Below are 45918 nucleotides of genomic sequence, written 5' to 3'. Positions count from 1 at the left end.
CCAGGCGCCCGCCCAGCACGTGGTCGACCGTGAAGCACTGCTCGGGAATCTGCTTGACAGCCGCCCTGGGGCGAGAAATCGCTTTCCATCATCCAGACCTTCCTGGTGTCGATACCCTCGGCTTCCAGTTCGCGCATGAAGCCGTCGATGCGGGCCACGTTGTCGGCCAGCGCCGCCGGGCCGGCAATCACGGCGATGTCGCGGTGCTTGTAGTCGAGCAGGGTGCGCGCAGCCAGGCGCCCGCCCAGCACGTGGTCGACCGTGAAGCACTGCTCGGGAATCTGCTTGAACTCGTGGTTCAGCGCGACGATCTGCTTCTGCTTGCCGCCCAGGTTGGCCAGGTCCTCGTCGCTGAGGGCGCTGGTCATCATGACGATGCCGTCGCAGCCGCGCTCGACCAGGAACTCGATGCCCTCGATGGCCTGGCGCCGCGCGTCGCCCAGGCCGACGCCGAAGGCCACCACCATGTGCAGGCCGGCGGCGCGCAATTCGGTGTCGATGATCTGCAGGATCGGGGTATAGAAGGTGCCGCTCAGGACCGGGATGTAGACGCCGACCATCCGGCTGGTGCCGGACAGCAGGGCGCGCGCCGCGTGCGAGGGACGAAAGCCCAGCTCGTCGATCGCCTTGCGCACGCGTTCCAGCGTGGCAGGCGACACCGAGCCCTTGCCGCTGACCACGCGCGAGGCGGTGCCGAGGCCGACGCCGGCGAGACGCGCTACGTCCTTGATGGTTGCCACTGAGGATCCCTATCCTGTTGTTTAGTTATTCGATAAACACCGAAGCATACTGCATTCATCTGACACTGGCACCTGTCTTAAAGGCGCTTGCCGCTTGTTGGATCGAACAGCGAGACCCGTGCCGCGTCGATGTCGAAGCGCACCGCCTGCCCGGTGGCCAGCGGCCGCGGGTCGTGCACGATGCTCGAGAGCTGGTGGCCGCCGCAGTCCAGCCAGACGACCTGGTGGTTGCCCATCGGCTCGACCAGCGTGACCAAGGCCTGCAGCGAACCGTCCGGCACCAGGTGGATGTCTTCCGGCCGCACCGCCAGCGTCACCGCGCCGGAGGGCGCCACGCAGTCCGGCGCCAGGTTCAGGGCCAGCATGCCCGCGCTGAAGTGGCGCTGCACATCCAGTTCGCCCTCGAGCCGACCGTCGACGAAGTTCATCGACGGCGAGCCGAGGAAGCCCGCCACGAAACGGTTGGCTGGACGCTCGTAGACTTCGCTCGGCGTGCCGATCTGCTGGATGCGGCCGCCCTGCATCACGACGATGCGGGTGGCCAGGGTCATCGCCTCGGCCTGGTCGTGGGTCACGTAGATCATGGTCGAACCGAGCGCCTGGTGCAGCATCTTGAGTTCGCGGCGCAGTTCCGCGCGCAGCTTGGCGTCCAGGTTCGAGAGCGGCTCGTCGAACAGGTAGACCCCGGCTTCGCGCACCAGGGCGCGGCCGATCGCCACGCGCTGGCGCTGGCCACCCGAGAGCTGGGCAGGTTTGCGGTCCAGCAGCGACTCCAGTTGCAGCATCGCGGCCGCCTTCTGCACGCGGCGCCCGATCTCGGCCTTGGGTGCGCCGGAGATGCGCAGGCCGAAGGACATGTTCTTCTCGACCGTCATGGTCGGGTACAGCGCATACGACTGGAAAACCATGCCGATCCCGCGCTCGCTCGGGTCGGCGTAGCTCATGTCGCGCCCGCCGATCTCGATCGAGCCTTCGGCCAGGTCGATCAGGCCGGCGATGCTGTGCAGCAGGGTGGACTTGCCGCAGCCGGAAGGCCCGAGCAGGACCAGGAACTCGCCCGGCTCGACCTGCAGGTCGAGGTCGCGGATGACCTGGTTGCTGCCGCGGGTGATGCACAGCTTGCGGAGATGGACGTTCGACATGCTCGTTTATCCTTTGACGGCACCGGCGGCGATGCCGCGCACGAACCAGCGTCCCGAGATGAAATAGATCCCCAGCGGCAGCGCGGCCGTCAGGATGGTCGCGGCCATGTTGACGTTGTACAGGCGGGTGCCGGTGGTGGTGTTGATCACGTTATTCAGCTGCACCGTCATCGGCGCATTGTCGCGGCCCGCGAACACCAGGCCGAGGATGTAGTCGTTCCACACGCCGGTGACCTGCATGATGGCGGCGACCACGACGATGGGCAGCGACATCGGCAGCATCACCTGCAGGAAGATGCGCCAGAAGCCGCCGCCGTCGATGCGCGCGGCCTGGAACAGCTCGTGCGGCACCGAGGCGTAGTAGTTCCGGAACAGCAGGGTCATGATCGGCATGCCGAAGATGACGTGCACCAGCACGATGGCCGGCAGCGAACCGAACACGCCGGCGCGCGCTATCATCCACACCAGCGGATAGATCATCACCTGCACCGGAATGAAGGCGCCGGCCAGCAGCACGCCGAACAGTACATTCGCGCCGCGCGGCTTCCAGAATGACAGCGCGTAGCCGTTGATGGCGCCCAGCAGGATCGGGATGACCGTGCTGGGCACTGTGATCGCCACCGAATTCCAGAAGCCGCCGCTGACCTGGCTCCAGGCGTTCTTCCACGGCTCGACGGTGGCGAGCAGGGGCAGGGCGAACACGTTGCCGTTCCTGATCTCGTCCATCGACTTGAAGGAGGTGATGATCATGACGTACAGCGGCAGCAGGAAGTACAGCGCGGCGCTGAAGAGGAAGGCGTAGACGCCGATGCGCGCCGGCGACAGGCGCTTGCGGCGCGCGGCTGGGGCGGTAAAGCTCATCACGGGAGCGGGGGCCTCGAGAACAGTGTCGCTCATGCGCGTTTCCTCCGGCTGCGTGCGTAGGCATAGGGCGCCAGCAGGGCCAGCACCGGGATGAGCAGGGTGACGGCGCCGGCCGAGGCCAGGCCGATGTTCGAACGCAGGAACAAATGGTCCATGATGAACTTGGCCGGCACCTCGCTGGCGGTGCCCGGACCGCCGCCGGTCATCGCCACCACCGCGTCGTACAGTTTCACGACGGCGGTGCACAGCAGCAGGAACACGGTGGCGATCGTCGGCCCCAGCATCGGCAGCACGATCTGCAGGTAGACGCGCCAGGCCGGGATGCCGTCCAGGCGCGCCGCCTTGTAGATCTCCGGGTCGACGCCGCGCAGGCCGGCCAGCATCATCGCCATCACCAGGCCCGAGGCCTGCCAGACGGCGGCGATGACGATGGTGTAGATGACCATCTCCTGGTCGATGATCCAGTCGAAGCTGAAGCCCGGGAATCCCAGCTGCCGCACCGCGCCCTCGATGCCGGCCCCGGGCGCCAGCATCCACTGCCACACGAGACCCGTGGCGACAAAAGACATCGCATACGGATACAGGAAGACCGTGCGGAGAAAACCTTCGCCGCTGACGTTCTGGTCGATGAAGGCGGCCAGCAGGAAGCCGAGCACCATGCAGGCGACGATGAACAGCGCGCCATACACGGCCAGGTTGTTCAGCGAGATCAGCCAGCGCTCGTTGTCGAACAGACGCACATACTGGGCGGCGCCGATGAAGTTATCCGAGGGGAAGGTGCGCGAGGCGGTGAACGAGGTGCGCAAGGTCCACAGCGCCGCGCCGACGTAGGCGACCAGCACCGTCAGCGCCATCGGCAGCAGGGCAAGGTGGGGACTGATCCGGTGGGCGCGCAAGGTGAGCATGTCAGTATTTGAGTGCGTTGGCGATGCTCTTCTGGGCGCGTTCGACCGGCATGTTCGTGTTCCAGTAGGCGGTCAGGACGTCCTGCATGGCGCCGTTCTGGTCCGGCGTCAGGTAGACTTCGGTGACGCCGGCCTGGCGCGCGCGGTCCTTCATGATCTCGATGCCCTTCTGGGCGCACAGGTCGAGTTCGGCCGCATCGACGTCGGTGCGCACCGGGATCGAGCCTTTCAGCTTGCTGAAGCCTACCTGCAGGCCGGGTTGCGACACCACGTTGGCGAGCAGCTGCTGCGCCTTGACGGCCTGGCCCTTGTCGGTGCGCGGGAAGACGAACACGTCGCCCTGGATCAGGTAGGGCGTCGCCGGGGTGAACCCGGCCATGCAGCCGTAGTGCTGGCCCGCGCTTTGTCCCGCATTGGTGAACTCGCCCTTGGCCCAGTCGCCCATCACCTGGAAACCCGCCTTGCCACTGATGACCAGGGCGGTGGCGTCGTTCCAGTTGCGCCCCGGCGAGCCGGCATCGACATAGGATTTCAGGCGCTTGAAGGCCAGCAGCACCTGGCGGAACTGCGGCGAGAGCAGGGTGGCCTGGTCGCGGTCGCGGATGGCCTTGAGGTACAGCTCCTTGCCGCCCATATTGGCCAGGATCGCCGAGAACAGCACGGTCTCCTGCCAGGACTGGCCGCCGTGGGCGAGGGGAATGATGCCGGCGGCCTTGAGCTTGTCGAGCGCGTCGAAGAACTCGCTCATGCTGCCTGGCTCCTTCGCGATGCCGGCCTTTTTGAAAGCGGCCTTCGAATACCAGAACCAGGTCTGCATGTGGATGTTCAGCGGCACCGCGTAGTAGTGGCCCTGCACCTTGATCACGTCGATGATCGGGGTGGGCAGCATCTGGTCCCAGTTCTGGGCGCGCGCGACGCCGTCGACGTTGTTCAGCATTCCCGCTTCGATCACGTCGAGGAACTGCTTGGAGGTGTTGAACTGGGCCGCGGTGGGAGGATTGCCGCCGACGATGCGGTTGATGGTCACGGCACGGGACTGGTCGCCGCCGGCGATCGCGGTGTCGATCCACACGCCGCCGGCATCGCGGTAGGCCTGGGCGACCTGCTTGACCGCGGCCGATTCGCCGCCCGAGGTCCACCAGTGGATCACTTCCGCCCTGGGGCTCCCCGCCACCGACGCGGCATGCGCTTGGGCGGCAGGCGTCATGGCAGCGGCGAGCCATGCGCAGGCCGTCGCCAGAGTGCGTGGTGTGAACATCGTGTCTCCGTTATGTGCCGTTTTTTTGGTAAAGTTGGAAACGTTACCACTGGCTTTGCCCGACTATAGCACCGGGTGAAATCGGGGTCAAACAAATATTGCAATCAGGATTCTGGCACATTTTCAATGTCGCCAAGATAAGAAAAGATGCGCAAAAAATAGGCGACACCCCATGTCCCCGCAGCCGAATGGTGTGGTATCGTTTCCAGTCGTTGCCTGCGTTCAGCACACTACAATGTCCGCCTTGCGCAATGCAAGAGACAAGGACAGGCCTGGAGAGACCATGAATACCACCGAGATTTTCCTGATCGCGATGCTGCTCATTTTCGTTGCACCCTACCTGGTGTGGCGGCTTGGCAAGACCGATTATTTCGCGCCGCTGGCTGTCGTCCAGATCATCATGGGCATCCTGCTGGGACCCGGCATCCTGGGTGCGGTCTATCCCGAGTACCACCGCTTCGTCTTCAACCCGGACGTGGTGAAGACGCTGAACGGCATTGCCTGGTGGGGCGTGATGCTGTTCGTGATGCTGGCCGGGATCGAGCTCGACCTGAAGAAGGTGTGGCGGTACCGCCGCGAGAGCGTGACCACGGCCGGCCTGTCGCTGAGCGTGCCGCTGTTGTTCGGCTGCGGCGCAGCCCTGCTGCTGCTCGCCTACGAAGGCTGGATCGGTCCCAGCGGCGCCCCCTGGCAGTTCGTGCTGGGCATTGGCATGGCCTGCGCGGTGACGGCGCTGCCGGTGCTGGTGCTCCTGATGGAAAAGCTCGACATCCTGCGCCAGCCGATGGGCCAGCGCATCCTGCGCTATGCGAGCCTGGACGACGTCGCCATCTGGGGCGTGCTGGCGCTGATCATGCTGGACTGGGAACGCGTGGGGCGCCAGCTCGGCTTCCTGCTGGCCTTCGGCGTGCTGACCATCCTGTTCCGCCGGCTGATGCTGCGCCTGCCCGCAAGGGACCGCTGGTATGTCGCCCTGATCTGGCTGATCGCCTGCAGCCTCGGCGCCGACTGGGCCGGCCTGCACTACATGGTGGGCGCTTTCCTGGCCGGCGTGGTGATGGACGCGGACTGGTTCGAGCAGGAGAAACTGGACGGGCTGTTCAAGAACGTGCTGCTGGTCTTGATGCCGGTGTTCTTCCTGAGCACCGGCCTGCGCACGAAGTGGGACGTGGGCAGTTATCCGGTGTTCTTCGTGGCCGGGCTGCTGCTGCTGGCCTCGGTAGGCGGCAAGCTCGCCGGCGCGCATATCGCAGGGCGGGCGTTGGGCTGGAAAAAGGGCGAGGCCTCCATCATCGGATGGCTGCTGCAGACCAAGGGCCTGATCGAGATCATCTTCGCCAACATCCTGCTCGACAAGCAGATCATCACCAGCGAGACCTTTACCGCGCTGCTCCTGATGGCGGTGGCCAGCACGATGCTGACGATTCCGATCGTGCATCCGAAGCTGAGCCGGGTACAGAACAGGGGATTGGTCGAACAGGCCAGTTCCTGATACAGAGGCCGCCGGTGAAGCGGCCTTTTTCTTGCTCGGCGGCTGAATTTCCTGCCAGATTCTTGTACTCGACTGCAAGGTGTTTGCGCAAGGAATGTGGGTGCGAAGCGGTGTCTGTCTGCGCCCCCTCAACTGCCGGGCACGCTCCTTTCCTATGATGAGTTCAGAGCCGGTGAGCCCGTACGGCGCCGGCGCTTGCAAGCACTCGTTGGGAGGAAATCATGTCCATCTCAAAACGCACGGCGACGCTGGACGCGGCACCCCGATCCTCGTCGCGCCGAAGCGCTCCTGGCGGAGAACGAGGAGCATCTCACCCATCCGAACGTCGCCGCCTTCCTGAAGGCGATCGCGGCAGCCGAAGGCGGCGGCTATGATTTCAGGTATGGCGCGCTGAAGGGAAGGTCGGACGACCGCTGGCGCTTCACCGACATGTCGACCCATCCGGGCCCGGGTATCGGCGGCAAGTCCACCGCCGCTGGCATGTACCAGATCACCCGTCCCACCTGGCAGCATCATGGCGCCAAGCTCGGACTGCGGGATTTTTCGCCGCGTACGCAAGACCTGATTGCGGTGGAGATCCTGCGCAGCCTGGGCGTCATCGACGCGATCAAGCAGGGCGCGGTCGCGGAGGTCATGCCGAAGGTGGCGCGCATCTGGGCCGCGCTGCCGAAAGGACCGGGACAGCGCAACCATTACCCGCCGCAACGCTACGTCAGCTTCGATCGCTTTCTTTCGGCCTACCGTGATGCGGGGGGCAACGTCGCCTGACCGGCCAAGCGGTCCATCAGGTATCGTCCGCCGCGAGCCCTTGCAGCAAGGGCTGCAGCAGCTCGAAGTCGATCGGCTTGGTGATATGGTGGTCGAAGCCGGCCTCGAAGGCGCGTTCGCGGTCTTTCTGCTGGCCCCATCCGGTGGTGGCGATGAGCATGGCCTGCGCGCCGGTCGGCAGCTGGCGTATGCGGCGGGCCAATTCGTAGCCGTTCATGTCCGGCAGGCCGATGTCCAGCAGCGCCGCCGCGGGCGCGAAGACCGGGATCAGTTCCAGCGCCTGGGCGGCCGAATGGGCGACGCGGATCTCGCAGCCCGAGTATTCGAGCGCCATCGCCAGCATCTGCGCCGCATCCTCGTTGTCGTCCACGACCAGCACCCGTACCCGGGCCGGGAGGGCGCCGGTCGGGGCAGCCTCCACGGGGCGGGCGACCGCCAGCGACAGCGGCAGGCGCACGCTGAACGTGCTGCCCTTGCCCGGGCCGGCGCTGTCCGCCGCGATGCTGCCGCCATGAAGTTCCACGATGCCGCGCACCAGGGCAAGGCCGATGCCGAGTCCGCCCCTTGAGCGCTCCAGCGCGGGTTCGAGCTGCGAAAACATGTTGAAGATATTGGCAAGCGCTTCGGCCGGGATGCCGATGCCGTTGTCGCTTACCCGGATCTCGGCCATGTCCCCGTCGCAGGCAAGCTGGAGTTCGATCAGGCCGCCCTCCGGCGTGTACTTGGCCGCATTGGTGAGCAGGTTCAGGACGACCTGGAACAGGCGCGTCGGGTCGCCGTCCACGGTGACCGGCGGCGGCGCAATCGACAGCCGCAGCGTATGGCCTGCCGCTTCCATGGTCGGGGCCAGGTCCTGGGCCGCGCCCGACACCAGTGCGGACAGCTCGACCGCGGTGCGGCGCAGCTGCATGCGCCCCTGCGTGATGCGCGACACTTCCATCAGGTCGTCCACCAGCCGTGTCAGGTGGCGCAGCTGGCGGTCGAAGGCCTGCAGCAGGCGAGCGTCGGCGCCGCGGGCGAACTTCAGCGTGAGCACGTCGAGCGTACTGCGCATGGGCGCGAGCGGATTGCGCAGCTCGTGCGACAGCGTCGCCAGGAATTCGTCCTTGCGCCGGTCGGCGGCCGACAGCTGGGCGTTGAGCCGCTTGAGTTCCTCTTCGGCGCTATGGCGCGCTTCCAGCGCGGCTTCCGCCGCCTTGCGGGCGTTCAGCAGCTCGCGCTCGTAAGCCTTGCGGTCGGAGGCCTTGAAAAATGCCCAGTGGTCGACGATCCGGTCGCCGTCCTGCTGCCGCACGATATTGATCAGTACCGGCAGGCGCTGCTTGTCGCGGGTAAGCAGATCGACCTGGATCTCGGCCACCGAACCCTGCACCTGGAGGATCGGCTGGCAGTGCGTGTGATAGAACAAGCGCGCACCGATGGGCAGGAGGTCGCGCATGGACTTGGCGCCGACCAGTTCTTCCAGGGTGTAGCCCAGCCAGGTACATGCCGTGCTGTTGGCACGCAGGATGGCGCCGTCGGCCCTGGTGAGGACCAGCGCGCAGGCCGCATGGTCGAACAGGAGTTCGCCCGCAAGAAGGTCTGGTGACACTGCATTCAGCGCAGGGTTTGCGCGAGAAATTGATCGATGGCGTTCGAGCTCGCGGTAGGTGCGCTCATGTGCGGGCAGTGGCCGACGTTTTCGATGATGTGCAGGGTGCTGGCCGGCAGGTGCCGGTGCAGGAACTGGCCGACGGCGACCGGCGCGACCAGGTCGTCGCTGCACTGCAGGATCAGGGCCGGGACTGTCGACTTCGGCACGTCGGCACGGTGGTCGGAAGTGAAGGTCACGCGGGCCAAGTGCTTGGCGATATCGGGGTCGTTGCGGCAGAAGCTGCTGGTCAGTTCCTCGCGCAGGTCGGGCCGGTTGGGCGCGCCCATGATGGCCGGCGCCATGCTGCTCGACCAGCCGAGGTAATTCGCATCCATCGTTTCCAGCAGTTCGTCGATGTCCTCGTGGCTGAAGCCGCCGGTGTAGTCACCGTCGTTGATGTAGCACGGCGAGGGGCCCACCATGACTTGCGCCACGAACTTTTCCGGCGCCTTGATGGTGGCCAGCAGGCCGATCATGGTGCTGACCGAGTGTCCGACGAACACCACGGGACCGGTGGCGAAGGCATCGAGGATCTCAAGCAGGTCGTCGGCATAGCCGTGCAGGCTGCCGTATTTCTCGCGGTCGTAGGCGGCGAGGTCCGAGCCGCCGCTGCCGACCAGGTCGAAGGAGATGGTACGGAAGCGGTCCTGGTAGGCCGGCGCGAGGAAGCGCCACATGGTCTGGTCACATCCGAACCCATGCGCAAATACCATGGTCGCTGCACCATTTCCGGAAATGCGCACGTTGTTGCGAAGCTGGATGTGGGAGCTCATCGGTCGTAGTGGGAGAAGTTAAACAGAGCGATTATAGCCATGTATTGTTGAGCAAACTCGCACGATTGACCCGCAATTGTCCTGTTTCGACAACAAGACCGGAAAACAAAAAGCCCAGCCAAATGGCTGGGCTTTCTGCATGAGATCTTGGTGCCGACTGCAGGACTCGAACCCGCCACCTGATGATTACAAATTAGCAAACAAAACGATATGTCTTTGATTACAAAGCGAATTGTACCGTAAAGTAGCACAAGAAAAAGTACTTTAGGATCAGTAAGTTAGCGAAATCTCGCGGAGCCCCCAAGAACTGAGCGATGTACTGAATTAGTACTTTGAGCAGAACTAGCACGTGCCTAGGTCGATCGTGTAGCTGCTGCCCTTCGTTGGCATCTACGTTCACTTATGTAGCTGAACTTGTTGCTGACCTGCAACAGTTAGTAGTAGAGGCTGTACTCCATCCTATGCGTGACAATGATGCATCATCAAAGGTATATTTGGTGCCCCGAATCAACGAGCGGCGGCCACAACAATGTGTAACACCGCTTGCGAAAAACTACCACTATGGTAAATTTGCGACCTCAGGGCCATGCGAACGCGTTCGTTCGTGTCCTCCCTCATCTCCCATGGCCTCCTCCGGTCAACGGCGAAAACTTGGCAGACATTGCTTCAAGGAGGATTTCTTCAAAAGTATGGAATTTGGACGAAATCAAGCAACTGGGACGGCAGTTTAGCGAAGGTAACGACCACGCTATCAATATCATTACAACTGATTGCTCTCGAGACTTACAGAAACTCTGCTTAGAGAAAGCAGACATCGCTGAGTTCGTGGAGCTGTTGTCTGATAAACATTACCTAAATTCGGCTTGGTGCATGGCGAGTCAGCGGGAAGGAGTGCGAGTGAGCGAAGCCGCACGCTGGTATCCGTGTGACGCATATTGTCTCGAAGTCGTCCGACAGATAAATGAATTTGAAAAAGTTGAGAACAAGCTATATATCAAGATGTGCAAAACAGCTTCTGGCAAAATGCTCCTCATCGCATCAATGCATGAGTCAATCTACTGATATGGTGCTTTATGAAAAATAATATCTGCCCAGTTTGCGAGGAAGGCCACCTCACGCTTGAAGTTAAAAAACTGCAACAAGAATTTGGCACGTCAATTGTCGAGGTGATGCATCGGTCACATTGGTGCGATGCGTGTGGATTAGATATTGCTACGACTGAAGATCTCAAATTAAACGCGAGGGCAATGCGTGCTGCGGAGAGATTTGCACAGGGAAAGCTTACGGGTGCGGAAATTGCAGCTATTCGCAAACAGCTCCGTATTACTCAAGAAGCAGCGGGGAAGCTTTTCGGTGGCGGTCCTGTAGCGTTTTGCAAGTATGAAAATGACGAGACTCCTCCTTCGGATGCAATGGAGAACCTACTGTGGGCTTCGAGAGAGCTCCCTGGAGTAGCAGCCAAGTTAGCACTCCGGCATGGAGTTAAGATCGACCCGGTAGTTACTGAAAAAGATGAGGTTCAAAGTAACATTTGCGTAGAGTTCATCCCGGCTGGCGCCGCCAATGGAAGAGAAATCGCAGTAGCGATAAGTGCAGCGAAAGAAGCTACAAAACGCTCTTGGGCAAGCTATGGAACTTGGGCTATGAATGGAATGAAAGCTTCTAACCAAGAATTTTTGACTATGCCGGAATACGCATAATGAAGGTTTCGCCACTTCAGCCAAAAGGCATTGCTTTCGAAGAGATTTCGATTGAGTGCGCTAGAGATGAGCATGGGAATCCTATTCCGGCAATTGACTTTGATTTTCAAAATGTTCGTCTTCAATGCGAAGTCGGACATGCTGACTATGACGATGACGATGAGTCTGAGGCGACTATCGGAAGTTCGATGCTAGTTTCGGTAAGACTGCGAATAGAAAATACTGAAGGAAAAATAGCCCCATACAAATTGAATGTTGCCGTTTCTGGCTTGTTCAAATGGTTGCCAAAAGATACTGAGTTCGAAAAGCGAAAAGATCTAATTGTCGTCAATGGCGCCACCATACTTTATGGCGCAATTCGCGAAATGACATTAAATGTAACTTCGCGGTCGACATCTGGCCCGTTACTTTTGCCGGCTGTGAATTTTGAAGACAATCGCCCGTCACTGATGGCAAAGCAGTAAATGAGAAGTTTTAATTCAGTCAAATAACGAATTAGTTGTCTTAGAAGCTCTTTTTTGGAAGAGACCAAAAGGTCTCTTCCATGTCATATGTTACGCGGCTGAATCATCCAAATGAACTTTCGCCGCCAGCGTCGGACGAATTGTGTTATAGGCTGGGCTCATTTCGTCAGCTAAAGCCGAATACACAGCGTAAGCGGTTTCTTTTGCTCCGCCAACCGAAAGTACTCCCTTTGGGCTAATCTTTCCTGCGATACCTGCCCATTTAGAGCTACGTGTCCAGTCAATTCGTTTCAACTCGAGAGCTAACGCTTTTGCGTTAGCTCTGCGTGTATCATCGTCATCGATTTGATGCAAGCCAGAGCCCAATGCTCCAATAGCTGCGAACACGGCAGGTGCTCCCGCCAATTTATTTTCTCGGTCTTCAAGTGCGGGACCAATAGAATCAGTAACAGCACTAAACCACTCCACGGCAGCCTTTTCGATCTTCGGTAGGTCCGACTCGTTAAGCGGGACTGGACGACTGCCGTACTGGACGCCGTTAATTCCTTTTGCGAATGTGACACAAGCGTTTCGCAAGGAAGTAATGGTAAGAATATGCGGGTCTGTTGAGCGTAACTGACGACGCACCTTATTCACTCGATCTCGCAGGAAGGGTACTTGCCTCTCCAATTCGCGTGTCACCCTGGTAATAGGATCGCGCGCATCCATACCTAAACTTACCGCTGCGTTAGGACGAACCCCAAGCGTATTCAGATCATGGAATGCCTGGCGTGCCCACGCCTTATCACGGCCATGACAAATGTAAACAGGGACGAACAATTGTTTTGTTTCGGGATCAATATTTGCAGCTTCATGACGTGCTGCAAGCTGGGTCTCCCCATCGATTGCAACAAGCTTTTGATCCCACGGAATCTGGATCAAATAAGACCCATCCTCGCGCTCCTCCATTTCTAGCTTTTGCTCGACGTACAAAGTAATCGGTGGGGTAATGCCATCTGCACCGTTTTTCAGCTCAACAATATAGTCTGCATAAGCAGGCACATTTTTGCGTTTAGCTCCTTCGAACATTCGCTGTACTTCCTCGCGGACACTGAGCATATCCTGTAGCTCCTTGGAAGTATCCAACTTCTTCTTGTTTTCGCTATGACGGGGGTCAGGTGCGATCTGAAAAAGTTGTGCTGCCATCAAGCGTCCAAGGAAACGATGGTCGTCAAGCGGCGTGCCCATGATGAGGTGCCCGTTGGTCGGAGTCAATTTAGACATGTTAAACCTTCTTACTTAGGTTGAAAGGTCTGGCTCAATGGCTTACCATGTCGGTTCCTAGACGCATAGGTTCGCCTGTGCCAGCGCTCCCTTAAGTCTTCAGGCTTAAGGGAGCGTTTTTATTATGTACCTAACTCGACCATGCGTCAACTCGAGTTGACCTTATTTTTTCTCGAGTTACGAAGATTGACTATGGATCGTAGGCTAACGTAACTCGAGTAGGGTGGGATGTACATGAAGCTCATCGTGCGGCAACCCACTGTCCACCGCTACTCTGCGGAGACGTGTGCTAGCCACATGGCAACCTCGGCTGTGAACTTGGCTGCATTTACCCCTCGGATCTACGTCTCTACACGACTATGCGAACTCGACAGCGCGCACATGTCTACCGTTGCGTAGCGCCTCAGCGAAGACACTAGTTGAGAAACCGACAAGAGCTACTCTAAGGTCCAGCGGTATGCCGCGGCGCGCAGTGCGTTGCCGACCTTCTTCACATGTATCTTGACGCTCTTGGCTAAAGCTTCCACAAACTCCGTATCGTACTGGTCCACCGACTTTCCTCGTGTGGAATTCAAGGCGCGTGCAACCTGATTTAAGTTGCGACCAATCAAGAGCAGCTGGCGATTTGACTCCCCAAGAATATCGATTTCCTGAGTGCCGAACTGTGGCTGGCCCGTCAAACTTGCTCGAATCAGTGCAACAGTCCATGCGGTGGACTTATCGAAGCCATCAGCCCTAGCGCGTGTCTCGACTGCTTTAAGCTCAGATGCCGTTAGCGACAGATAAATTCGATGACGTTTTTTTTCGATACCCTCGTGCGTCGTAAACGCATCAGCTGGCTTGGTCACTTTCGCTTCGCTTCGGGTGGAGGACTCAGGAAGTTTCAGCTTGTCAGCCCCTGTGAGCTTCTGGATTACCCGGCAAAGTGCTTCGCCCGAACTTACGCCATTCGCCTTGCAGTACTCATCCCACGGCTCCTTTAGCTGCCCGATTTCAAAGCTCGTTACGACTCGTTTTTTTTTGCAGTCGCTGATTTCCCATGCTCTTCCATAACAATAAACTCTCTTCATGACAATGATGGCTACCGTTCGCTTTCGTCCATTTGTATTACAAGTGGTGGCGAAAGCCTATCCTGCGCTAGTCTCTACAGTTCTTGGTAATACCAAGAACCTCTGCAAACGTGCCTTAGTACGGTTCGCTTGAAGAGACAGCGGGTTGACTATGGCGGGCAGCGAATGCTCTAGCATGTTCTAACATGTCAAAAATTGACGCATGACCCATGATGTAGGCTTCCTGCATAGCTAGATCTTGAGCATCTGGATATATGCCTTCAAGCGCAAAGTTGGCCCGCATGGCGTGAACCTGATTCCGCCGCTTTTCCTGTCGACTAATCATCTGCTTGATTATCTAAGTTTAGGGGAGGCAAACAAATTGTGATCGTAGTATCTCGATAATGCGCAAGGGAAAAGACGTTGTTCTTAGGCGCCATGTCGCTAGAGTATGCAAAACAACGCCTACCATAATCACCTTGTTCATCCATCCACTGGCGCTCGGCCTCAGAAATAGGTCTCTGGTTCGTCAGTCTTTTCATATTTCACGGTAAAGAATTTGTTAGCTGTGCACCGTCGTGATGTCTCTTATGAAGTATTCAGCTCTCCTGCATCGTTACGTGTGGAGCTTCACCTCCGCGCATACGCGAAATGCGGAAGTAAAGCTGAGCCAGCAGTGCGCAGCCTCAAGCAGCTAGTGATGCCTGGCAGGTTAGCCCTCTTCGTTATCGTCACTAACCGTGGAAGTTAGTTGAGCACGCCTGTTAAGCAAACGACGGACGATTCCTTCCGGAAGATTCTGATGGGCCTTAAGCAATTGTTCTTCACTGAGCTCCATCAAGTTTCCGTCTAGTTGAGAGAGTTCATCCACATGACGCTGTGCTTGTGCCCTGAGCTCTGCTTTGACTTGTGCTCGCTTCTCGCGGTCTAATCGCGCGGTGTGTCCCTCCGTTAGAGAAAAACTGGAAGGGTGAGACGCGAAGTATCGAGCAAGCCCGATGGGACTGCGAACGGTACCGGCTTTCATCTTTGCCGAAATTTCATCTAGAGCATCTTGCTGGATTTCAGGCGGGAGCTGGAGGATCACCTGTTGGAGCGTCGACAATGCGCTAGCCTCTAGGTTAGGAAAGTCCCAAATTAGATTGCTTGTGGTCGGGGGCTCGGGGTTAGTGTTAGTGTTAGATATAGAGTTAATGTTAGAGTTAGTGTTACCGGCCGGGCTATCGATACCCTGCCGATAGGGTATGGTTACCCTATATCCGTGCGATGCTAGAGCGTCTTCAAACTGCTTCCGTAGATTGGAGTCCGCTTGTCCAGGCTTGTTTTCTTTTGGTGGAAGCCTAGGAAGGAAATCTTCCAGGTACTTGTCGCGCCAATCGATGGGGATAGTGTCAATTTGTTTTAAAGTGTTCGACCGTAGAGTAGTGGCAACAGCCATCTTCGCCGAGTTATGGTCCCACCAGATCTTTACCCAGACGAATCCTGATTTAGTGTCATACAAGATTAGTTTTGATTCAACTAAGCGTTTCAGAATTGTAACTAGTTGGTCGGCTGTCCAGCCCATCTCGGCCGCGGCGATACGTGGGACGATCTGGTAGACGCCAATGATGTTTGAGTACGGTGATGTGAGCAGATAAAGCAAAGTGGCTTTGTCTTCTTGCGTGCGATCGGCAACTCGTGGCGAACGCCAAAACTCTGCATCGTTTACGGTTCTTTGACGGCCCATTCCTATTGCTCCGCTGGCATTTGGCCGTTCAGAAGTTCGGCAATGTGGTTGCTGCGGAAATATACGCGCCGGCCGATTTTGAGGCGTCTAGGTTTCAAAAACCGCGAGAGGGGAGTGTTGCTGTTTAGTGAGATTCGTAATCCTTGTGGACTGCGATCAAGAAGTTCTGCCAACTGGCACAGAGTGAGTAAAGGACCATATTTACTCAGCAGGACTTGTTCCATTTCCATTTTCGTGTTCCTAAAGTGCCCGAGCAGAAGCACTCTGCAGTAAGAGCAGAGTTGTTGTGTAGGGCGAGGTGAGTGAAGACGGCGTTCGCACTGATTCGTCGGTATGACAACCGATATGCAATGCGAAGCCTTAGTGCGACAGTCAGGAACGACTAGAAATTTGGGTACGGCAAGGACATAAGCCCGGCCAGGTTACTGCAGATATGTTAGACGACGGGGAAACTTAATCCCATCCACACTATATGCGTAAGTTACCGTAAATGTTACGGCAAGTAAAGTATATTTGGCGAAGAAGCTTTATGGTTCTTCGTTTGCGTGTGTTGTGGGTCGTTGAGCCGGTGTGAGGGTCTTTATGGCGTCGAGCTTGGCTACCAGATCCTCGGCTCGTAGATGCGTGTATCGTCGGAGCATCTGCATCGACTTATGCCCGCTAATCGCGGCGACTTCCTGGTCGCTCAAACCGCCTTCAACTAGACGGCTGACTGCTTCGTGGCGTAAGTCGTGAAAGTGCAGGTCGACGATGCCCAAATCGGCTTTTATATCGCTCCAGATTTTTGCAAACTGGTATGGCCGCCGTGCCCCGTCCTTACCTGGCTCGCCAAAGAACACCAGAGCAGTGTCTTGTGGCCTGAGGGGATTTGCGAGTGCTTTCTTGAGGGTTGCTGTCGCACTTGCCGTTAAGGGTACTGTGCGGGCAGAGTCGTTTTTTGTATCTGACAAGCGGACTACGCGGCTGCGCAGATCGACATCTGAGACGCGGAGATTCAAGATCTCGGACTGACGCATCCCCGTCTCGATCGCTATCTGGACCACCCAGCTCAGCATTGGATTGCTGTGCTGCTCAACGGCGTTAAGCAGACGCCTCTCTTCATCCGTGTTCAAGCGGCGGTCTCGACCTTTTCCAGGACTCGGTTTGCGAATCGCAGACACAGGATTGTGGGATAGGCCAAGCCCCCATTCCTGGATAGCGACGGTGAAGAGGTTGCTGAGCATTGCCAGCTCAATGCGTACGGTGTTGTTTGACTTACCAGCGGCTAAGCGATGGTCGCGGTAGGAGGCAACCAGCTCGCTGCTTAACGCTGCCATGGAATACTTCCCCAGAAACGCTGTAAGGTGCCCTGCAGTGATGTTTTCGCTACGTTGGGTGGTCGGCTTCTTCGTTGGCGTGACTTCCGCTAGATAGCGTTGGAGCGCTTCCTGGGCGGTCATGCGCTCGGACCCGCTACGTGAGATGTAGACTCCACGAACCATCTCATCCTCAGTCCTGCGGGCCCAGTCAACCGCATCGCGTTTGAGTCGGAAAGTCTTGGAAGTAGTAGGCCACCCCTTCATGCGCACAAGCGCTTTGTAGGTGCCGGAAGGGGTAGGAACGATGGTTGCCATGAAGCCTCTGTAATTGCTGAGTGTACCGAAAGTGTACTTTTTGCGGATCACAAAGACAAATGGCTTACGTTCTCTGAACGTAAGCCATTGTTTTCACTGCTAATTTCTGGTGCCGACTGCAGGACTCGAACCCGCCACCTGATGATTACAAATCAGAATCGGCACCCCCACCCTGTTGCGTTACCGGCGCCCCGCGTGAGCGGGGCTGGTGTTGCCTTTGGTTTGGTTTGGTGTTGCTTTACGACCTTCATACGGTAACACAAACGCGTTGGTCTTACGCCACGCTCTGCAGGCCGTTTTTCGGTTTTTCAAGTTATCCACAGGGCGCCCTCGAAGTCCAGCCGGTCTCGACTATCCAATTCTCCACTTCATGAGCTCTCCAGCGTAGCAGAGCAGACCCGGGAACATGCATTTTTGGCGGCACTGCACTCGGATTTCGTGCCATGTCGCGTTTGATGCTGCGACTGCTTCTTCCCAGCAGTGTTGCTAGCTCATCAATATCTAAGTATTTTGTCATCTGTCGGCCTACGTAGCACGTCGTAATCAGACGAATGCCCGACTCAACAGCCCGTGTAGCGTCAGCATTTATACGCGCCCTTGAGAATCTCTCTTGCAGGCTAAAATAGCTATGTCGCTGAGGAAACGGTTAAGGCATTTCGGCGCCGGTGAAGCGCGTTGGCGAAACAGTGAGAAACGCCTTGTTGAAGCCATGACCGGTTTGAGACAAAGCCCTCCTTAATTATGCGGCTGAGGTTGGTATTGGTTGCCTTCAAAAGGTCAGAATTGGTTGCCGGTGCGCCTCAACTTGAGTTGTTTCCCATCCGGAATTGCCAAACTTTTGAAAAAGGCACCCCTGACGCATGCGGCTCCCAGGGGCAAAGCTGTAATCTATGAATATCTATCCAAATGGATTAGAGTCGTAGGCACTATGCTTAGCCTTGCTATAGTTAGATATTTTGTAAATTATTCAGAGAAACCATTGTGCTTAACGCCCTAATATTTTAAAGCCTTCAGACTAATGCTGCGCATCTTCTCTACAGTAAAATTTGACGCAATTTGCTGCTCGAACGAAGTGACCATATGCAAACGTTCTGTCAACAAATCGTTTGCAATTTCACAAATCTCTTTTTTAATGATACTTGTCGGTGCTATAAAACCCTTGCCTATACTGAAGTCACAGTAGAGCGACTTCATTTTCACATCATCTTGTAGATTGGCATAATCTTTATGCAATGAACGCTCTGGAAACTCAGAAGCGATTCCACAGACAAAATCGTGCAGACTTTCCAAAATTAGCAAAGCGTGTGTCTTCGCTTTATGAGACCGGAAGTTCTTCCAAAATACGCTCCATTTAATTTCGCCTTGTGCAAGAAGGCACGACGCATTTACCATCAGTGCATATTTCCCTAGCTCTTCAGTTGCTATATTTGCAATAAAGAACGAAGTTGAATATCGATTTCTTGCCAACAGCAAAGCCGCGTCGGCGTGTAGGGTAGTAGCGCTCTCGAGTGCTCGCAACCTACCTTCATACAAAACGGATAAATCCAACTCTTCATTTGCCATAGATTTAATAGTCATTTGCGCCTACCAACTGTGTCAAACACATTGTGCCAGGTAACATTGCTTACGTACGTATAGGTCAGCCGCTCATGAGTTTGCCAAGCAGTTTGACATCACCTGTCTTGACGGCCCTTGGACAACCAAGGAGCAGGTTGCGGTTGCTTCATCTTTTCCGACGAGGCTAATGCAAATGACGGATGAAAATTTCGACATTCTTGAGCAGAGTGGGTACGAGGCTGCAGCTGTTGGAACGATAGTATTTCAGTTCGTTTGAATCATCTCAGCCGAAGCTATACTACCGCAGGCGAAAAGCTCTTCGCCCGAGATTGTGTCTATTCAGACTTCGATGCAGCAGATGCAATCAAAGCAGTAGTTTTCGGAAGCGTAAACTCAAGCACCGTGATTAAAGCTTCGGCCTCCTTGTGGGTCAGCGGCGGAATGGGCGAGCGATAAGTCTTCTCATTTCTACGGTCGTGTGCGTCCATTACGACCTTGCGCATTGCCAAGTCCAGTTCAAGCACGTCACAGAACTTACTGAACGCTGTAGAGCGATGTCCAGGCACATCACCAGGACGTACAGAAAAGTGAAGTAGGGTCGCTGTCGCTAAGCTGTGCAGACCCTCATAAGCGAGCATGTAGCGGCTATGTGCATTGATGCTCGCATTTTTCGAATCTTTAAGTGTGCTCATGGCGACGGCCAAATACTGCTGCAGTTCAGCCTCGTCGCGGTCTGCTTCTTTGAACGTTCGATTCTTCAGCAGATTGATAAATTCGTCCGGACGTTCAATCATTGGAAATCACCATAATCTTGTTTCCCTCTAATATCTTCTGCAAGAAAGGCTGTTGTTTTGCGGTCTCCCACTCTTCAATCCCGTACTGTAGAAGATGAATCGGGCGAGATAGCTCTTGTTCCACTTTCGCAAAAATTCCGTTCAACACTAGCCCATCGGTATCGCTGACAAGTAGCAAATCGATATCACTGTTAGCGTGGTCTGTCTTGTTCGCGACAGAGCCAAAGATGAATGCTAACGATACCGTATCCGCGACAGGGAGGAGCGCGTCGCTCAATCGCTCCTTCAACCCGAAAGTCTTGAAGCATATGGAACGGAGTTCCTCGTAAAGGGGGAAGTCAGGGTTGATGCTTACCTGGCGTAGGTTGCTGACACGTTCATCCTTGGCTACGCCAGCGTCAATCAATCGGTTGAGCTCGCGCTGTCCTGAGCCACGGCCGGCACCTGACTTACGTAGCAGGTCATTAAACGAGTACGCCTGGTCAGGGTGGAGAAGCAGAGTAGTTAGCAGTTGCTGCTGCTTAGGGCCGAACATGAAGTCAGCGATTCCCATGCAAGAATCCTTTCACAAATTGGAACCAATTTAGTTCCAATCGTATCACATTTGGTTCCGTTGCCGCAAAATCTTAGTGCAGGTATTGCCAGTTTCACACGTCAGAGATTGAGCAAGTACTACGTTAGTGGTTCTGTACAGTGAACCAATACTAGGCTTAGCATCTTGGGGGCGACGTATCGGCCGCTAAGAACGTAATGATGACAAGAGTTCAAGATGATGTGGTCGCAACCGAAGTTGCTAGCCAACGCTTCGGTCCACGGTATAAGGCGTTCCGGTGATTTTGGGCGCCGAAGCAACGGTCCGAGCGGCCGCCGTAGAACAGTGTCCTCTCGGCCAACACCACTAACAATTCTCCTGAAATTTACCTAACATGAACCCGGCAATGGTACCGACCAATTCGATGGCCGCAATAGCTTCAGTCTTTGTTAGCGTCGGGAGCCACGGGCGGCCGTGACCTGTACCTTCCTTGTTGCGAAGCTTGTTCACCGCGCATGCTGCTTGGAACATTGAGCGTTCCAGTGCTTTGGTCGGTGGTTCTCCCGGCGCCGGCTGCTGCTCAGGTACCGTCAGCCCGATTGCCATGTAGGCCTGGCCTAGCAGAGCCTGAAAGTTGACATTGGTTGGATACTGTCCCCACCGGCTTTGGATGATGTGGGCTGCTGTTGCCTCCAGCAGGTCTTTACCAGTTCCTGACAAAAGGGCCGCGTCTTCCACTCCCTTCTGAGCCCGACGCGCGTACGCCATCAAGGCCTTCGTGAGTTCTCTTCCGGACAAGCTCTCGAGGACTTTAGCCCGTAGGTCACCATCAGAAGATAAGGTGAAGCCCTCGGCATCGAACGCAGCAACCGCGTTATGAATCGCTTCTTGTCCCACATAGTTCGGAGATTGCTCTCGGAAGCCGCCGCTTGTCTTCACCTTCGCAATAAGCTCCGAGACAAATTTAGACCCGCTACTGACGTTATTGTCTATGGCCCAGTAGAGGATGGCGCGAACCCGTTTAGCTTTTCCGACCGTTTGGCCTTGCGCCTTAGGGTCTCCAGGCGTCAAGCTGTTTCGTTGGACGAAGAACTCGATATCGGAGTGACTGGGCACTCTACGCTCATCACCAGGTTTCGAGTCGTCTACGAGTTGAGCTAGTGCAGCGATTGTTGCGTCTGTTAAGGGAGCTGTCATGGGTTCGTTCTCGCGTATGGTCGTGTTCTTCAGCTGCGGGCTGAAATGTCGCACGTGTTACCGGAGAGCTTAGACGCTACTGTTCGCTGCTGTCTAGTTCGGCGGAGAACTCGTTCTCACAGCACGCAGAGAGTTTGCTCGGCGGCGTACAGCTCTAGTATTGATATCGCCGGCCTAAGGGTCAGCTTGCTGCCCTTATCTTGTAGTGCTTTGCTTAGCCGAGGGAAGTCAAGTTTGTTTACGCGTAATCAGAGTGTTTGTGTACAGCTTTGGCTTTTAGTTAAGATGTCGAGATTGACCTGGCCCGGCCGAGTCCCGCCTGAGCCGTCCTTCACGGTTACACAAGTACTCAGCCGCTGAGTCGGCCAGGAGCCGTGACGTCGCGCTATCTTGATAGTTTTAGAATGTCGCGCGCTACCGGAACGTATGTCTCAATCAGGCGTATTAACGTTTCAGTTCCATAAACAAGGGCCGACGAATCTGGGTATTGATAGGATGTTTGGCTGCGCCGCTCCTGCATCGTACGAACAAAAGACCTGTCAGAGTCGTTCATTCCAAGTTCCCTGCAAACAACCTGCATCGCGCTATCAGTTCCCACTTGTACGTCGTAATGCTCATATAGAGCATGACAAAGTTGGGAGAAACCCTCATATGCTGCGGAGAAGGCAGGCATTGGGAAGCAGGGCTGTAACAGCTTGCACGCAGCCAGGTAGCCCTGTGAGTTTTTCAGCAACGCATCTTGCACCACAGCCTTTTCAGGTATCGCCTTGAAAGACGTCGTGTCGAGGACCGTTTCATGTTCTTGAGAAGATTGCATTTTTATACCTAGAATTTTTGTTGGACGATTTTTTTGCGGATACCGTAACCTGTGTCTGCTCTTGAGGTAGGAACGGCTCACTTATGTAGCCACACGAGTTATATGTGGCAGCGTCGCCTGTTCGTTTTCTAGCAAGCATGCTGAACACTGTCCACAGTAGGCTCGGCCGGCTCCGAATCTCATCTAGTGGCTGAGGACTTCAGCCGCACGACACGACTCGGCCCAATCTCGACTCAGACCAGCAGGGACTATCCGCGCATGATTGGGCTAGCTAGCGCCCGCCTCAAATTTCGCAAATTCTTGGGCACGGCCGTATGAGTAGAACGGTATTCCTCTATACTTCTCGGTCTAAATTCACAGTTTTGTCAAAGGTACCGATAGCATGGGGTTGCCTATAGTTCCGGCACATACATTCCTGGCGAACGGCGGGGATATGGGAGCCATGATGCGAGACCACGACTGGTCAAATTCGCCTCTCGGCGGCCCGGAGTCTTGGCCACAGTCGCTGCGCGCTGTCGTCAGTATGATGCTGAACTCAAAATTTCCCATGTTTATTGCTTGGGGAGCAGAGCTGGGCTTTCTCTACAACGATGCCTACGCGCATATCCTCGGGAACAAGCATCCCTCAGCGCTGGGTGGCCGGTTTCAGGAAATCTGGTCTGAGATTTGGACTGACATTTTGCCAATCATTGAGCAGGCTCTGGAAGGACACGCCGTCTATTACGAAAACTTGCCGTTCTCGATGAACCGCAACGGGCACGATGAAAAAACTTGGTTTACTTTCTCTTACTCTCCAGTACGTGACGAAGATGGCCAAGTAGGGGGTATGTTTTGTGCCTGCACTGAGACGACCGGGCAAGTGCTGGCGGAGCAGCATCGTGCTCAAGAGCTCACCCGTCTGCGGCAGCTGTTCCAACAAGCCCCAGGCATCATTGCTGTCCTGCGAGGACCGACTCACGTCTTCGACATTGCAAATGAGGCCTATCTGCGACTCGTTGGCCATCGAGACCCTATCGGTAAAGCAATACGCGAGGCTCTTCCTGAGCTTAGTGGCCAGGGATTCTTTGAACTACTAGACGAAGTGTATGCGACTGGTCGGCCGTATTTTGGCAACGAAGTACCAGTGAGGTTGCAGCGGCAGCCTCAAGGTGTGCTTGAGGAGCGTTTCGTAAACTTCATCTACCAGCCAACGTATGACTATCGTGGGAACATCACTGGTATTTTCGTCGAAGGAAGTGACGTTACAGACTCGGTAAAGGTTCACCAAGCTCTGCAGAAGAGCGAGAGTGAGCTACGAGCCGCCAACCGTCGAAAGGACGAGTTCCTGGCTATGCTGGCACACGAGCTGCGTAATCCACTTGCGCCCATTGCTAGTGCATCCGCGTTGCTCAGAATCAGCCCTAAGAATGAAGCGCTTGTTCGCAGGAGTAGCGAGGTCATAACTCGTCAAGTTGAGCACATGACTGAGTTAGTGGATGACTTGCTGGACGTGTCTCGTGTGACACGAGGCTTGGTCACGTTGCAGCTTGAGACGCTCAGTCTCGGCAGTGTGCTGGAGGTAGCTGTCGAGCAGGTTCGCCCGCTCGTTGAAGCGAAGGAGCATGAGCTTGTTGTGCAACTACCGAATGTTGATTTGTTGGTGAGGGGAGACCGTACTCGTCTGATTCAGGCCTTCTCGAACATTCTTAACAATGCAGCGAAGTACACGCCCCAACATGGACAAATCGTGTTGCACGTTATCGCCGACAGTGAGCACGTACAGGTAGTCATAGGAGACAACGGGATTGGCATTGCACCGAGTTTGCTACCTGATATCTTCACCCTGTTCACCCAAGCAGAGAGGTCGTCAGACCGCGCTCAAGGTGGACTGGGACTTGGTTTAGCACTTGTGAAAAGCTTAGTCGAAATGCAGGGCGGCAGAGTCGCTGCGCATAGCGATGGGCCTGAGCAAGGCAGCCGATTTACTGTCTGGCTTCCTCGCGTCTTAAGCAGTGAGATACCGAGCGGCCCGAGTAGAGAAAACTGCGTCCGGCCAGGCACTGCAGGAACGACAGTGCTAGTCGTTGACGATAACAAGGACGCCGCTGAAACGTTGCATCTGCTACTTGAAGCAATCGGTCACGACGTCTTCGTCGCTCATAGTCCAGAAGAAGCGTTGAAGCTTGCACGCGAAGTATCGCCTGCGATTCTTTTCCTCGATATCGGGCTGCCAGGTATGGATGGGTACGAGCTAGCTCGTCGCCTTCGCGCTCATCCAGCGACTGAGCTCTCAACATTCATTGCGCTAACAGGATATGGTCAGGAAGACGATAGGCAGAATGCGAGTGACGCCGGCTTCGACAGGTTCCTAGTGAAGCCTGTCATGCTAAATGACGTGCTCGATTGGATGGGCGCAGCGAATCTCTAGCGTAGATACAACCGGTAAACTCCTACCTTCCACGTGAGCAGCGCGACAATTTAAGCTCTCTACTGCTCAGTGCATATTTGGGTGCTAACCCGCTCTAAGCACCCATATCTGAGCACTTACGGCGCATTTCCATGTGAAATCGCCGCAGTCTGGAAACGGATAAGTTGCAGTGGGGAACGACAAATTTGGCGTTCAACCCCCTGTCTAATGTATCCAGTCGCTTTATGTGCGATGACCGATATCGATGCGATAGCTTACTAGTCGTCACTAAAGGTTGGACCGGTTGCTCACCGGTTGCTCAAGGGAGCTAGCTCTAACCGACGACACGTCTTAATAATACTACAACGTGCCAGCTACCTGCCCTCGATGTTGAAGGCTGGAACGAGCTGCGTGAGTACCGTTTTTAAGACTCCGCTCCAGGTATGTACTTCAGCGAGGACGAACCCATGGCACGTGCGTTTCGGAAGCTGCTCGAGAAGTGGATGAAAGAACAGACCGCGCTGGCTGGGGCAGAGGCCTAAGATAGGCCAAGATGAAGAGGTCGCCTCAATCTCCGGTTATGTTGGAGGGAAAGCTCCTCTCGCTAGCGGCGCTGCGCTGGGCAACGGTAACGTAAAAGTGGCGGCGTACTCAACTCATCCGTGAGGGTTCGGCCGTCACGTGACAGGCGGAACTGAGCTGCATGCACACGGGTCTCTCCTTCTCCAGATAGCTCTGCTATAAGTGCCAGCTCACGGCCACGTTTAACAACTGCACGCACTGGGCCTGAGCTCTCGTAGTAGGAGATTTTGTTACTCCGCAGCTGCAGCACCGAGTCGTTCAGAGCGTTACCGCAGGCAGAACGCTCCATGTTCCATTCGCCCTGAAACTCACGTGGTACCGATTTAAGCGTCTGCGCAAGAGCGCCTGTAGTCGCGGGAATAGTCAAAAGTAAGGCCAATGCTAGTTTCATCGGAGGTCTATCTTGTCACTCAGCAGACTGGAGAGCCGCTAGGCTATCGCACCTCATGTGTGACCTGCGCACGTTTTGCTTTCTGAAACTATCACCGCAATGAATTATTGCCAGCTCAGCACCGTAGAAAGTTGCATTGTGGAACCAGTTTGTGCAAGAATGGTCACATCCTTTTACTGCTGCCTGTATGCCGTATATCGCCCTGAATTCAGATAACGAAGAAGTAACCGCATCTCACTGCCGCGACGAGTATCTCCGCACCGGGTCAGTAATTTCAGGCTTCAGGTGTGCTTTCTGCCTGTGTACCTACTTTGCGCGAAACATCTACACCGACGGCAAGATAGGTAAAGCCCCGCATTTTTTTGTGACTAGAAATGATGGTCATAAGGGCATGTGCGACGGGACGCCCCTTGATGTGGTTGCAGAGCCAGCGAGCGGCAAGTTAGGTAAGCGAATTCCAGACCAAGATTTTCGCTTCCCAGAGAAGTTTGTAGCCAGGCCAAAACCGCGCATTGTGGCAGCTCCCGCTGGAGGTGACGGCGCAGTCCTTGGTGACGAAGAGATACGAGTACGCCGGCATCGTGCTGGAGAGGAATATGGGTCTGCAACCTTTACCTCCAGTGTCCTGGAAGTCATAGTTGAGTCGAAAAACAAGATTAGTAAGTGGTGCTTCGACGAGGGAAAAAAGCGAAATCTTGATAAAGTTGCGCTTGGCAAGCTTCTTAAGGAGACCGCGAGTAGCTATCCCTTGCAGTTGTTTGACCAAAAGGGCTTGACGTACGAGAGCGCGTTTTGGAGTGCCCACTATGAGCGTTCCAAGTCAGACAAACGCATCTTCCATTCGAAGAATGGCGTAGGCAAAGTTACCTCGACGGGCTTCGTACTACGTTCGGAGTCTCAAGCCATGCTGAAGGATATCGAAGCAAAAAAGGCCGGTCCACGGCCTGTCGAGGTGCACTACCGCGGTGAGGCCTACGATTCGAAGACTCCTCCGCGGGCACACGCCAGGACTCTTGCAGACCTAGCGAATCTGGGCCCCGATGAGACCATCCAATGGTATGCCTATGGCGAAATGACGTCGGATGGGGACACGCTTGTCCTCCATCTCGAGACTTTGGACCATCTTTACTTTCGAAAAGAGAGCAAGTTCAAGGCTCGCACGACTTCGTAGAGCTGGGTGATGTCCGCTAGTATGGCATCGCCCCATCGATGCTCAGGAAGCTCAAGCGTGTCTGGCATTCGATAGGCGATATCGTCGTCTGGTCCATTCCAGGTGACTGACGATAGCAGGCGCGCGCCATCGAAAAACTGTATTACATGGAAGTCGTCGACTTGCTCGAGCGTGCAGGAGAACTCAGCATTGCTCTCTGGCCAGCAGTCCCTGAGCGCCTTGAGCCAAAGTTGCACATCGACCGTCATGGGGGAAAATCGCCAGCCTGACGAATGGCGGCAGCTGATGCTTCAACCAGGCCCCATCTTCCCCCTTCATAGCATCGCAGTCCAACGCTGAAAACTTCTGCCTGGCAGGACTCATCCAGCGAGAGCTCGAACTCATCGATTGCGACGATGCGGAAGGCTCCAAGCGCGATTGGCCGAGACGCGTGCTGCAAGATGAGCGTAGTTGCCTCAGCGCGAGTTCTAGGCGCCGCAGAAATTAGGGTGGCTTCGCCGCATGGAGTAATAAGGTAAGTCTGCATGAAACGTCTCCACAATTGTCGAAGCCTCGTGTAGCTACTTTTGTTAGCCCTGCACATCGGCGACTGACATGATGCTAAGTGCATTCCACCTTACCTATTCTTGGTGTTGCTACTATGGAAAGTCGAAGAAGTCGATGTTTCTGTTGGGCATGTAGCCGCAGGCCACGAAAAAAATAGGTAGGCGCCATGCACAGTGCTAAAATTGCCTACCCTTAACTTTTGGTTCCCTTTCGTATGAAAGTCTTTATCTCGCACCAGCAGGCAGACGCTTTGAAGGCCGGAGAAATCGCACGACATCTAAATTATCAGCATGGTATATCGACCTATCTTGATGTCGTCGACCCGATGATTGGAACGCACCAAGGTCCCGAACTCGCGGAGCATGTTCGTAGAGAGATGGACAACTGCGACAGTTTGCTCGCAGTTGTGTCGCCTTACACCGCTAATTCCCAATGGGTGCCGTGGGAAATCGGCATTGCAACTGAAAAGGACTTTCCACTCGCAACTTTTGCAAGTGGTAACGTTGCGCTTCCGGAGTTTCTCCAGAAGTGGCCTTATATTAAATCAATACTGGAATTGGATAAATACGCCAATGCAGTAAAGCAGATGGCCGGCCGGTCGCGAGCGACAATTGTACGAAAGAATTATACGACGGAATCGTTTAATCAGTCCATGCGAACTACAACCAGCGAATTTTACCGGAAATTGCGTTCCGACTTGGGCCGCTAAAATAATTAAAGATATACGGGGAATGGGATGCCAAGGAAACGTGTTTTTATTAGTTTTGATTACGACCACGACAGTGGTGCGAAGCATATGCTCGCTGGCCAGGCAAAGCTTCCAGATAGTCCGTTTGATTTCGTCGACGCATCCGTCAAAGAGCACTTGACAGGAGACTGGAAGGAGAAGGTCCGTAGGCGAATGAATAATGTAGATATCGTCCTTGTCCTTTGCGGCCAATACACGAATCGAGCAATAGGCGTTACGGAAGAGGTTAAAATCGCGAAGGAATCCGGGAAGCGGTTGATTTTTATCGGGGCGTATCGCGACAGGCAATGTGTGCTGCCTGAAGGGGCAGGCTGGTTCGCCACTATGCATAGCTGGACTTGGGATAATCTCAAGAGCCAAATTGGCTGAGGAGTGACAGTGAGACAGCGGCGCGCACTTATTGTTGGCATTGATTATTACGAACATCAGTCGAAGTTAGCAGGCTGCGTCAACGATGCCATTAATGTCGACCGCGTGCTTAGCCGTGATGAGTATGGAAATGCCAAGAACTTTGACTGCCTGGTAAAAACAGCGAGCAGTAAGGACTCAGCGCTTTCCTGCAAGAGCTTGAGAAAATCTGTAGAAGAACTCTTTAATTATGATGGCGAAGCAGTGTTGTTCTATTTCGCTGGTCATGGTTATGCTGATGCCTCGGACGCCTATCTAATCCCGAGCGACTCTGAGGCTGGCAGTGATGGTCTCGCCTTGTCAGCGGTTTTGAATCTGGCTCATAAATGTAAGGCACGCAATAAAATAATTGTCTTAGATAGTTGCTTCTCTGGAGCTGCAGGGGCTGATTCTTTAAAGCCCGATACTTCGTTAATCAGCGAAGGGATGACGTTGCTTACCGCGTCAACTGCAGACCAATATGCTAGCGAGACTGGCAGCGGAGGCTTGTTTACCCATCTCTTTGTCGATGCCTTAGAAGGCGCCGCATCAGATTTAATCGGGCGTATCACCCCGGGCGCTGTATACGCACATATCGACCAGAGCCTCGGTGACTGGGAGCAGCGTCCAGTTTTTAAGACAAACATCAAGCGATTTTTCTCGTTCCGCTCGGTCAAGCCTAAATTAAATATTGAACAGCTCTTGCGCATTACTGCATTTTTCCCTGAGCCAAAGAGCCGCTTCGCTCTTGACCCAACATATGAGCCCGAAATGAAAGGCCGCGACGAAGGCATGCCGGGTCCAATTGCTGAGCATACTGAGATGTTCTCCCTTTTACAAAAATTCACTCGGCATGGCCTGGTGGTTCCAGTCGGTGTCGACCATATGTGGAATGCTGCAATGGAGAGTCGCAGTTGTGAGCTGACTGCTCTGGGTCAGCACTACCATCGACTAGTGCACAAAAAACTCATTTAGCTGAGCCTGCTATTTCATGTTCGTACACCCAATAAGGTCGCTGGCGTGAATTCAAGCTAGCGACGCCCTGTGCGTGCACGGACTCTCAGTTGTATGCTCGGTGACTAGCCGAGCACGTCGGTGGCCTTGGCAAGGCAACGACCTTTTGAAGCAAGCTAATCCGTCCTTGACGTTAAAAGTAGAAAAACAAAATTTATCATGAGCGATACCGCTAACGAATTGCAACTCTCGCAGCAATGGGCAGATTTAGATGTGCTCGAGCGTGTCCTGGAAACTGACGATTTTATTGTTTTTATTAACAAGTCCGAATGTTGTGATTACAAAACGTCAGATAAATACGACGCCAAACCTCCAACTGACAAGGCAAAGTACGCCCGGCTCATTTCGGAAGCCTCGAACGTCGAAAACTCGCCGCATATTTTCCTTTCGCGGCACGACAAAATTGGATTCAAGCGTTTAATTTGCGAGGGCATAGCTCGCACACTTGAAAACGAGTACTCTGCAGCGAAGGCTGCGTACGAGGCAGCCAAGGCCTACCTTGAGCGACGCCAGAATGAGCAGTCGCGCGAGTGGTATTTATCCGCCGCTGCTATCACTACCGGCGCTCTGTTGCTGGTACTAGCCGTTGTTGCGCTCGTTTGCAATCTCAATCAGGTAGAGCTGATGGCAGGCCTGGGCGCTTACTTGGTGTACGTTGAGCTGGGATTTGTTGGGGCTTTGCTTTCTATCGTTTTCCGAATGGGAAAGACGTCTTTTGATTTTGGGGCGAAGCAGCGTCTTCATTACTGGGAGGCGTGCATGCGCGTCATCGTTGGCGGAATTGCTGCGATGGTTGCCGTGTTTGCTGTCAAGGCTAAGTTGTTGTTCGGGGGACTGGTCAATCCTGATAACGAGGTGATGTTTTTAATGTTTCTAAGTGTGGCAGCAGGGGCTTTGGAAAAGTGGATTCCGTCGCTCATCGCCTCAGTTGGAAAGCATAAGATATCGACATCCTCCGGAGAAGAAAAGAAATGAAACGTTACGCGTTAATCATAGGATATGCTGGGGAGGCCGATTCTGAAGGTTTCCTTCCTGGTGTTGAAAGCGACATCGTAGGATGGCAAAGCTTTTTGTCTAGCCCGCTTGGTGGGAATTGGCTTTCGCACGAAGTGAAGGTAATGATTGGCCCTCGCTTGAGCGAGGTAACTGCGGAATTGGCGAGGGTCAAGGGTACAGTCGATTACGCCTTGATTGCTTTTTCTGGTCATGGAGCATATTCGGAGACTAAAGGCGACACGTTACTTCAGTTGAATGAATCCGAATGCTTGGAATCCAAGAAGCTCGATGCTGCTAAAAAACAAACTATAGTCTTAGATTGCTGCAGAGAAGTCGTAGAGCAAAAAATGCAGAAATCGCAGGCTACCTTCGAATCAGTTACCGAGGCTCCAGCATTTCCCCATCCGCGTCAAGCACGTGCCGCGTTTGATGCAGCAGTTACAGGATGCGCAGAGGGTATAATCGTTATCAACGCTTGCAACATCGGTGAATATTCCTATGATGACGAGTTCGGTCGCGGAGGAAGATATACTTTTGCTTTTCTTGATGCTGCGAGAAAATGGAGTTATGACAAGCCGCTTGCAGAAAATAGATACGCTGCGCACTCAGTCTCTGCGGTTCATATCCAAGCAACGAAGACCTTAATGCAGGATACGCGTTTTGAGCAAAACCCTAAAATCATGAAAATGCGTACGCCTCCTTACTTTCCCCTCTGCGTTTGGATTTGACTAAATGTATTATTGGATTGCAATCAACGGTCCTGCTGACTACGCACAACTCGACGGGCTTGGCGACAATTATAAAGCTGCGCATGTCGTCGGGGTGCTTGCACAAGGGCTGACCGCTGCGGTCAAAGGCATCGTGGTTGAGGAGAAGTACGTCGATAAGGACTATCGAAGCACTTACTACAATTTTTACGCGCGCCAGGGCGCTCGCTATGAACGTGAATGCGTGCGCCTACATTTTTTTTCGCAGGACCCAGGATTTATAAGTGCTGGACTCGGATTCTCGTTCGGTGAAGCTGAGCTCCAGGAGTGCTATCTCGGGTTTATGGTGGTTCGGCCGATTGACCTGGAAGACTCGACGATTGGTCGTACTGTGCTTGCACCAAAGGCGCGGCGTGCAAGCCCTGGACAAATGGTTTACTCTGAGTTTGTAACTCACGTGATGGGCTATAAGCTCAAGGTGTGTGGGTTCCCGTGGATGAACCAGCATACGGACATCTCGGTATGTGCCCATACCGCGTGTTGGTCCATTCTTCGACACAACAGCAATCGATACCGAAAATATGCTGAGTTCCTGACGCATGACGTCACGCGAATGGCAAACATCCAAGACACTGGCGGTCTCTTTCCTTCTTCTGGCCTAACTGTGGCAGATGCGGAGATGGTTTTCAGAAACGCCGGCATGTTTCCCTGGACTTTGGCTCGGGATGTTACTGACCCGTTAGAGACTGAACACTTTTTCCGCCAGGTCCACGCTTACCTGGAGTCCGGGTTCCCGTTGTACGCACATATGGCCTCCCAAGAGCATGCAGTGGTGTTGATGGGGCAAGAAGCCTTGACGTCAATCTCGTCTACAGCGGAAGTTTCGTACGCATGGGACAATGTAAGCGCCTTTCTTGCCGTCGATGACAACTGGCTACCTTACGTCGCGGTCGGGAAGGGTAGTCCTACGGATGGCCTGGCTTACTGCATTGACGACATAGACACCGTTGTTGTACCTCTACCGGACAAGGTCTTCTATCCTGCAAACTCAGTCCAGCGCTTTGCCGAGGACCTGCCTGGCATGGCAGGTGTCTTCGACTTCCCTGAAGAGAGTGATTGCGTAATTCGTTACTTTTTAACAACTTCGGCATCGCTCTCATCTTTCATGCGAAGCCGGGCGTCAGAATTCGATGCTAACTTGGTCGAAGGAGTGATGAGCCTACCTATGGCTCAGTTCGTTTGGATAGTAGAGTACGCTACACGGGCACAGTGGGCGAACAAGCAAGTGCAGGTACGCGCTGTCCTTGACGCAACCGCAGGAGTGTATGATAATCGACCGATGTGGGTAATTTTTGACTCACAAACGGCGTGGTTTGTAGACCGAAATGACTCTGGTTTCTTGAACGGCGTTTTGACTTTGTCGCCGGCACCTCTTCCTTACTCCAGGATGAGCACAAACTTGAGAGATTTTTAACTCAGTCGCTATACATGCTATTTGAAGGAGGAATATATGCCACAGAACCAAGGCCTACAACTAGGCAAAGTGAAGATGAGGGCGATTGATGATGCTCAATTGACTCACTTTTCAAGGACAATGCAGGTGGAAACGTTTACGAAGGTAAGAGAGGACACTAAGCGCTCTCAGCGAAACGTTGAAGCTGCAAGAAAATTTGTAGCCCGTTAAGAAAAGCCTGCGAAAGCAGGCTTTTTGTTTGGGCGCTTATAACGTAACGTGCGGTGTCTATTTGCGTGACTGACTAGCGCAACGTTCAAATACCATTTCAAAAGTCCTTTGGCAAAAGTCAGCGGACTTTTTTGCGTAGAAGGTGATGCGTATGCAGTAGCGGGCACGTCATTTCTCGAGCTTATGGCTCCACGCTACATGTAGGATGCACATGCGCATATAATCGTTATCAAGTTCAGGATGATGCCATCACCATCGCGCCTGCATACTGTATGCTCGACGGTCAATTCTATGCAAATGGGGTTGTTCGATTGTCGAAGAGCTCAAGAGCGGAATATTTTAATTCTATTTCCTCGACATACCTTGCAAAAGCGATTCTGACGCACAATAGAATACATTGCTCTTCGATGAGAATCCCAATTGAGCATGATACGTTCGATGTCGAGAAGGTTAGCTTCATCAGTCTTGAGCTTTCGCAGGTGAAGCTATCGTGAAGTAAATCTCATGGGGCGAAATTGTCAAGATGGTAACAGCGGAGTAAGATTCATGGCGGCAATGGGGCCACCAGTTCTGGCGGAGTCGCTGCATGAGCTTGCGACTCTGGAAGCGGACTAAGGTTTGGCCAATGACGAGTTAGCTCTTCACAAAGGAATGGTATGTCAGGTAGTGGTGGTGGAGGTTCTTGGACTCCCGATAACGATGTTTCATGCAGTCGGCTACGCTTCAGTACACAGATTGCAACTCCCCAACCAGGGGCAATTCAGACCGTGCGGCAAGGCGATGTCCTTGATGTCAGCGTTGTGAACATAAACGGTGCGCAGGCGGTGGCGGTTTCCAAAAACGGAACCCTTGTTGGTGGTTTGGCAGGGGGCCTGGTCAACAAACTTCGTGAGTGCCTCTTGGGTGGCACTCTCTTCAAGGCGACTGTTGTGTCCATCAACGGCGCCCAAATTATGGTTGAGATTGAAGCTATCTAATATGACGATTCATGTGGTGGGAGGCGTGTACGGCGAGTATTGTGTGCGTCCGAATTGGAATGAGCTTTTTGGTTCGGCTGGCCGCGCGGCCGTTGCCTTGGCCAAGATGGATGCTGACGTAACGTTGCATTCATACTTCACCGAGGAGAGCGGCACGCAGTTCAAGGCGGACGTCGTCTGGTACGACAACCTCCAAGTGGTGGAAAAGCGTGCCGAGACACTCACACGCTTCCGGTACATGCACGACTCGGCTCAGCCAAGCATCCACGGGCGGCCAGCAACCCCAGAACCAGCCATTATCGTTAACGAAGCTAAGGTAGTCCGGTTTGGGATTTTGGACGGAGATGCGGTTGTCAACGCCGACTGGGCTGTCTACGACCCTCAGAATATGGGAACAGCGATACCGTTCGGCGCAAACGGTTCGACCGCAAATCATCTTGCCTTGGTGTTAAATGCCTACGAAGCCCAGGCGATGGCGAATGCATTTGGTCAACCCTTGGAAGACTGCGCCCGGATGCTAGCGCAGCAGCAAGGTGCCGAAGTCGTCATCATCAAAATGGGGCCGGCCGGCGCCCTCGTATGGGCAAATAACGAAGTTCAGACAGTGCCAGCATACCGGACCGGTAACGTCTGGAAGATTGGTTCAGGCGACTGTTTTGTCGCACATTTTGCTCTCGCTTGGATGAACGATGGCTGTACGCCATTGGCTGCGGCCGAGCGCGCCTCGCGCGCGACCGCTTACTATTGCGAACGAATGAGCCTACCGCCGCGTGATGCGTTGAACGGCTACGCACCGCCACCAGTTCAGCCGTCAGCGGCTTTCTTGGGAGGCGTGAAACGCCAGGTTTACCTAGCTGGTCCGTTTTTCGACCTGCCCCAAGTCTGGATGGTCGAAGAAGCCCGGCGTAACCTGCTCGAGAGTGGCCTGAAAGTGTTCTCACCAGTTCACGACATTGGCTATGGAAATGCGCAGCAGGTTGTGCAGCAGGACCTTGATGCCATCAAAAACTCGGATATTGTCTTTGCTATCGTAGACGGCCTGGATGCGGGCACGTTATACGAAGTTGGCTACGCCCGTGCTTTGGGTAAGCCGGTTGTGGTCTACAGCGAACGCGAAAGCACGGAAAGCTTGAAAATGGCAGAAGGGTCAGACTGCATCATTTGCAAGAACTACACTACTGCGCTCTATGCGACCCTATGGAAGGCGGCTGAGATTTGAAGACCGCGCTTCTCCTCTCCGGTGGCATGGACTCCATCTCGATTGCATGGTGGAAGCGTCCACAGATTGCCATCACGGTCGACTATGGGCAGAAGGCAGCTGAGGCCGAGAAAAAGGCGTCGGCTGCGGTGTGCGCGCAGCTTGGAATCGAACACCATATTGTGACCGTGGACTGTCGCTCGCTCGGCTCTGGCGACATGGCAGGTTCCAAGCCCGATGCGGCAGCGCCGGCAAGCGACTGGTGGCCGTACAGGAACCAGTTACTTGTCACCCTGGCTGCCATGAAGGCGATTGGCTTGGGCGCTACAACGCTTCTTATCGGAAGCGTGAGTTCAGACGAAGGACACCGAGATGGCACAACAGAGTTCGTTCGTCTAATGGACGACCTTCTGAGCTACCAGGAAGGCACTTTACGCGTCGAGGCACCGGCAATTGGCATGACTACGCAAGAGCTGGTCAGGACGGCCGAGGTGCCTGCTGCAATCCTTGCTTGGGCGCATAGCTGCCATAAGGCTAATCTGCCATGTGGGAATTGTCGAGGCTGCAACAAGTACAATCAGTCCATGTATGACCTCGAATATGCAGGAAAGCTTTTGTGAGCCGAAACCCCGCGCCACACCGGGCTACTATGAGCCTTTCAAGTGGCCGCGTGGGGCGGTAACCGGGCTTGAGCCCGCGGCTGCCCGGCCCAACGTCGACATTGCGCAAGTGCTTCAGGAACGCCAGTCTCGACGCTTGCTGGATGCACTTCCGGTGTCTGAGCTCGGAGCGCTTTTATGGCTCACTTGTCGAACCCATAGTCTTCGCTCATCCGAATTCGGGTTTGACCAGGAGTTTCGCCCTTACCCCTCAGCTGGAGCAATGCATCCCATCCATGTGGTATGCCAACGTTCAGCCGGGATGCCTTGGGAGCGGTACGAGCCACTCGAACATGCCCTCGTTGGCGTACCAGGTACGGAAGAACTTGCACAGAGCGCTCGTGAAAAGGCCGCAAACATCCTCCCAACAAGCGAAGCAGTTCTAGTGGGACTGGTCGCAGAGCCGGGAAAAACCGCAGCCAAGTATGAGGGTGCAGAGAGTCTCGTATGGCGAGATGCAGGAGTGCTCCTGGGTTATCTGTCGCTGGTTACAGAGACGCTGGGACTTGGTTTCTGTCCGCTTGGTATGACCGGAAATCTGTACTTGGCGCCAATCTCTCCTGCTGGGCAACTACATGGAGTTGGGCTAGCGGTCGTCGGTGCCCAAGTCCGCTAGTGCTAGACTAGTATGAGCTGCTGGTCAGCCTTTGTTGCACGTCGTGGTGGGCGCGCTTTAGTAGGTACGCCATTGAGTTCGCTCATCAGTTTCTTGACCGTCAGTGGAGATGTTGCCATCTCGTGCCACACCACTGCATCGAGCTCAGATGGACGCACATCGATGCAGCAGCAAAGATTCAAGAACAGTCTCTCCAACTCCAGGTAGTGGCGTTCGACCGTGAGGGTCGAGGAGAACAGTCCGACGGCTTGACCGAAACGGAGAATGTGCACATCCAGGATAGCTACGTCATCGGCGTCCAACCAATTTCTCGCCACCCACGACGCAGTTTTATAGCCAATACCTGGCAGCTCTCGCAGCCACTCTCGGAGGGCACGTCCGGACTGTATTGCCGGAGCCCCGTGGATAGCAGACAGCGCTTCCGCAAGGTATCTGGATTTTTGGTTTGCGAAGCGGTAGCGAACCTCTTTGCCGCCGACCATGATTGGCTGGGCAAGCCACTCCAATAGTTGGGCATGTGACGGTGCATGCTCAGCAAATGCGCCGTGTGCGCGCAGCTGCTCAAACGCGGCTAATCCGACCGCTGCAGGAATGCCGTGTCCGCCGAGCAGGCAGGCGCCTACTTCCTCCGCAAGAGTGCGTCCAAGCCGGTACTTCGGCGGGCCTCCAGACACGCGTCGATGCACAACTTGATAGACCCAATAGGCAGGAGTAGGAAAGGCGTCGATAGCGCCCCACAGGACACCTGGCATAACCTCGCTGTTTGGAGATGGCAACTCAACGCACAACGACCCAACCTTGGAATAAATTGTCGCTGTTTGTGTCATGGTGTGGTTCCGTGTTGAGGGTAGGCTTCGTGTAGCCATGATGCAAACGCAGCTCGTTCGCACGGGTCCATTGCGTCCACTTTACTCTTTAAGCGCGCTAGGCGCCGCTTGCTGTCTTGACGCTCGCGAAAGGTGGTACCTAAGTACCGGTTGTCGTGGAGGACTGTTGGACTAGCGTAGTTGAACCAAAGGGTTTCGGTACGCACGTCGACATGCGTCTTAGCCTGGAAAGTATGTTTGCTCCACCCTGGGAGGAGTTCGTCGTACAAAGAATTGTCGTAGCCTGATATCAGGACCATGCAAGGCAGGCTGGCCAAAATGCGTAGCAGACGCTCATGGTCCGCGACACCATAGTCGCAGCGGTACACCTTGGCGCGGCGCCGGGTCTCTGGCAAGTAGGGAGGGTCTACATACAGAAGCTCGCGTCCAGTAAAGGGGTAGTGCGCGAGGAAGTCTTCGGCTTGAGCGTGTACCAGCTGGACATCTTGGTCCAGCATCTTTGGCCACGCCGCCAGCACTGAAGCGTCTGCTTCGATTCCGATGTTCACTCGAGCTGGCTTTTTGTGACGCATAACAGCGCCCCCACCAAGGTGGGTCTCGATATAGACATCGTGAACCGGCATCAAATTGATGACGTGTTGGAAGGTCTTGCCTTTGCCACCTGGGTATCGCATGCGTACATCATCGTCAAAAATGCCGATGATGTCAAGTTGCGAAGCCGTTCGACGGCTCCCGCGTTTTCATCCGTGAATTCGTCGATTCACACCACGTCTTAAGTAGCGTCCGTAGAGGCGTTACTCTGGCGCAGGAGGAGGCACTACAAGTGCAACCGAACTACGTTATCGAGCCTGTAGTCCGCAGGCACCGACGTAGTCGCAGCTAGGGCGGTTTCCTCGACCGGGACAGGTGGGGTAGGCAGGTCAACCAGGTAACCTTCTGCGGAGAAGTTCTGGTTAGTCGAGATGACGAACTGATTCTTGCCTAGCTTTTTTGCCCTATACATCAATTGGTCAGCAGCCTTGCACGCAAATCGAGACGTTATCGCGGAAGCCGGCTCGAGATAGTAGACACCGATACTCGCGCCAAGTGGACTCTCAACAAGCTCGCCTACAGCTTCTGCGCGCTTAAGGAATCGTGTAAGGGCTGCCTCTAAATCCATGCGAGCGAATCGCTTGCTGACGATAACGGCAAATTCATCGCCGCCGAACCGTGCAGGAGTACCTAGTGGCCCTAGCTCCACGTTCAGCCAATGGGCTACATGTTTGAGTACGAGGTCCCCGCCGTCGTGTCCCTGCACGTCGTTAATCTTCTTAAAGCCGTCCAAATCAATGAAGACAACAGCACGTTCGTGCTCTGCAGAGATAGCACCCTCACAAAGCTCGTCGAGGAGTTCGTCGAAGCCAATTCGGTTTCGCAACTGCGTCAGGGAGTCAGTACGCATTTCCAGACCAAGCGCGTCCGTTAAGCGGAAGAGATACAGCGGAAGCACAATAGTGGCAACGGCCAACCCAAGGCGGATAGTGGGGTATTGTTCCCAGTAGGGAGAGAACATCAGTGCAGCGCATGTCAACACTGAGCTGATTGTTGAGGAGAAAACAGCATAGGTTCTGCCGTATCGGAGGCCGCTTCCAAACGTCAACAATACGGGCATCAGAACGAACGGCGCTGCTATCTCGCCCGTGAGGTAGAGCGTAGTTGCAAACAGCGCTTGGTCTACTGTCATAGTGAGAAAGCGCAGGGGAGCACCCCCAACCTTTGTTCTTATGAGAAGCCAAGCCGAGACAGCGAAGACAAAGTGGATTACCGCAAGCGTACACGCTGCTGAGTACTGCGGAGTTCCTCTAAATTGCTGACTGAAGTATAGGTAGGCTGCGAAGACTAAAGTCCAGCACATGCGTGCAATAGCTTGGCCGTGTTCTGTAGCCAAGCCAGGTATCACGAAAAATGGCGCGGGCTTCAGCTTCCGTAAGTGGTCGGACGAAATCATAGCGAGGGAGGAAGTTTCTCTGAGGATATTGTCTCACGGCGATGGTTGTCGTTGTTGTGAATCCAAAGAAAGCATCTGTTCGCCGTGTTGTTGCATGACTCGGCGTCCGATTTCGAGACCGATGAAAGCGAGAAGGCCGACCACTAAGACAAAGAGCAGCGCGTGAGAGCATTTCGATACCGGAGTGTCATGCTGCACTGCGCTCGACCTAGCGCCGGCAGGACGGCGCATCAGCCGGCATATGAACGTTACAAGAACAAAGCCCCTTAGGCTGCTGCTTAAGGGGCTTGAATCACTTTTTTGCTAGTTCACTGTCGCACTTGGACTGGATATAGCTACGTTCATACATGGCTCTTCTCTCGTGGCGGAGCATGGTTTCGTTCGCTCGTCTACGCAACTCAAGCTCGTCCGGAGGCGGAAGAGGTTCGCTAACTCTTGAGAAGTCTCCTTTATAAATGCCGAATGCTATGACTGCGACCATAGGCGAGCAGATGATGATGACCGCCGCTAAGTCGATTAAAAAGTCTTGCATGTCTGTCCCTGTATTGTTGACCTGACATGTATAGCGACACATGATAAATTCGCTGGCCAACGAGCACAGTTTCTTGCCTAGGCCGGGAATGGGCAACGTACACCTTGGCTTCTGACGTCCCCGTTGCCCGGGGCTACGGGGACCTGCGTCCAAAGCCAAGAGGTACCGTTAGCCGCTGACCGGTAGCCATTTGCTTGTCGCTGGCAGTTGGGCGGGAAGGGTGTAAGCCAGAACTGGACAGTAAATATGCTTCGTCGCCAGGCTGCTCCTCCTGTCGAACATGTCGAGGCAGTGAATGGTAGGGGACCGGTAAAAGATTCGAAGGCGGGGGCTACCTTTCAGCCATGCTGCTCAGCAGGCGCCCTTTATATTCGAGGTTCATGCCTTCCTTTCCTCTTTCACGAACTGCACAAACGCATCTGAGCCCTCCAGGTTGAAGCCCATTGATGCAGCTTCCTCGAGCGTGCGCTCGGCAGTCCAACCGTGTTGTTTGGCTCGACTAAGGGCAAGCAAAAGAGCGCCTCTTGCGCCGGTAGCGCAGTGAACCAGGTGTGGTCCTTCGGTCTGAGCAATGGCTTGCTCAAGAGAAGCAATTTGGCCTGTCGACAGAGCTGCTTTGTCGACTGGCACGTTCACGTAATTGAGCTCGTGCATTCGCACCAGGTTCGCATTCGGCGTTGCCGTCTCAGATGGCAAGCGTAGGTCAATCACTGTTGCAATTCCTTGTCGCTTGGCCTCTGCCAAGTCACCTTCGCTCGGCTGAGGGCCTAAGAATATACCGTCTTCAATTTGCTTGAAATTTTCCATGTCGTTCTCCGCGGTTGTAGTTCGCTCAGCCTTGAGGGCTAGCTGACATCTGCTGGCAATACTGGGCGAGGTTCTCGGGTAAGTTGGGTGGGCAAACACCGCATTGACGGTTGCCTGGCACGGCATAGTCGATGAACTTGGGGTACGGTAAGTTCAGGCTCGCCATGATGGTTTTGAATTCATCAAGAGTCCTGTCTCCTCCCAGCCTTGGGTTACGCGCCTTTTCTTGAGCGATGGATGAGACAAAGCGCTCTTTGTAGTCATGTGCCGGATAGACCAAGGTTTCGTCCGGAAGGGAGAACAATTTCTCACGCACGCTCTTGTACAAAGCGTCGGCGCTACCGTTCTGGAAGTCTGTTCTGCCGCAGCCGTCGATGAGCAGCGCGTCACCTGTGAAGACCCTGCCCGCAGAGAGAAATGCAAAGTGGCCATCAGTATGACCTGGGGTGTGTAGAGGGTGCAGGTTGATGCCGCCAACTTGAAAAGGCGTTCCCTCTTCGATGCCGAAGTCCACGCAAGGCAACCTGTCCCAAGCGGGGGCAGCGATTTTGCTGCCAACGGTCCGTTTCATTTCAAGCGCCGCGGTAACGTGGTCAGCATGTATGTGGGTATCGACGGTATAGGCCAAGGTCAAGCCGAGCCGACGCACTTCTGCCAAATCACGATGTATTGTTGCGATGACCGGGTCAATGAGGATGGCTTGACCAGTGTCTTCGTCACCAAGAAGATAAGTGTAGGTGCTCGACAGCGGCTCATAGAGTTGTCTGAATATCATGATGGCTCCTTGGGTGGATGGTGAACTGAAGGACAGTCAACATCAATATATCACACAATATATTATATTGTGATATAGTTTGTTCTGAAGCTTATCTCGAATGGACTCAAACATGGCGACACCAACGATTGACCTGGTCCAACTCCGCGCTGCAGCTGGGGCAGCGTGCAACCTGCTTAAGGTTCTGTCCAACCCAGACCGCCTGCTCTTGCTGTGCCAGATGACACAGGGCGAGTTCGCTGTAAGCGAACTAGAAACCGTGACTGGCATACGCCAACCAACGCTCTCGCAGCAATTAACAGTTCTGCGTGCTGAGGAGTTGGTGTGTACCCGCCGCGAAGGTAAGCAAATCTACTACAGCATCGCGAGTGCCGAGGCTCTAGCTGTGCTGCAGGTGCTGTATCAACTGTACTGCCCCAAGACGGGGGGCGAAAAATGACTATCGACTGGACCCACTTTACGCCATGGACGTCGCTCGCTGGAGGCATCGTAATTGGACTTGCGAGCGCGTTATTGTTGATGCTCAACGGACGAATTGCCGGTATCAGCGGCATCGTTGGAGGACTCTTGCGTCCACAGCGAGGCGACATTTCTTGGCGCTTTGCCTTCGTTGCAGGGTTGGTGATTTCTCCGCTCATGTTCGCTCTCGTAGCGCGGCTGCCTGCGGTGCAAATCGATGCAGGCTACTGGACTCTTATCATTGCCGGCCTGCTCGTGGGCGTGGGGACCCGGTATGGCTCAGGTTGTACAAGTGGACACGGCATCTGCGGCCTTTCTCGACGCTCACCTCGGTCGTTAGCGGCCACTGTCGCGTTCATGTTCGCTGGTTTCGTTACCGTTTATATTGTTCGCCATTTGCTTGGATGAGGAGCTCAAAATGAAATCAGTAAGCGCATTGTTGGCCGGCCTGTTTTTTGGCTTAGGCTTGACTGCCTCGGGCATGACAGACCCATCTAAAGTCCTTGGTTTTTTAGACCTGGCTGGAGCATGGGACCCCTCACTTGCTTTCGTCATGGGTGGGGCGTTGCTAGTTGGTGCATTTGCCTTCCCCTTCATACTGAAGCGACCGAAGTCAGTCCTGGGTAATGCCATTTCGCTCCCGACCTCTACCAAGATTGACCGCCGGCTAGTAGTCGGCGGACTAACCTTCGGTGTGGGCTGGGGGCTGGCGGGATTTTGTCCGGGACCTGCCTTGGCTTCGCTTGCGTATGGAGGAGCCAAGCCTGTTGTGTTCTGCATCGCAATGCTTGCTGGCATGGCCGCATTTGAAATCCTAGAGCGAGCTAAATCCAAGGTTGCAGTGCGGGCCCGGCCGGAGCGCGGCTGATGCTTCTAACGGTCGCACTGGGGCTTCTCGTTGGCATCATCATGGGGCTAACCGGTGCGGGGGGAGGCATTCTGGCTGTCCCGATGCTGGTATTTGGTCTTCATCTAACAGTTAGCCAAGCAGGGCCTGTTGGGTTGCTTGCTGTGGGAACCGCGGCAGCCGTTGGCGCCATCGTTGGGCTGCGTGCGAAGATTGTTCGCTACAGGGCCGCCATGCTGATTGCCGTTAGCGGCATCGTGCTGACGCCCCTCGGGGTGTGGTTAGCGCAGCGGCTAGATACGAAAGTGCTGAGCATCATATTTGCAGGGGTTCTGGTGTGGGTTGCCTATAACAGCCTCAAAGGCCTTGGACAAAATTCTTCCCGAGTGGATGTAAAGAACACACAGCGTCCTTGCATCCGGAGCACCGAGAGCGGCCGATTCATCTGGACTTCTAAATGTGCCCGTGCGCTTGTACTGTTCGGTGGTATCGCTGGGGTTCTCTCCGGACTGCTTGGAGTAGGAGGCGGTTTTGTGATGGTGCCGGCATTGCAGCGCTACACCGACCTTGAGGTCCGGTCTATTGTTGCTACTACTCTGGCAGTGATTGCTCTCATCTCCCTTGCAGGCGTGGCCACCAGTGTGTCGGCCGGGAAGTTCGACTTGGGTGTGGGTCTGCCTTTTACTGGGGGAGCCGTGCTGGGAATGGGGATGGGCACGCTACTCTCATCACGATTGGCGCCGTCTCACTTGAGAGTTGCTTTTGCTTTTGTCTGCCTTGCCGTCGCCGTGGGTATGGTTGCAAAGTCGATGTAGACATCCAAGTGAACCAATTGCTCCGGAGTCCCCGCCAGGCGCATCGGTTTCAGTTCACCATAACCTCAGCGCAACCACAAAGTCCGTTCACTTAGCAGTGCGATGGGCACCAAGGCTCGCCAGGTCACTCTTCATCGATTTTCGTTGGCCCACCGAGGAGATGATATACCTCACACTGAAGAGCGTTGGCTAAACGTCTCAAGCTATCGATTGAGACGTTCTTCTGCTGCCTCTCGATTTGACTTACAAAAGTGCGATTCACGCCGGCGACGGTTGCGAGGTCTTCCTGCGACAGTTTTCTTAGCGCCCTGTGCCGCTTGAGAGACTCTGAAAGTGTCGCGCGTACTTCCGCTTCGGTTTTAGGAATGAACATATGGGCGTGAGGTTCTCTCAACAGTTCGCAGATGTCCACGCCCTATGAGGTCACAGCTTTTGAGGTCACATACTTTACGGTCACATGATTTGAGTCTATACTCAGGACTGTGCCGTCAGCAGGGCGCTTCCAACTTGGTCGTCAGCATCAAGTATTACCGATAGCTGCGGTTTGTATAGCACCTGCTTCCAGGTCTTTCTAGCCTTCCGCTTTTAGGGACAGACGTATGTCATCGCCGCTCTTTTTGTCCTCGTACGTTCTGTATAAGTCGGCTCTGACTGCCTTCCTCGATACTCCTGAAAGCGAGCGTTCAGAGCTGTCTGAGCGCGACGTCATGCGGGCCTACACTCGGGCTACCGCTGAGTTGACGAAGAGGGACGAAAACGAATTTATTGAGTTTGCCCAGCGGGTGCTTCTCCTTCCAAGAAAGGCTCGCACTGCGGCGGCTGAGCGTGCACATCATCAGTGGAAGCTTGACCGTGCGATTGTCACTGCTGGGGGGCGGCTCATCGACAGTGGGACTCTTATCCGTGACGACGAGTTCCTCAGGAGGACCGGCATGAGCAAAGAAGCTCTGGTCGAAAAGCTGGCTAGCCGTGAAATTTTCGAGATGCCCCAAGAGGTTCATTACCTGGGCGGAGACTCATACATACCTTCCTTCTTTGCCGACCCTCGATTCGATACTAAGACCCTGTACGCAGTGTCGGGTTCTCTTGGCGCATGCAATGGTGTGCAAAAGTTCAGGTTCTTTACGACAGCGGCCGAGACGCTCGGCAATCGAACCCCTCTTGAGCTAATTGAGCAGCACGATTTGGAACCGCTTCCGCATGCGGTGAAAGCGTTCCGCTCGAGTCTACGGAAGCGCTAGTTCGTTAGGCTGCCGGTATCGAAGGCGACAATATGAATCTTCTTCATCAATTGCCAAGTGCAAACATCAACCCCTTGAAGGTGCGTCATTGACCAGTCCAGACTACTCGATACCCGACGACTTCCCTCGGCCGCAAATACATAGCTCAGTAGCGGGATACCAGGCGAAGCTGCCTCTGGTTGCCTCTGGAGGTCGTTTCTATCTTCCCGGGTATACGCCCCAGGAGTTGTACCGGAGGTGGGATATTTGCGAAGACCTGGCCCAGCAATTCGTGGCCAAGTCGAGAGAATGTAAGCTGGGCAAGAGGTCACACATGTCGGAACAAGCAATCCTTGACCAGTACTGCGTTCGCGCGATGAAGACTGGATGGGGCTCAGACGACGAGATGAAATGGGTTATTCGCCGAGCCGCAGCAATTTTGGGCTGGCCGGTACCTGCCTCGGCAGCCCAGGACAGCAATGCATGTAATCGGAATGAAGATAGCCCGACATGACCAAAATTTGCTACCTAGATTTCGATGGTGTTCTGCACTCAGACCAGGTCTACCTTAGCCGCGACTTTGGAATCCATATGCAAGCAGAGGGGCGTGGGCTCTTCGAATGGATTCCAATCCTTGAGGAATTGCTGGCTCCCCATTGCGACGTCTCCATTGTCTTGAGCACACCATGGGTGGCAGAATTTGGATTAGACGTTACCCGACAGGTGCTTCCTGAAGCCCTCCAGGAGCGCGTCATTGGTGCGACCTACAATCCTGAGAACTTGGGCTACTTCGACGCCTGGCCTCGTGGAAAACAAGTTGCATCGGACGTCCAAATTCGAAAGCCTGACCGTTGGTTCGCATTGGATGATGACCCCTCTGGCTGGCCAGATTCGTCCCGCGGTCACGTTATCCAAACTAACGGCGACACCGGTATCAGTACATCAGAAGTACAGGACGAGATTCGCCGCCTCCTGAACTCCTGGTGACCTCACGCGGTCTGCCTTGGGCGTCGTGCCTATAGCGGTACTGTACAAGCTGATGCGCCGTCAACGCGACCACACTCTACCGGTCAGTAGTCGCCTGGGGTGAATCGCCCCGGCTTTCGTGGAGGCCGGTTAGTGTGAGTCAGGCCGGAACAGCCTGACTGCTCAACTGCTTGTAATAGTTTGCCTCAGCTTCCGCTGGCGGTATATAACCGAGCGGCTCCAGCAAGCGGTGGTGGTTGAACCAGGAAACCCATTCCAGCGTGGCCAGTTCAACGGCTTCACGTGTTCTCCAAGGAGCACGGCGGTGGATCAA

General features: G+C 54.8%; 45 protein-coding genes and 1 pseudogene. 23 read left to right on the top strand and 23 right to left on the bottom strand.

Annotated elements, in window-relative coordinates:
- The 5 genes from YWC_RS0124680 to YWC_RS0124660 form a co-directional block, all read right to left on the bottom strand.
- A partial coding sequence (locus YWC_RS0124680; protein WP_027867773.1) for a LacI family DNA-binding transcriptional regulator occupies nucleotides 1–740 on the bottom strand: 740 nt, incomplete at its 3' end.
- Nucleotides 741–817: 77 nt separating this feature from the next.
- A complete protein-coding gene (locus YWC_RS0124675) occupies nucleotides 818–1882 on the bottom strand; it encodes an ABC transporter ATP-binding protein (protein WP_027867772.1) in 1065 nt (354 codons plus the stop codon).
- Nucleotides 1883–1888: 6 nt separating this feature from the next.
- On the bottom strand, nucleotides 1889–2779 hold the full coding sequence (locus tag YWC_RS0124670) for a carbohydrate ABC transporter permease (protein ID WP_051306733.1): 891 nt from the start codon (nucleotides 2777–2779) through the stop codon (nucleotides 1889–1891).
- Nucleotides 2776–3651, bottom strand: coding sequence for a carbohydrate ABC transporter permease (locus YWC_RS0124665; protein ID WP_027867770.1), 876 nt, complete (start codon nucleotides 3649–3651; stop codon nucleotides 2776–2778). Before YWC_RS0124665 ends, YWC_RS0124670 begins: the two co-directional genes overlap by 4 nt.
- A gap of 1 nt (nucleotide 3652) precedes the next feature.
- Nucleotides 3653–4909 (bottom strand): ABC transporter substrate-binding protein, encoded by a 1257-nt coding sequence (locus tag YWC_RS0124660; RefSeq protein ID WP_027867769.1) that lies wholly within the window; start codon nucleotides 4907–4909, stop codon nucleotides 3653–3655.
- Between the two features lie 283 nt (nucleotides 4910–5192).
- Here YWC_RS0124660 and YWC_RS0124655 point away from each other — a divergent pair, with 283 nt between their 5' ends.
- Nucleotides 5193–6401, top strand: a complete 1209-nt coding sequence (locus tag YWC_RS0124655; protein ID WP_027867768.1) for a cation:proton antiporter — start codon at nucleotides 5193–5195, stop codon at nucleotides 6399–6401.
- 195 nt (nucleotides 6402–6596) lie between these two features.
- Nucleotides 6597–7169 (top strand): lysozyme family protein, encoded by a 573-nt coding sequence (locus tag YWC_RS0124650; protein WP_229413193.1) that lies wholly within the window; start codon nucleotides 6597–6599, stop codon nucleotides 7167–7169.
- Nucleotides 7170–7185: 16 nt separating this feature from the next.
- Here YWC_RS0124650 and YWC_RS0124645 read toward each other — a convergent pair whose 3' ends face one another.
- Nucleotides 7186–8760: a hybrid sensor histidine kinase/response regulator gene (locus YWC_RS0124645; RefSeq protein ID WP_036215935.1), complete on the bottom strand. Its 1575-nt coding sequence runs from the start codon at nucleotides 8758–8760 to the stop codon at nucleotides 7186–7188.
- A 5-nt stretch (nucleotides 8761–8765) separates the two neighbouring features.
- Nucleotides 8766–9515, bottom strand: coding sequence for an alpha/beta fold hydrolase (locus YWC_RS0124640; RefSeq protein ID WP_051306734.1), 750 nt, complete (start codon nucleotides 9513–9515; stop codon nucleotides 8766–8768).
- 711 nt (nucleotides 9516–10226) lie between these two features.
- Here YWC_RS0124640 and YWC_RS33130 point away from each other — a divergent pair.
- Genes YWC_RS33130 through YWC_RS32425 form a run of 3 tightly spaced genes read left to right on the top strand, consistent with a single transcriptional unit; the run spans nucleotide 10227 to nucleotide 11739 of the window.
- Nucleotides 10227–10637 (top strand): hypothetical protein, encoded by a 411-nt coding sequence (locus tag YWC_RS33130; protein ID WP_156923884.1) that lies wholly within the window; start codon nucleotides 10227–10229, stop codon nucleotides 10635–10637.
- 11 nt (nucleotides 10638–10648) lie between these two features.
- The gene (locus tag YWC_RS32430; RefSeq protein ID WP_084416589.1) at nucleotides 10649–11275 is read left to right on the top strand and encodes a type II toxin-antitoxin system MqsA family antitoxin; all 627 of its coding nucleotides are present in this window, start codon (nucleotides 10649–10651) and stop codon (nucleotides 11273–11275) included.
- On the top strand, nucleotides 11275–11739 hold the full coding sequence (locus YWC_RS32425; RefSeq protein WP_084416588.1) for a protein-export chaperone SecB: 465 nt from the start codon (nucleotides 11275–11277) through the stop codon (nucleotides 11737–11739). Before YWC_RS32430 ends, YWC_RS32425 begins: the two co-directional genes overlap by 1 nt.
- A gap of 90 nt (nucleotides 11740–11829) precedes the next feature.
- Here YWC_RS32425 and YWC_RS32420 read toward each other — a convergent pair whose 3' ends face one another.
- The 9 genes from YWC_RS32420 to YWC_RS33115 form a co-directional block, all read right to left on the bottom strand.
- Nucleotides 11830–13002: a DNA sulfur modification protein DndB gene (locus YWC_RS32420; protein WP_084416587.1), complete on the bottom strand. Its 1173-nt coding sequence runs from the start codon at nucleotides 13000–13002 to the stop codon at nucleotides 11830–11832.
- A 437-nt stretch (nucleotides 13003–13439) separates the two neighbouring features.
- Complete coding sequence (locus YWC_RS33125) at nucleotides 13440–14072, bottom strand: MobC domain-containing protein (protein ID WP_156923883.1); 633 nt, start codon at nucleotides 14070–14072, stop codon at nucleotides 13440–13442.
- Nucleotides 14073–14763: 691 nt separating this feature from the next.
- A complete protein-coding gene (locus tag YWC_RS33120; protein WP_156923882.1) occupies nucleotides 14764–15777 on the bottom strand; it encodes a hypothetical protein in 1014 nt (337 codons plus the stop codon).
- Nucleotides 15778–16304: 527 nt separating this feature from the next.
- On the bottom strand, nucleotides 16305–17390 hold the full coding sequence (locus YWC_RS0124620; protein ID WP_027867764.1) for a tyrosine-type recombinase/integrase: 1086 nt from the start codon (nucleotides 17388–17390) through the stop codon (nucleotides 16305–16307).
- Between the two features lie 993 nt (nucleotides 17391–18383).
- Entirely contained in the window at nucleotides 18384–18968 is a 585-nt protein-coding gene (locus tag YWC_RS32405; RefSeq protein WP_084416583.1) for an AbiV family abortive infection protein, read from the bottom strand.
- 314 nt (nucleotides 18969–19282) lie between these two features.
- Nucleotides 19283–19741 carry a hypothetical protein gene (locus tag YWC_RS0124615; RefSeq protein WP_027867763.1) on the bottom strand — a complete coding sequence of 153 codons (459 nt, stop codon included), beginning with the start codon at nucleotides 19739–19741 and terminating at the stop codon, nucleotides 19283–19285.
- The gene (locus YWC_RS0124610) at nucleotides 19734–20294 is read right to left on the bottom strand and encodes a nucleotidyltransferase domain-containing protein (RefSeq protein WP_027867762.1); all 561 of its coding nucleotides are present in this window, start codon (nucleotides 20292–20294) and stop codon (nucleotides 19734–19736) included. The genes YWC_RS0124615 and YWC_RS0124610 overlap by 8 nt, the downstream gene beginning before the upstream one ends.
- A 345-nt stretch (nucleotides 20295–20639) precedes the next feature.
- The gene (locus tag YWC_RS0124605) at nucleotides 20640–21389 is read right to left on the bottom strand and encodes an abortive infection family protein (protein ID WP_307177116.1); all 750 of its coding nucleotides are present in this window, start codon (nucleotides 21387–21389) and stop codon (nucleotides 20640–20642) included.
- Nucleotides 21390–21855: 466 nt separating this feature from the next.
- Nucleotides 21856–22368: a hypothetical protein gene (locus tag YWC_RS33115; protein ID WP_156923881.1), complete on the bottom strand. Its 513-nt coding sequence runs from the start codon at nucleotides 22366–22368 to the stop codon at nucleotides 21856–21858.
- Nucleotides 22369–22810: 442 nt separating this feature from the next.
- Here YWC_RS33115 and YWC_RS0124600 point away from each other — a divergent pair, with 442 nt between their 5' ends.
- The 12 genes from YWC_RS0124600 to YWC_RS34245 all read left to right on the top strand — a co-directional run bounded on the left by YWC_RS0124600 (nucleotide 22811) and on the right by YWC_RS34245 (nucleotide 36349).
- Nucleotides 22811–24694, top strand: a complete 1884-nt coding sequence (locus YWC_RS0124600; protein WP_169728156.1) for a hybrid sensor histidine kinase/response regulator — start codon at nucleotides 22811–22813, stop codon at nucleotides 24692–24694.
- 1088 nt (nucleotides 24695–25782) lie between these two features.
- Nucleotides 25783–26817, top strand: coding sequence for a hypothetical protein (locus YWC_RS33110; RefSeq protein WP_156923880.1), 1035 nt, complete (start codon nucleotides 25783–25785; stop codon nucleotides 26815–26817).
- 760 nt (nucleotides 26818–27577) lie between these two features.
- On the top strand, nucleotides 27578–28072 hold the full coding sequence (locus YWC_RS32400; RefSeq protein WP_084416582.1) for a toll/interleukin-1 receptor domain-containing protein: 495 nt from the start codon (nucleotides 27578–27580) through the stop codon (nucleotides 28070–28072).
- Nucleotides 28073–28099: 27 nt separating this feature from the next.
- On the top strand, nucleotides 28100–28480 hold the full coding sequence (locus tag YWC_RS0124580; protein ID WP_027867758.1) for a TIR domain-containing protein: 381 nt from the start codon (nucleotides 28100–28102) through the stop codon (nucleotides 28478–28480).
- A gap of 9 nt (nucleotides 28481–28489) precedes the next feature.
- On the top strand, nucleotides 28490–29473 hold the full coding sequence (locus tag YWC_RS0124575; protein WP_036215926.1) for a caspase family protein: 984 nt from the start codon (nucleotides 28490–28492) through the stop codon (nucleotides 29471–29473).
- A 198-nt stretch (nucleotides 29474–29671) separates the two neighbouring features.
- Nucleotides 29672–30487, top strand: a complete 816-nt coding sequence (locus YWC_RS0124570) for a hypothetical protein (protein ID WP_027867756.1) — start codon at nucleotides 29672–29674, stop codon at nucleotides 30485–30487.
- Nucleotides 30484–31236, top strand: coding sequence for a caspase family protein (locus tag YWC_RS32395; protein WP_084416581.1), 753 nt, complete (start codon nucleotides 30484–30486; stop codon nucleotides 31234–31236). The genes YWC_RS0124570 and YWC_RS32395 overlap by 4 nt, the downstream gene beginning before the upstream one ends.
- Before the next feature lie 4 nt (nucleotides 31237–31240).
- Nucleotides 31241–32689: a hypothetical protein gene (locus YWC_RS0124565; protein WP_027867755.1), complete on the top strand. Its 1449-nt coding sequence runs from the start codon at nucleotides 31241–31243 to the stop codon at nucleotides 32687–32689.
- 866 nt (nucleotides 32690–33555) lie between these two features.
- Nucleotides 33556–33876 carry a hypothetical protein gene (locus tag YWC_RS30745; RefSeq protein WP_156923879.1) on the top strand — a complete coding sequence of 107 codons (321 nt, stop codon included), beginning with the start codon at nucleotides 33556–33558 and terminating at the stop codon, nucleotides 33874–33876.
- A gap of 1 nt (nucleotide 33877) precedes the next feature.
- Nucleotides 33878–35095: a PfkB family carbohydrate kinase gene (locus tag YWC_RS0124560; RefSeq protein ID WP_036215921.1), complete on the top strand. Its 1218-nt coding sequence runs from the start codon at nucleotides 33878–33880 to the stop codon at nucleotides 35093–35095.
- Nucleotides 35092–35694 (top strand): 7-cyano-7-deazaguanine synthase, encoded by a 603-nt coding sequence (locus YWC_RS0124555; protein WP_027867753.1) that lies wholly within the window; start codon nucleotides 35092–35094, stop codon nucleotides 35692–35694. The genes YWC_RS0124560 and YWC_RS0124555 overlap by 4 nt, the downstream gene beginning before the upstream one ends.
- Complete coding sequence (locus YWC_RS34245; RefSeq protein ID WP_084416580.1) at nucleotides 35663–36349, top strand: nitroreductase family protein; 687 nt, start codon at nucleotides 35663–35665, stop codon at nucleotides 36347–36349. Before YWC_RS0124555 ends, YWC_RS34245 begins: the two co-directional genes overlap by 32 nt.
- Nucleotides 36350–36351: 2 nt before the next feature.
- Here YWC_RS34245 and YWC_RS30740 read toward each other — a convergent pair whose 3' ends face one another.
- The 5 genes from YWC_RS30740 to YWC_RS0124530 form a co-directional block, all read right to left on the bottom strand.
- Nucleotides 36352–37176 carry an 8-oxoguanine DNA glycosylase gene (locus YWC_RS30740; protein WP_036215919.1) on the bottom strand — a complete coding sequence of 275 codons (825 nt, stop codon included), beginning with the start codon at nucleotides 37174–37176 and terminating at the stop codon, nucleotides 36352–36354.
- The gene (locus tag YWC_RS30735) at nucleotides 37173–37850 is read right to left on the bottom strand and encodes a DNA adenine methylase (protein ID WP_036215916.1); all 678 of its coding nucleotides are present in this window, start codon (nucleotides 37848–37850) and stop codon (nucleotides 37173–37175) included. The genes YWC_RS30740 and YWC_RS30735 overlap by 4 nt, the downstream gene beginning before the upstream one ends.
- A 143-nt stretch (nucleotides 37851–37993) precedes the next feature.
- Nucleotides 37994–38899: a GGDEF domain-containing protein gene (locus YWC_RS0124545; RefSeq protein ID WP_169728155.1), complete on the bottom strand. Its 906-nt coding sequence runs from the start codon at nucleotides 38897–38899 to the stop codon at nucleotides 37994–37996.
- A gap of 1174 nt (nucleotides 38900–40073) precedes the next feature.
- Nucleotides 40074–40502: a protein tyrosine phosphatase family protein gene (locus YWC_RS32385; RefSeq protein WP_027867750.1), complete on the bottom strand. Its 429-nt coding sequence runs from the start codon at nucleotides 40500–40502 to the stop codon at nucleotides 40074–40076.
- Nucleotides 40503–40527: 25 nt separating this feature from the next.
- On the bottom strand, nucleotides 40528–41277 hold the full coding sequence (locus YWC_RS0124530) for an MBL fold metallo-hydrolase (RefSeq protein ID WP_027867749.1): 750 nt from the start codon (nucleotides 41275–41277) through the stop codon (nucleotides 40528–40530).
- A 112-nt stretch (nucleotides 41278–41389) separates the two neighbouring features.
- Here YWC_RS0124530 and YWC_RS0124525 point away from each other — a divergent pair, with 112 nt between their 5' ends.
- From YWC_RS0124525 to YWC_RS0124520, 4 genes are read left to right on the top strand one after another with little or no spacing between them, the layout of a single operon-like run.
- Complete coding sequence (locus YWC_RS0124525; RefSeq protein WP_027867748.1) at nucleotides 41390–41716, top strand: ArsR/SmtB family transcription factor; 327 nt, start codon at nucleotides 41390–41392, stop codon at nucleotides 41714–41716.
- A complete protein-coding gene (locus tag YWC_RS32380; protein WP_084416578.1) occupies nucleotides 41713–42144 on the top strand; it encodes a YeeE/YedE family protein in 432 nt (143 codons plus the stop codon). Before YWC_RS0124525 ends, YWC_RS32380 begins: the two co-directional genes overlap by 4 nt.
- A 10-nt stretch (nucleotides 42145–42154) precedes the next feature.
- The gene (locus YWC_RS32375) at nucleotides 42155–42604 is read left to right on the top strand and encodes a YeeE/YedE family protein (protein ID WP_084416590.1); all 450 of its coding nucleotides are present in this window, start codon (nucleotides 42155–42157) and stop codon (nucleotides 42602–42604) included.
- On the top strand, nucleotides 42604–43398 hold the full coding sequence (locus tag YWC_RS0124520; RefSeq protein ID WP_027867747.1) for a sulfite exporter TauE/SafE family protein: 795 nt from the start codon (nucleotides 42604–42606) through the stop codon (nucleotides 43396–43398). Before YWC_RS32375 ends, YWC_RS0124520 begins: the two co-directional genes overlap by 1 nt.
- Before the next feature lie 124 nt (nucleotides 43399–43522).
- On the opposite strand, the gene YWC_RS32370 is transcribed toward YWC_RS0124520, so the two are convergent.
- A complete protein-coding gene (locus tag YWC_RS32370) occupies nucleotides 43523–43771 on the bottom strand; it encodes a helix-turn-helix domain-containing protein (protein ID WP_084416577.1) in 249 nt (82 codons plus the stop codon).
- 226 nt (nucleotides 43772–43997) lie between these two features.
- Between YWC_RS32370 and YWC_RS0124515 the strand changes: the two genes are divergently transcribed.
- Together YWC_RS0124515 and YWC_RS30730 are read left to right on the top strand one after the other, a co-directional pair.
- Nucleotides 43998–44639: a hypothetical protein gene (locus YWC_RS0124515; RefSeq protein WP_027867746.1), complete on the top strand. Its 642-nt coding sequence runs from the start codon at nucleotides 43998–44000 to the stop codon at nucleotides 44637–44639.
- Nucleotides 44640–45128: 489 nt separating this feature from the next.
- Nucleotides 45129–45605 (top strand): HAD domain-containing protein, encoded by a 477-nt coding sequence (locus YWC_RS30730; RefSeq protein ID WP_036215908.1) that lies wholly within the window; start codon nucleotides 45129–45131, stop codon nucleotides 45603–45605.
- A gap of 139 nt (nucleotides 45606–45744) precedes the next feature.
- On the opposite strand, the pseudogene YWC_RS33105 reads toward YWC_RS30730, so the two are convergent.
- Nucleotides 45745–45918 (bottom strand): annotated as a pseudogene (locus YWC_RS33105) (IS3 family transposase); the annotation flags it as partial.

This window comes from Massilia alkalitolerans DSM 17462, assembly GCF_000427785.1.
Lineage (GTDB): Bacteria > Pseudomonadota > Gammaproteobacteria > Burkholderiales > Burkholderiaceae_D > Telluria > Telluria alkalitolerans.
Note: the sequence above shows the minus strand (reverse complement) of the source record. Positions and strands in the feature narration are given on the sequence as shown.

Coding starts and splice junctions, on each gene's coding strand:
- YWC_RS0124545 (WP_169728155.1), bottom strand. CDS start 38,899: ATGACAGTAGACCAAGCGCTGTTTGCAACTACGCTCTACCTCACGGGC.
- YWC_RS0124655 (WP_027867768.1), top strand. CDS start 5,193: ATGAATACCACCGAGATTTTCCTGATCGCGATGCTGCTCATTTTCGTT.
- YWC_RS30745 (WP_156923879.1), top strand. CDS start 33,556: ATGTCAGGTAGTGGTGGTGGAGGTTCTTGGACTCCCGATAACGATGTT.
- YWC_RS32385 (WP_027867750.1), bottom strand. CDS start 40,502: ATGGAAAATTTCAAGCAAATTGAAGACGGTATATTCTTAGGCCCTCAG.
- YWC_RS0124615 (WP_027867763.1), bottom strand. CDS start 19,741: ATGATTGAACGTCCGGACGAATTTATCAATCTGCTGAAGAATCGAACG.
- YWC_RS0124515 (WP_027867746.1), top strand. CDS start 43,998: ATGTCATCGCCGCTCTTTTTGTCCTCGTACGTTCTGTATAAGTCGGCT.
- YWC_RS32370 (WP_084416577.1), bottom strand. CDS start 43,771: ATGTTCATTCCTAAAACCGAAGCGGAAGTACGCGCGACACTTTCAGAG.
- YWC_RS30740 (WP_036215919.1), bottom strand. CDS start 37,176: ATGACACAAACAGCGACAATTTATTCCAAGGTTGGGTCGTTGTGCGTT.
- YWC_RS0124640 (WP_051306734.1), bottom strand. CDS start 9,515: ATGGTATTTGCGCATGGGTTCGGATGTGACCAGACCATGTGGCGCTTC.
- YWC_RS0124525 (WP_027867748.1), top strand. CDS start 41,390: ATGGCGACACCAACGATTGACCTGGTCCAACTCCGCGCTGCAGCTGGG.
- YWC_RS0124600 (WP_169728156.1), top strand. CDS start 22,811: ATGATGCTGAACTCAAAATTTCCCATGTTTATTGCTTGGGGAGCAGAG.
- YWC_RS0124610 (WP_027867762.1), bottom strand. CDS start 20,294: ATGGGAATCGCTGACTTCATGTTCGGCCCTAAGCAGCAGCAACTGCTA.
- YWC_RS0124675 (WP_027867772.1), bottom strand. CDS start 1,882: ATGTCGAACGTCCATCTCCGCAAGCTGTGCATCACCCGCGGCAGCAAC.
- YWC_RS33125 (WP_156923883.1), bottom strand. CDS start 14,072: ATGAAGAGAGTTTATTGTTATGGAAGAGCATGGGAAATCAGCGACTGC.
- YWC_RS32395 (WP_084416581.1), top strand. CDS start 30,484: ATGAAACGTTACGCGTTAATCATAGGATATGCTGGGGAGGCCGATTCT.
- YWC_RS32430 (WP_084416589.1), top strand. CDS start 10,649: ATGAAAAATAATATCTGCCCAGTTTGCGAGGAAGGCCACCTCACGCTT.
- YWC_RS34245 (WP_084416580.1), top strand. CDS start 35,663: ATGACCTCGAATATGCAGGAAAGCTTTTGTGAGCCGAAACCCCGCGCC.
- YWC_RS0124560 (WP_036215921.1), top strand. CDS start 33,878: ATGACGATTCATGTGGTGGGAGGCGTGTACGGCGAGTATTGTGTGCGT.
- YWC_RS0124570 (WP_027867756.1), top strand. CDS start 29,672: ATGAGCGATACCGCTAACGAATTGCAACTCTCGCAGCAATGGGCAGAT.
- YWC_RS0124665 (WP_027867770.1), bottom strand. CDS start 3,651: ATGCTCACCTTGCGCGCCCACCGGATCAGTCCCCACCTTGCCCTGCTG.
- YWC_RS0124580 (WP_027867758.1), top strand. CDS start 28,100: ATGCCAAGGAAACGTGTTTTTATTAGTTTTGATTACGACCACGACAGT.
- YWC_RS32425 (WP_084416588.1), top strand. CDS start 11,275: ATGAAGGTTTCGCCACTTCAGCCAAAAGGCATTGCTTTCGAAGAGATT.
- YWC_RS0124565 (WP_027867755.1), top strand. CDS start 31,241: ATGTATTATTGGATTGCAATCAACGGTCCTGCTGACTACGCACAACTC.
- YWC_RS32405 (WP_084416583.1), bottom strand. CDS start 18,968: ATGACTATTAAATCTATGGCAAATGAAGAGTTGGATTTATCCGTTTTG.
- YWC_RS30735 (WP_036215916.1), bottom strand. CDS start 37,850: ATGCGATACCCAGGTGGCAAAGGCAAGACCTTCCAACACGTCATCAAT.
- YWC_RS32420 (WP_084416587.1), bottom strand. CDS start 13,002: ATGTCTAAATTGACTCCGACCAACGGGCACCTCATCATGGGCACGCCG.
- YWC_RS32380 (WP_084416578.1), top strand. CDS start 41,713: ATGACTATCGACTGGACCCACTTTACGCCATGGACGTCGCTCGCTGGA.
- YWC_RS0124530 (WP_027867749.1), bottom strand. CDS start 41,277: ATGATATTCAGACAACTCTATGAGCCGCTGTCGAGCACCTACACTTAT.
- YWC_RS0124660 (WP_027867769.1), bottom strand. CDS start 4,909: ATGTTCACACCACGCACTCTGGCGACGGCCTGCGCATGGCTCGCCGCT.
- YWC_RS32375 (WP_084416590.1), top strand. CDS start 42,155: ATGAAATCAGTAAGCGCATTGTTGGCCGGCCTGTTTTTTGGCTTAGGC.
- YWC_RS0124670 (WP_051306733.1), bottom strand. CDS start 2,779: ATGAGCGACACTGTTCTCGAGGCCCCCGCTCCCGTGATGAGCTTTACC.
- YWC_RS0124620 (WP_027867764.1), bottom strand. CDS start 17,390: ATGGCAACCATCGTTCCTACCCCTTCCGGCACCTACAAAGCGCTTGTG.
- YWC_RS0124520 (WP_027867747.1), top strand. CDS start 42,604: ATGCTTCTAACGGTCGCACTGGGGCTTCTCGTTGGCATCATCATGGGG.
- YWC_RS30730 (WP_036215908.1), top strand. CDS start 45,129: ATGACCAAAATTTGCTACCTAGATTTCGATGGTGTTCTGCACTCAGAC.
- YWC_RS33120 (WP_156923882.1), bottom strand. CDS start 15,777: ATGGGCCGTCAAAGAACCGTAAACGATGCAGAGTTTTGGCGTTCGCCA.
- YWC_RS32400 (WP_084416582.1), top strand. CDS start 27,578: ATGAAAGTCTTTATCTCGCACCAGCAGGCAGACGCTTTGAAGGCCGGA.